At 68.4% G+C, this 44,672-nt stretch carries 40 protein-coding genes and 1 tRNA gene; 32 read left to right on the top strand and 9 right to left on the bottom strand.

The window, feature by feature from the left end; genetic code table 11:
• The first annotated feature begins 110 nt into the window (after positions 1–110).
• Positions 111–374 (top strand): hypothetical protein, encoded by a 264-nt coding sequence (locus tag H504_RS41485; protein ID WP_157440551.1) that lies wholly within the window; start codon positions 111–113, stop codon positions 372–374.
• Here the strand turns inward: H504_RS41485 and H504_RS40370 are convergent.
• Together H504_RS40370 and H504_RS38890 are read right to left on the bottom strand one after the other, a co-directional pair.
• On the bottom strand, positions 359–622 hold the full coding sequence (locus H504_RS40370; RefSeq protein ID WP_084467993.1) for a WhiB family transcriptional regulator: 264 nt from the start codon (positions 620–622) through the stop codon (positions 359–361). The genes H504_RS41485 and H504_RS40370 overlap by 16 nt on opposite strands.
• Complete coding sequence (locus H504_RS38890; RefSeq protein WP_051386104.1) at positions 619–1,350, bottom strand: hypothetical protein; 732 nt, start codon at positions 1,348–1,350, stop codon at positions 619–621. The genes H504_RS40370 and H504_RS38890 overlap by 4 nt, the downstream gene beginning before the upstream one ends.
• A 251-nt stretch (positions 1,351–1,601) precedes the next feature.
• Between H504_RS38890 and H504_RS44095 the strand changes: the two genes are divergently transcribed.
• The 9 genes from H504_RS44095 (at position 1,602) to H504_RS0121465 (ending at position 14,522) form a co-directional block, all read left to right on the top strand.
• Positions 1,602–1,766: an SWIM zinc finger family protein gene (locus H504_RS44095; RefSeq protein WP_425394068.1), complete on the top strand. Its 165-nt coding sequence runs from the start codon at positions 1,602–1,604 to the stop codon at positions 1,764–1,766.
• An 18-nt stretch (positions 1,767–1,784) separates the two neighbouring features.
• On the top strand, positions 1,785–3,017 hold the full coding sequence (locus H504_RS0121500; protein ID WP_026424459.1) for a DUF6880 family protein: 1,233 nt from the start codon (positions 1,785–1,787) through the stop codon (positions 3,015–3,017).
• Between the two features lie 288 nt (positions 3,018–3,305).
• Positions 3,306–4,535, top strand: coding sequence for a restriction endonuclease subunit S (locus H504_RS40365; protein ID WP_169735436.1), 1,230 nt, complete (start codon positions 3,306–3,308; stop codon positions 4,533–4,535).
• Positions 4,536–4,806: 271 nt separating this feature from the next.
• The gene (locus tag H504_RS0121490) at positions 4,807–6,078 is read left to right on the top strand and encodes an AAA family ATPase (protein WP_026424458.1); all 1,272 of its coding nucleotides are present in this window, start codon (positions 4,807–4,809) and stop codon (positions 6,076–6,078) included.
• Complete coding sequence (locus H504_RS0121485; protein WP_026424457.1) at positions 6,075–6,758, top strand: RloB family protein; 684 nt, start codon at positions 6,075–6,077, stop codon at positions 6,756–6,758. Before H504_RS0121490 ends, H504_RS0121485 begins: the two co-directional genes overlap by 4 nt.
• 13 nt (positions 6,759–6,771) lie before the next feature.
• The gene (locus H504_RS0121480) at positions 6,772–9,276 is read left to right on the top strand and encodes a type I restriction-modification system subunit M (protein WP_026424456.1); all 2,505 of its coding nucleotides are present in this window, start codon (positions 6,772–6,774) and stop codon (positions 9,274–9,276) included.
• Between the two features lie 20 nt (positions 9,277–9,296).
• Entirely contained in the window at positions 9,297–12,704 is a 3,408-nt protein-coding gene (locus H504_RS0121475; RefSeq protein ID WP_026424455.1) for a type I restriction endonuclease subunit R, read from the top strand.
• Positions 12,701–13,435 (top strand): M48 family metallopeptidase, encoded by a 735-nt coding sequence (locus tag H504_RS0121470; protein WP_026424454.1) that lies wholly within the window; start codon positions 12,701–12,703, stop codon positions 13,433–13,435. The genes H504_RS0121475 and H504_RS0121470 overlap by 4 nt, the downstream gene beginning before the upstream one ends.
• A 307-nt stretch (positions 13,436–13,742) precedes the next feature.
• On the top strand, positions 13,743–14,522 hold the full coding sequence (locus H504_RS0121465; RefSeq protein ID WP_084467997.1) for a transposase: 780 nt from the start codon (positions 13,743–13,745) through the stop codon (positions 14,520–14,522).
• 258 nt (positions 14,523–14,780) lie between these two features.
• On the opposite strand, the gene H504_RS0121460 is transcribed toward H504_RS0121465, so the two are convergent.
• Positions 14,781–14,855: transfer RNA gene (locus H504_RS0121460), tRNA-Arg, on the bottom strand.
• A gap of 228 nt (positions 14,856–15,083) precedes the next feature.
• Here H504_RS0121460 and H504_RS0121455 point away from each other — a divergent pair.
• Positions 15,084–16,184, top strand: a complete 1,101-nt coding sequence (locus tag H504_RS0121455) for an ABC transporter ATP-binding protein (RefSeq protein WP_026424452.1) — start codon at positions 15,084–15,086, stop codon at positions 16,182–16,184.
• A gap of 3 nt (positions 16,185–16,187) precedes the next feature.
• Here H504_RS0121455 and H504_RS41480 read toward each other — a convergent pair whose 3' ends face one another.
• Positions 16,188–17,384, bottom strand: a complete 1,197-nt coding sequence (locus H504_RS41480; RefSeq protein ID WP_051386102.1) for a lytic transglycosylase domain-containing protein — start codon at positions 17,382–17,384, stop codon at positions 16,188–16,190.
• Between the two features lie 154 nt (positions 17,385–17,538).
• Between H504_RS41480 and H504_RS0121445 the strand changes: the two genes are divergently transcribed.
• Positions 17,539–18,459 (top strand): cation diffusion facilitator family transporter, encoded by a 921-nt coding sequence (locus tag H504_RS0121445; protein ID WP_026424451.1) that lies wholly within the window; start codon positions 17,539–17,541, stop codon positions 18,457–18,459.
• Between the two features lie 367 nt (positions 18,460–18,826).
• Here the strand turns inward: H504_RS0121445 and H504_RS36250 are convergent, their stop codons facing one another.
• The 3 genes from H504_RS36250 to H504_RS0121430 all read right to left on the bottom strand — a co-directional run bounded on the left by H504_RS36250 (position 18,827) and on the right by H504_RS0121430 (position 21,111).
• On the bottom strand, positions 18,827–19,483 hold the full coding sequence (locus H504_RS36250; RefSeq protein WP_051386101.1) for a DUF305 domain-containing protein: 657 nt from the start codon (positions 19,481–19,483) through the stop codon (positions 18,827–18,829).
• Positions 19,480–20,277 carry a thioredoxin-like domain-containing protein gene (locus tag H504_RS0121435; RefSeq protein WP_026424450.1) on the bottom strand — a complete coding sequence of 266 codons (798 nt, stop codon included), beginning with the start codon at positions 20,275–20,277 and terminating at the stop codon, positions 19,480–19,482. The genes H504_RS36250 and H504_RS0121435 overlap by 4 nt, the downstream gene beginning before the upstream one ends.
• A gap of 132 nt (positions 20,278–20,409) precedes the next feature.
• Positions 20,410–21,111, bottom strand: coding sequence for a thioredoxin-like domain-containing protein (locus tag H504_RS0121430; RefSeq protein WP_026424449.1), 702 nt, complete (start codon positions 21,109–21,111; stop codon positions 20,410–20,412).
• A gap of 81 nt (positions 21,112–21,192) precedes the next feature.
• Here H504_RS0121430 and H504_RS0121425 point away from each other — a divergent pair, with 81 nt between their 5' ends.
• The 6 genes from H504_RS0121425 (at position 21,193) to rho (ending at position 29,253) form a co-directional block, all read left to right on the top strand.
• On the top strand, positions 21,193–22,035 hold the full coding sequence (locus H504_RS0121425) for an arginine--tRNA ligase (RefSeq protein WP_084467989.1): 843 nt from the start codon (positions 21,193–21,195) through the stop codon (positions 22,033–22,035).
• Positions 22,036–22,042: 7 nt separating this feature from the next.
• The gene (gene lysA / locus H504_RS0121420) at positions 22,043–23,479 is read left to right on the top strand and encodes a diaminopimelate decarboxylase (protein ID WP_026424447.1); all 1,437 of its coding nucleotides are present in this window, start codon (positions 22,043–22,045) and stop codon (positions 23,477–23,479) included.
• Positions 23,476–24,783 carry a homoserine dehydrogenase gene (locus tag H504_RS0121415; RefSeq protein WP_026424446.1) on the top strand — a complete coding sequence of 436 codons (1,308 nt, stop codon included), beginning with the start codon at positions 23,476–23,478 and terminating at the stop codon, positions 24,781–24,783. Before lysA ends, H504_RS0121415 begins: the two co-directional genes overlap by 4 nt.
• A complete protein-coding gene (gene thrC / locus H504_RS0121410; RefSeq protein ID WP_026424445.1) occupies positions 24,780–25,856 on the top strand; it encodes a threonine synthase in 1,077 nt (358 codons plus the stop codon). The genes H504_RS0121415 and thrC overlap by 4 nt, the downstream gene beginning before the upstream one ends.
• Positions 25,853–26,746, top strand: a complete 894-nt coding sequence (gene thrB, locus H504_RS0121405) for a homoserine kinase (RefSeq protein WP_026424444.1) — start codon at positions 25,853–25,855, stop codon at positions 26,744–26,746. Before thrC ends, thrB begins: the two co-directional genes overlap by 4 nt.
• Before the next feature lie 440 nt (positions 26,747–27,186).
• Entirely contained in the window at positions 27,187–29,253 is a 2,067-nt protein-coding gene (rho, locus tag H504_RS0121400) for a transcription termination factor Rho (RefSeq protein ID WP_026424443.1), read from the top strand.
• Positions 29,254–29,262: 9 nt separating this feature from the next.
• Here rho and H504_RS36245 read toward each other — a convergent pair whose 3' ends face one another.
• A complete protein-coding gene (locus H504_RS36245) occupies positions 29,263–29,655 on the bottom strand; it encodes a hypothetical protein (RefSeq protein ID WP_051386100.1) in 393 nt (130 codons plus the stop codon).
• Between the two features lie 242 nt (positions 29,656–29,897).
• On the opposite strand from H504_RS36245, the gene rpmE reads away from it, so the two are divergent.
• The 3 genes from rpmE (at position 29,898) to prmC (ending at position 32,153) form a co-directional block, all read left to right on the top strand.
• On the top strand, positions 29,898–30,119 hold the full coding sequence (gene rpmE / locus H504_RS0121390; protein ID WP_026424442.1) for a 50S ribosomal protein L31: 222 nt from the start codon (positions 29,898–29,900) through the stop codon (positions 30,117–30,119).
• Between the two features lie 88 nt (positions 30,120–30,207).
• Positions 30,208–31,278, top strand: a complete 1,071-nt coding sequence (gene prfA / locus H504_RS0121385; protein ID WP_026424441.1) for a peptide chain release factor 1 — start codon at positions 30,208–30,210, stop codon at positions 31,276–31,278.
• A gap of 11 nt (positions 31,279–31,289) precedes the next feature.
• Positions 31,290–32,153: a peptide chain release factor N(5)-glutamine methyltransferase gene (prmC, locus tag H504_RS0121380; protein ID WP_026424440.1), complete on the top strand. Its 864-nt coding sequence runs from the start codon at positions 31,290–31,292 to the stop codon at positions 32,151–32,153.
• Positions 32,154–33,222: 1,069 nt separating this feature from the next.
• Here prmC and H504_RS0121375 read toward each other — a convergent pair.
• A complete protein-coding gene (locus tag H504_RS0121375; protein ID WP_157440550.1) occupies positions 33,223–33,792 on the bottom strand; it encodes a hypothetical protein in 570 nt (189 codons plus the stop codon).
• 149 nt (positions 33,793–33,941) lie between these two features.
• Here H504_RS0121375 and H504_RS0121370 point away from each other — a divergent pair, with 149 nt between their 5' ends.
• From H504_RS0121370 to atpD, 11 genes are all read left to right on the top strand, one after another.
• Positions 33,942–34,760, top strand: a complete 819-nt coding sequence (locus H504_RS0121370) for a tetratricopeptide repeat protein (protein ID WP_026424438.1) — start codon at positions 33,942–33,944, stop codon at positions 34,758–34,760.
• A 53-nt stretch (positions 34,761–34,813) separates the two neighbouring features.
• Positions 34,814–35,461 (top strand): L-threonylcarbamoyladenylate synthase, encoded by a 648-nt coding sequence (locus H504_RS0121365; protein WP_026424437.1) that lies wholly within the window; start codon positions 34,814–34,816, stop codon positions 35,459–35,461.
• 122 nt (positions 35,462–35,583) lie between these two features.
• Positions 35,584–36,738 carry a glycosyltransferase family 4 protein gene (locus tag H504_RS0121360; RefSeq protein ID WP_026424436.1) on the top strand — a complete coding sequence of 385 codons (1,155 nt, stop codon included), beginning with the start codon at positions 35,584–35,586 and terminating at the stop codon, positions 36,736–36,738.
• On the top strand, positions 36,735–37,253 hold the full coding sequence (locus tag H504_RS36240; RefSeq protein WP_051386098.1) for a Cg1360 family ATP-synthase-associated protein: 519 nt from the start codon (positions 36,735–36,737) through the stop codon (positions 37,251–37,253). Before H504_RS0121360 ends, H504_RS36240 begins: the two co-directional genes overlap by 4 nt.
• 211 nt (positions 37,254–37,464) lie before the next feature.
• Positions 37,465–38,247: a F0F1 ATP synthase subunit A gene (gene atpB / locus H504_RS0121350; RefSeq protein WP_026424435.1), complete on the top strand. Its 783-nt coding sequence runs from the start codon at positions 37,465–37,467 to the stop codon at positions 38,245–38,247.
• 122 nt (positions 38,248–38,369) lie between these two features.
• The gene (locus H504_RS0121345) at positions 38,370–38,564 is read left to right on the top strand and encodes an ATP synthase subunit c family protein (RefSeq protein ID WP_051386105.1); all 195 of its coding nucleotides are present in this window, start codon (positions 38,370–38,372) and stop codon (positions 38,562–38,564) included.
• A 41-nt stretch (positions 38,565–38,605) separates the two neighbouring features.
• The gene (locus H504_RS0121340) at positions 38,606–39,154 is read left to right on the top strand and encodes a F0F1 ATP synthase subunit B (protein ID WP_084467995.1); all 549 of its coding nucleotides are present in this window, start codon (positions 38,606–38,608) and stop codon (positions 39,152–39,154) included.
• Between the two features lie 24 nt (positions 39,155–39,178).
• Positions 39,179–40,003 carry a F0F1 ATP synthase subunit delta gene (locus H504_RS0121335; protein WP_026424432.1) on the top strand — a complete coding sequence of 275 codons (825 nt, stop codon included), beginning with the start codon at positions 39,179–39,181 and terminating at the stop codon, positions 40,001–40,003.
• Positions 40,004–40,046: 43 nt separating this feature from the next.
• On the top strand, positions 40,047–41,687 hold the full coding sequence (gene atpA, locus H504_RS0121330; protein ID WP_026424431.1) for a F0F1 ATP synthase subunit alpha: 1,641 nt from the start codon (positions 40,047–40,049) through the stop codon (positions 41,685–41,687).
• Positions 41,688–41,697: 10 nt separating this feature from the next.
• Complete coding sequence (locus tag H504_RS0121325) at positions 41,698–42,630, top strand: F0F1 ATP synthase subunit gamma (protein ID WP_026424430.1); 933 nt, start codon at positions 41,698–41,700, stop codon at positions 42,628–42,630.
• Positions 42,630–44,060, top strand: coding sequence for a F0F1 ATP synthase subunit beta (atpD, locus tag H504_RS0121320; RefSeq protein WP_026424429.1), 1,431 nt, complete (start codon positions 42,630–42,632; stop codon positions 44,058–44,060). The genes H504_RS0121325 and atpD overlap by 1 nt, the downstream gene beginning before the upstream one ends.
• Positions 44,061–44,672: the final 612 nt, after the last annotated feature.

Raw genomic sequence — 44,672 nt, 5'->3', positions numbered from 1 at the left:
GCGCGAGACCCGTTCTGCGGAGGGCCGGACCTCGGGGAGGGCACCAACCTGCGCGAGACCCGTTCTGCGGAGGGCCGGACCTCGGGCGGGAGTACCAAAGGATGGGAACAGTGCTGACCAGCGGTTTCAGGTTGGATGCCTGGTCGTGCAGGCCAGCTTTATGTTGTAGCGGCCGCGTGTGGTGGCGCGTTGCTGCCGTGTCGGCGGTGCCACTGAACTATGTCGCGGATTACCGCCGCCTGTTGCAGGCCGAGACGCTGAGCTTCGATACCGTCAACGAGATTGATCTCGAAGACGACGTCTGCGGCTTCATGTTGCTGCTGGCGGCGGATCCGCTGCTTGGAGCCGGAAGTTGCGTTCATGCTGCGATCTGAGCATCGGCATGTCTCAGCGCCTCGCGGTCGGCCTGATCCATGCCGCCCCACACGCCGTAGCTCTCATCCCTGGTGAGTGCCGTGATGGCGCAGGTCAGGCGGACCGGGCACAGGCGACAGATCTCTTTGCAGGCCGCCGCAGCCTTGCTTCGTGGCTCGGCGTCGATCCAGTCGACTTCTCGGTCTGCGTTTCGGCATGCTGCGTGCCCCTGCCACTTCGGTGCACGCAGCGCCACGAGTTTGGTCATACGGCCGGACGAAGAGCGCTGCCGAGGAGGTAGTCGGCGAGGTGGCGGGAGGCGGTGTTCAGCTGCGCTGCCACCTGGTGGCGGTTCATACCGCGTCGCTTGGCCGCGGTCGATCGGTCTCCGTGGTCCAGGAGCACATCGGAGACGAGGTCGGCCTCGTGGGGTGTGATGACACCGGACAGCATCGCTCCTGCTAGGACGAGGTCCGGATGCCCGTCGGCTGTGCGGGCGTCGATCGCGGTGTCGGTGAGATCGGACCGGGACATCGCCCGCCGCCTTTCGCTGTTGCAGGCTTCGTGGCCGCGTCGGAAGGCTGCCCAGTAGAGCTGCCCGAAGATCTTCGGCGACCGCGCATCGGCGACGTCCAGTGCTTGGAGGAAGCCCTCGAGGATCTCGGAGTCCAGATCGTTGCGGTCACCGCAGAAGCGGGATCCCAGCTTTCCGGCGATGTGCTTGAGACCGGGCATCATCATCGCGGCCGCGATGGTGGTCCACGGTTCAGGTGCCGCGTGTGCCCTTCGGACGAGTTCCTTCCACACAGCGTCCTTACTCACCCAGCTCGTCTGTCGCTTGAGGAGCAGTACGCGCACGCGGTCCAGAGGCAGCTCCTCGTCGGGAAGGCCGCATCCGAGTGCCGCGCAGTCGAGGGTCAACGGCTCCGGGCCGGCGGTCATCGCGAGGAACCGCTGTTCGATCACGTCCAGGTGCGAGGGGGAGAGCGAGGTCATCGGGGAGGTGCCTTTCGGGGCGGGGGACCATCTCACCGCCAAATCCGTCTCCGGTGGCGCTCGATGGAAGTGATTCACCAAAACGAGTGGCGTGTCGCTGATGCGGCGCGGTGGAGGTGTGCCTGGTGCGGGGAACGCTTCTAGCACCTGCCTGGCAGGATGATTAGCCGTGGTGGTGAGCAAGAGCACCGTGCGCAAGCTGGCTGACGAGAGGTCGTTCGAGCGAGGCTGGCCAGGTTCGGCGGGTCACGGTGGACGGGTCGACTGTGACCGCGACGGTGGACGGCATCCGGACTTACCGCGTGCGGCTCGATGTCACGCCGAAGGGCTTGCACGGGCGTTGCTCATGCCCGTACGGAGCCGACGGCGTGTTCTGCACGCATTGCGTCGCTGCTGTCGCTGCTTCGCTGGCGTAGCTGAACCAAGGCGGTGAGGTGGGGGAGCCGCGCCCGAAGCCGCTGTCGGACAGGCGCTTGCGATCGTTCCTGCGTGGTTGCGATCAGGAGTGGCTGATCGAGCAGCTGATGACGGCCGCGAAGTCGGATCGGGCGCTGTGGGCGCGGCTCGCCATCGCGGCCGGGCAGGAGAACGCGTTCGACGACCGGGACATCAGAGACCGCTTGGAACGCGCCATCGACATTCCCGATTTCGTCGACTACGGCGGAGCGTACGGCTACTTCCTGCACGTCGGTGAGGCTTTGGACGAGGTCGAGCGACTGGTCGGAGCCGGGTTCGCCGATGCGGCGATCACTCTCGCGGAGTACGCGCTGGAACTGCTGGAGTCCTCCGCTGAGCGGGTGGACGACTCCGACGGAGGGTTGTCCGAGGCGATCGCCCGCCTAGAGGAGATCCATCTGGCGGCATGTGAGGCGGGCTCACCGGACCCGGTCGAGCTGGCCGAGCGTTTGGTCACGCGTGCGGTGAGCAGCGACTACGAGGTGTTCCTCGACGTGTTGCCCGCGTATGAGGAAGTGCTCGGCTCAGCGGGCTTGGCACAGTACCGGCAACTTGTCGAGCAGGGCTGGCGGAAGTTGCCGCCGAAGAAGCCGAACGACTACGGCGCCCGCCGCTTCGTCATCACCCACCTCATGGAGAACCTGGCGGAGTCGTCGGGAGGGACCGACGGACTGATCGAGGTGCTGGCGCGGGACTTGACCAGCACCTACGACGTGCTGCGCATCGCCGAGCGGCTGTGCGCCGACGGACGTGACGACGAGGCGCTGACCTGGCTGGAACGCGGCCTCGCCGACTTCGACCTGACTTCCGCCTGCGCGATCTGGCTGCCGAGATCCACCTACGCGCCGGCCGGCGTGACCTGGCGGGCGAGATGTTGTGGGCCAACTTCACCGACCGCCCGAGCCTGGAGACCTTCCGCACGCTGCGCCATGCCACCGCCGAAGGCTTTCCGCTCTGGAGGGAACGCGCGCTCGCCTGGCTCTCCGACGCACCACCAGCCACGGGATCCTGGTCGTCAGGGCGCTCGACGCTGGTGGAGATCCTGCTCGCCGACGACGAGATCGATGCCGCCTGGCAGGCGGCTGTCGACGGCGGTGCTCGGACGGTCTGTGGCTCCGCCTCGCGCGCACCCGTGCCGCGAGCCACCCGGCCGACGCCATCCCGATCCTCCTCCGCGCCGCCGACCGGGCGATCGAGCTCCGCAACCGTGACTCCTACCAGGCGGCGGCCCGTCTGCTGGCCGAGGCCAGGGACGTGTTCGCCCGCTGCGACCGCGACGGTGACTTCTGCGACCACATGGCCGCGTTGCGCGACGCGCACCGCACGAAGTGGGCGCTACGCCAAGAACTCGACTGGGCTCACCTGCCCTGACCAGGCGAGCGTGAACCTGAGGCTCGGCGCATGCATGATCCAGTGTGTTCGCCCAGGAGACCCGCGAACGTTTCCTGCACACCAGCTAAGCTGCGGTGTTACGACTGGGCAGTGATGGGAGTTCGTTCGTGTCCGAGTATCCGTCAGATTGGGATGTCATCGAGCTGGGACGGATTGGCACCTGGCTGTCGGGCGGTACCCCTTCGACAGCTAACCCGGCGTATTGGGACGGCGAAATTCCGTGGATCAGCGCTGCGAGTCTCAAGTCGATGGAAATCTTTGACTCCGACCGCAAGGTTTCCGAACTTGGTGCCAGAAGCGGAACCTCTCGTGTTCCGCCTGGAACTATCGTCTTTGTTGTCAGGGGGATGAGTCTCAAGAGCGAGTTTCGTGTTGGGATCACGGCTCGTGAAGTGACATTCGGACAGGATTGCAAGGCGATCCTCGCGGGCCCTGGTGTCAATCCCCGTTTTCTTGTTTATTGTTTGAAGGCCAAACAAAACGAGATACTAGTTATGGTGGACGAGGCTGGCCACGGGACTGGTCGACTACCTACGCGGCAGCTGGCAAATCTGCGAATTGGTGTCCCTGCCGAGAGTGAGCAGCGTCCGATTGTTGCAGTATTGGACTCTGTCGATGAGTCCATCCGTTCGGTCGAGCGATTCATTGCTAAGCTTGAGTGCCTGAGGAAGGAGTTCCTTGGGGGTGCGCTGGGCGCAGGCCTGGGTGGCCTTGCGGCCGGCTGGAGATCAGTAAAATTGGGTGAACTGCTAGATGGTCGCCCTAGGAATGGCTACAGTCCGAAGCCGAGTTCTTCATTTTCTGGCGTTTATATGCTCGGTCTTGGCTGCCTTACTGCGAATGGCTTCTCTGCGACGCAGTTGAAGTATGCCCCTGATGGCGACCCTCTTATTGGTCGAGCAATGCTTGCTGAGGGTGATTTGTTGATCAGTCGAGCTAATACTCGTGAGCTTGTTGGTATGGTTGGCAGGTATGAAGACGTAGGTTTTCCCTGTATTTATCCAGACCTAATGATGAGGCTACGTGTGGGAGGTGAGGTGCGGGCAGAATTTCTGGAGCTCGTACTTAGGTCTGACCACTGCAGGCGCCAGATTCAAGCGCGCGCCTCGGGCACTTCGGAAAGTATGGTAAAAATAAGCTCCGAGGTCGTCATGGATCTAGCTGTAAGAGTTCCACCACTTGATGTGCAGCTGCGAATTGTCGAAAAGTATGAGGCTCTGACTGTGGCTGTGGATAGTGCACGGTCAGAGAGGGTGAAGCTTTGTGCTCTAAGGTGGGCGTTGGCCAATGATTTACTGACTGGTCAGAAGCGCATTGGTGTCGACGCGATTATTTGATCCTGGGCGTAACCGGGGTTGGCTCCTCCCGGTGCTTGTCAGCTCACAGCTCCGGATCCGTCTCCAGCGTTTGAGGAGTCCCACTGTGGCCTCCAAGGAGTGGGCCTCCAAGGAGTGACGCCGTGCACACGTTCGGGTTGTAGCTACCTGCGGGTAGCCCGTTCGGTCTATGGTGGACCAGGGCAGATGCCGGGTTTTCAGCACTGTTCTGCAAGCTTTCGACGTGAGACACTGCAAAAGACGGCCCGATCACGGGTGGAGGAGGTGAACCGTGCTCCTGAGGTTCCGCGTCGCCAACTACCGCTCGCTCCGCGACGAGCACGAGCTGTCGTTCGTGGCCTCGGACGTCGACGACGAGATCGTCCGGCACACCGGTGTCGAGTCCGGCGGCAAGGAGATCGGCGTCATCCCCGCGGTCGGGATCTTCGGAGCTAACGCCTCCGGCAAGTCCAACCTGCTCAGCGCCCTCGTGGCCATGCGTGCGGCCGTTCGTGATTCGGTGGCGGACTGGGCGCGAGACGAAGGCGTGCCGAGGGACCCGTTCGCACTCGATCCCGCGTGCCGACGCGAGAACACACTGTTCGAGGTGGACCTTCTGCTGGGTCAGACCAAGGTTCGCTACACCTACGGCTTCGAGCTGTCCGACGAGCGCGTCGAAGCTGAGTGGCTCCATGCCTACCCAGGCGGCCACAAGCAGGTGTGGTTCGACCGGGAGGCGGACAGAGCCGGTGGCGAGGAGTTCCGGTTCCCCAACGAGAACCTGCGTGGCGCCAAGAAGCTGGTCGAACTGGCGAGGCCGAACGCGCTCTTCCTCACTGTTGGAGCGAGCTTCAACAACAAGCAGTTGCGGCCGCTCCACCGGTGGTTCACGAACAACTTCTGGGTGGTGGCTTCGGATGACGCTGGCGTCGCTCAGCGCAGCGACTACACCAGAGAACGGTTGGTTGATCCGAAACGAGGAGACGACTACCGCAAGCGCGTCGAGTCACTGCTACGAGTCGCTGATCTGGGCATCGTCGGGCTCGACATTGACGAGTCACTGCCGAACGACCAGCAGGTCAGACTGTTGCATCGCACAGGACGTGGCAAGCCGCTCCCACTCGACTTCCGCACCCAGGAATCGCTCGGTACACACGCCTGGTTCGCCTTCCTCGGCCCGGTGCTGGAGATGTTGGAGCGAGGTTCGGTGCTGCTGGCCGACGAACTCGACTCCAGCCTGCATCCCGTCCTGGCCGCCGAGGTCGTCCGGCTGTTCCAAGATCCAGACGCGAATCCGCGCGGTGCTCAGTTGCTGTTCACCACCCACGACGCCACGCTCTTGGGCAAAGGCGTGGTGGGGCGTCCGCTGAGTCGTGACCAGGTGTGGATCACGACAAAGCGCGGCACTGGCGAAACCGAGCTCTATCCGCTTACCGACGCCAGCCCGCGAACCACTGACAACTTGGAACTCGGCTACCTGCGTGGGCGCTACGGTGGCGTGCCGCGGGTAACGGCCGGCGAGTTGGCCCGCGAGGTGACGGAACTCGTGTCGGGGGGCGTGTGAGCAGGCGCAGCAAGCCGAACGCGGACAGGCCACTGCACAAGACCAAGGGTGCTTCACGCGAGCATCGCGTCATCTATGTCGCGGTCGAGGGAGAACGCACCGAGGTCGACTACCTCACGTACCTCAAGAAGGATCTCCTCGACTCGAAGCAGATCACGCTGCACGTCCTGGCCAAGCGGAACGGGATGAAGCCTCTCGAGGCTGTCGACCACGTTCTCGCTCAAGCTGAGGATCCGCGGCGCGACGAGCTCTGGGCGATGTTCGATCGCGACCAGCACGAGGGAGTTCCGCAGGCGTTCGACAAGGCCAGCGCGAAGAACGTCAAGATCGCCTACTCCAGCCCCTCGTTCGACCTGTGGTTGCTCCTGCACTTCACCGGGTTCAACTCGGGGCGGCAGAGCGGATCCAGCACTATCGTGCACGAGCAGCTGCGCAGGCAGCGTGGGTTCGAGACGTTCGACATCCGGGGCGACAAGAGCGTCAGAGGCGAGCGCGTCGAGGCACTACGGGACAAGCATGAGACAGCCGCACGCAATGCGAAGAAGCTGGCGAACGACTGCCCGACCACGACGTGCTCCGACCGAGCCGGACACGACGATGATCGCTGTCCGCCGCTGAGGCGGGATCCGTGCACCGAAGTGTGGCAGCTACTCGTCTCCCTGAAGATCATCGACGCCTGAGTAAGGTTCGCACGTGGCAAAGCTGACCCTCTCCCAACTGGAACGGCATCTCTTCACCGCGGCGGACATCCTCCGCGGCAAGATGGACGCTTCCGAGTACAAGGACTTCATCTTCGGGATGTTGTTCCTGAAGCGGTGCTCGGACGAGTTCCAGCCCGAGTGGCAGAGTGTCTACGACCTGATGATGGAGCGCACCGACGGCGATGTCGAACAGTCGCTGGCCTGGGCGAACAACTCGGACGCGTATGCGGAACACATCTACGTCCCTCCCCACGCCCGCTGGTGGAAGGGGCCACACCTGCGCAGTGCTGGCGATCAGGCCCCGCCGAAGGGGCTGAACCAGCTCACGGTCGCGGACACGGTCGCCACGGAGCTCGACAAGGCGATCGCCAACCTGGAGAGCCACAACGGCAACAGCCTGCGCGGCGTGCTGCGGCACATCCAATTCAGCCGGGAGACCGGCCAGACGAAGCTGACCAACCGTGAGCTGGTCGACCTGATTCACCACTTCGACCGGTATCGCCTCCGGGACATCGACTTCGAGTTCCCGGACATGCTCGGCGCGGCCTACGAGTACCTGATCGCCGAGTTCGCCGACTCCGCGGGCAAGAAAGGCGGCGAGTTCTACACGCCGCGCTCGGTGGTGCGGATGATGGTGCGGCTGGTTGACCCGCAGCCGGGTGACAGCGTCTACGACCCATGTGCGGGCTCAGGCGGAATGCTCTTGCTGGCCAAGGAGCACGTCGAGGAGCACGGCGGCGACGTTGAACAGCTCGCCCTCTACGGTCAGGAGAAGAGCGGCACCTCCTGGGCGATGGCGAAGATGAACCTTCTTCTGCACGGGGCCCGAGATGCCGACCTCCGCAACGGTGACACGCTCGAGGAGCCGTTGCATCGCGACGGCGACAAGCTGAGGCGGTTCCGGAAGGTTCTCTCCAACCCGCCGTTCTCGCTGAACTACCGGACCGAGGACGTGAAGTTCGCCGACCGGATGATGTTCGGGTGGGCCCCGGAGACCGGCAAGAAGGCCGACCTGATGTTTGTCCAGCACATGGTCGCCGTGCTGACGCGGAACGGCATCGCCGCGACCGTGATGCCACACGGTGTCCTGTTCCGCGGCGGGGCGGAGCGTGCGATCCGCGAGCGCATGCTCCGCGCGGACGTCATCGAGGCGATCATCGGCCTTGGGCCCAACCTCTTCTACGGCACCGGGATCCCCGCCTGCGTGCTGGTGCTGCGCAGTCCTGGCGGCAAGACTGACCCGCGTAGGCAGAAGAAGGTCCTGTTCATCAACGCTGATCGCGAGTACACGAGCGGCCGCGCGCAGAACGAACTGGGACCGGAACACACCGAGAAGATCGTCGACACCTTCCGGGACTGGCAGGAGATCCCCGGCTACTCGCGTGTCGTGTCGGTCGACGAACTGCTGGCCGAAGATGCCAATCTGAACATCCGTCGCTATGTCGACAACGCACCACCTCCTGAGCCACAGGATGTGCGGGCGCATCTGCATGGGGGTATGCCCAAGGCCGAAGTCGCGGCCAAGAGCGATCTCTTCTCTGCCTTCGGCGTCGAGGCGCAGGTGTTGTTCGCTGAACGGGAACCCGCCGACCCGGACTACTACGACTTCCTGCCGGAGGACGCGAAGGTCACGGCGGAGCGGATCACCCAGCTTGCCGCACAGCGCGAAAGCGACCTCAGAACCGCCTATCAGCAGTGGTGGGACAAAGAGGCCAAGCTCATCGTCGAACTGCCGGAGCACAAGAAGCTGATGCTCCTCCGTGCCGATCTGCTCAGCGGCTTCACCGGCGCGCTCGTTCCGCTGGGAGTGCTGGACGGGTTCACCACTGCGGGCATCGTCGCGGGATGGTGGATGGACAACCGTCACGATCTCAAGGCGCTTGCCGCAGGTGGATTCGAGCGGGTGCTGGACGGCTGGGTCGACACGATCGAGGCCATGCTCGAACCGGTCGAACAGCCGAACGGCAAGCTCAAGCAGCCGACTGCCGTCGAGCGGCGCAAGGCGCTTGACCACCCGGTTGTTCCCTACCTGCTGCCTGACTTCTTGGCGGAGCTGGAGAAGGCGGAGGCGGAATACGCCGAAGCCGATGCTACGCACAAGGCCGCAAAGGCTGCACTTGACGGCAGTGACGAGGAAGATGCGGACGACGCCGAAGAGTCCGAGATGACTGCGGAGGAGGTGGCCCGGCTCAAGAAGGTTGCTACCGCTGCCCGGTCCAAGCGCACGAAGCTGGAGAAGCTGTTCAAGGAGCAGCTCAAACTGGCAGCGCAGCGTGCGCCTCTCGAAGGCGCCGTCACTGACATCGTGCTACGGGTGTTCGAACGCGACCTTGCGCGTCGACTCGACAGGTACGTCGCGGCCGGGCGTGCGGAGCTCGTCGCCACGTTCAACCGTTGGAGTGACAAGTACCGCGTGCCGCTGTCGCAGCTGGAAGCCGAACGTGATGCCGCGACACGCAAGCTCGCCGAGTACCTCACTCAGCTGGGTTACGCATGATTAAGACTAAAGTGTGACGAATGCGGCACCCGGAACGGGACGAGGTCGAACAGCCCCTGATCGATCAGCTGGTGGCGATGGGGTGGACCCATCTGCCGTACGCCGGCCCAGGCGAGGGACGGCAGACCTACAGCGACGTGATCCTGCTGGACCGCTTCCGCGACGCGGTGCGTGCGATCAACCTCGGCCCGAACGGGCAGCCGTGGCTCGATGAGGACCGGCTCACCTCGATCGTCAACCGAGCCGTCCGCGATCCAGAACACGGCGTGCAGGGCAACATCGCCTTCACCGAGTTGCTGACCGGTGCGACACTCACCGTCGAAGGACTCCCGGACTGGGACGACGGCGTGCGCCAACCGATCAAGCTGGTGGACTGGGCGAACCCTGAACGCAACGAACTGCTCGTAGTTTCGCAGTTCAGGATCGACACCTTCGACGGGCGACGGCCCTACACCGTGCTCGACCTGGTGCTGTTCGTGAACGGCCTGCCGCTCGCGGTGATCGAGTGCAAAGACCCGGGACCGACCGCGGTTGACGAAGCCATCGCCCAGCTTCAGGGCTACGTGGGCGACGCGCCGGATCTGGAGAGGTTCGCTCAGCTGCTCATCGCGACAGACCGTGAAACGGCGCAATACGGCACCATCACGTCGCCGTCCGAGTACTTCGCCGCCTGGCGGCTGGTTGAGCCTGGCATCGAGCAGACCATCCGGACGGAGATCGGCAAGCCGGAGGGACAATCACTCCACAGCCAGGAGATCCTCGCCGGAGAGATGCTGCGACCGGCGACTCTCCTGGAATTGATTCGCGACTTCGTCGTCGGACAGGACGTCAGTGGCCGCCAGGTGAAGATCGTGGCCCGGTGGCAGCAGTTCCGCGCGGTCCACCGCATGGTTCGTCGCCTGGCAGAACGTCGGCGAGCTATCTCCGTGTCGGCTGCACCGGACCCCCGTGGCGGCGTCACCTGGCACACCCAGGGCTCCGGCAAGAGCCTCACCATGTCCTTTCTGGTGCGAGTGCTGCGGCAGCACGACGAACTGCGGGGCTTCAAGGTCGTTGTCGTCACGGACCGGCTCGACCTGGAAGAGCAGATCCTGAAGAGCCTCGGCACTACCGGGGAGACGCCTCGGCGCGCGAAGTCCGTCGTAGACGCGCGCAAGCACCTCGCAAGCGACACACCAGATCTGGTGCTGGTGACCATTCAGAAGTCCCGCGACGAGGACTCGGATGACGAGGACGACGAGACCGGTGAGAAGGTCGACGCTCCGTCGCTCAACGCCAGCACGGACATCGTCGTTCTGGTCGACGAGGCGCACCGGTCGCACTCGTCGTTTCAGCACGCCAGGCTGCGCGCCAACCTGCCGAACGCGGTGCTCATCGGCTTCACCGGCACGCCGATCCTCAAGGGGGACAAGAAGACCACTCGCGACATCTTCGGCCCGTTCCTCGACGTCTATGCATTGAAAGACGCGGAGAAGGACCGAGCTGTCGTCCCCATTCGCTACGAGTCACGGGAAATCCCCGGTGCGGTGATCGACCGGGCCGTCCTGGACGCGGGTTTCGTGGCGTCCGTGCCGGTGGACGATGCGGACCGGGAGAAGCTCGTCAACCAGTTCGCCCGGCACCGCGAGGTCCTCGAGGCCGCCGAACTTATCCGCGCGAAAGCGGACGACATGCTCCGCTACTGGGTGCGGAACGCGTTGCCTGACCGCTTCTCTGCTCAGGTCGTCGCAGTGTCTCGAAAGGCTGCGGTTCGCTACCGCGAAGCCCTTCTAGAGGCACGCCAACGACTGCTCGCCGACGTCGACGACCTTGGCCCGGCCGTTCTGCACGACCCGATGGCGTGGGAGGAAGCCGATGAGCGGACGCAGACTCTTCTTGAGGCTGCTGAGCACCGTGAACTGCTGAGCCGGATCACCGCAGTGGCGGTGATTTCGAAGGGCACGACCACAGAGGACGCGGACTGGGAGCAGTGGACGAGTTCGGACCGGCACCGCGACTACATCGCGCGGTTCAAGGACGGTCTCGGTGATGTTGCGGAGCTGGAGCCGGATCTGACTTGGGAGGCTCATACCGGCGCGCTGCACCACGCGCATCCGATCCAGCGTGGTGGCGACGAACCATGGCGTCGAAGCGTTGAAGACGCTGAGCCTGACACCGAAATCGCTCCGGCCACCGCGAAGTCTTCTGCCGCGCCCATCGCCTTCATCGTCGTGAAGTCGATGCTGTTGACGGGTTTCGACGCGCCTGTCGAACAGATCCTTTTTGTGGACCGGCCGATCCGCAAGAGCGCTGAGTTGCTGCAGGCGATCGCGAGGCCCAATCGCCCTCGCAAGCACAAGTCATTCGGTCTCATCGTGGACTATGTCGGCATCTCGGCAGATCTGGTGCGGGCGCTCAACGAGTACGACACTGATCACCTCGACGAAGTCATCGGTGACGCCGACTCCCGCTCATTTATGAAGCCGCTGGACGAAGCGGTTGTGCCAGAGCTGCTGCTCCAGCACAACGCTGTAACGAACTTCCTTGCCCAGCAAGGAATTCGCGCGGTTAGCACGCCCGAAGAGCGTGAGGAGCTGCTCTCGCGCCTCGACGATCCCGAGTTGCGGGCCGAGTTCGACGACGTCACCAAGTCGTTCCTGACTGCGCTGAACGCGGTACTTCCTCGTCCAGAAGCCCTGAAATACCAAGGAATTGCCCGCAATCTCGGCATCGTTCAGTACCTCGCCCGCCGACGCTACCGGGATGCTCGCACGCACTTCAGCCCGTACCGGTACGGAGCCAAGATCAGGCAACTCATCGATGCACACATTCGTGCGGAAGGCATCCTTCAGCGCATCCCACCGGTGGAGATCACGGCGGCGGACTTCGCGGAGAAGGTTGACGCGCTTCCCGACGACCGGGCTCGCGCGCTGGAGATGAAGCACGCGATGAGCGAGCACATCAGCACTCGGATGGCTTCGGACCCCCATACTTACCGACGGCTGAGTGAACGGCTCGACGAGATCCTCCAGCAGATGGAGCAGGACCACGACTTCGGCCAGACCTATCTGGAACTTGTCGGGTTGCGTGCACAGACGTTGGCCGAGGAAGCGGCCACGACCGAGCTCGGGCTTGACCGGTGGACGGAGAAGCCGATCTACAGTCTCCTCGAGGAGGCAGTGGCCAACCGGAAACCGGGTCTTGCGCACATCGACATCTTCACGGCTGCACGAGGGTTGGCACTCCAGATCAGCACCGAGGTGTTGAGGCCGCACTTCCTCTACAACGGTCACGTGCGAGACACCGCGCGCAAGCGGCTGATCAACACCCTTGTGGTCGAGACTCGTCTGGCTCCCTCCGAGGCACAACATGTCGCGGACAAGTTGGTCGATCTGGCCACGAGTAACCGCGAGCGTTTCCTGCGGCTGGCTGATCGGCCGCGGCAATGACCCAGGTGCTGGAAACAGCGGTTCACGAGGCGGGCTTGCCGCGCCACTGGGCGTGGAGGGTGGAGGTTCGGCCTCGACGCCGCACACTCGGGTTGGATGTGCTGCCAGACGGGATGATCGTGATCGCGGTCCCGGCACGGATCACACCGGCAGAATTGACCATCGCTCTGCAAGATCGCCGCTTCTGGCTGGCCAAGGCGGTTCGGCGTCGCGCAGAGCTGGCTGCTGATCATCCGGTCAAGGAACTGGTGGACGGAGAGGGGTTCACGTATTTGGGGCGGCACTACCGCCTGCTACGAGTCCCGGCGCAGACGACGCCCGTGAAGCTGCACGGAGGCTGGCTGCAGCTGAGCAAGCAAGCGGGTGGCCTCGAGATCATCGAGTGGTATCGAACACGTGGGCAGGCGTGGCTCACGGAACGGGTGCGATCCTGGGCCGGTCGAATCGGTGTCCAGCCGCCGCAGGTGATCGTTCGCGATCTGGCAACCCGATGGGGACTGCGTACCCGTGACGGTTCGGTCGTTTTTCATTGGGCGACCATTCAGCTGTCGCCGGATCTGCTGGACCTGGTGGTTGTGCATGAGCTGGTCCACCTGATCGTGCCGCGCCACGACGATGAGTTCAGGCGTCGGCTGACGATCGCGTTGCCTGACGTGACCGACCTGGAGTCGAGGTTGGCCGGCGCTGGTCGCCGCGTGTGGATGGGCGATCTGCGGGCGACTCCGTTTTGAGGCCGGATTCGCTACCGTCGGCTGCACGATCCATGCGCGGGCAGACTTCGATCCGGCTGGGTTCACTATCGCCGACCAAGTGCTCCCCGTGGCATCTGCGCGCGGTCTTGGCGTTTCGACGCGAGAACGCATGCCGGGGAGTGCAGTTGAGCGGTCATCACGACGCACCCGTCGATCTTGCGACGGCTGTCGTAGGACTACGGACGTTCACGACCTCACGCGCGTTGTGGTGCACGAGGAGCGTGAGCTAAGGGATGTCTCGTAACCCGGTGATCGTGGTGTGTGGGCGGTGGTCGATCATGTCGGTGTGCAGGTGATCTCGTCGTCGCGGTCGGAGTGGATTGCCCCGTTCACCGGGTTGGAGCCCGGTCAGTTCCGCACGTTGGTGCGGGTGGTGGCGCAGCGGGGTGGTGAGGCGATCGCGGACGGGCGGCCGGGCAGACAGTGGCGGCTGACGCTGCCCGACCGGGTGCTGTTGGTGGCGGTCTACTGGCGTACGAACCTCACCATGCGTCAGATCGGGCCGTTGTTCGGGGTCTCGCACTCCGCCGCGCACCGGGTGGTGGACTCCCTCGGGCCGCTGCTGGCATTGGCGCCGGTGCGCAAGCGCCGCGTGGACCAGGTCGCGATCGTCGACGGCACCCTGGTCCCGACCCGCGACCACCGCATCGCGGCACGGTCGAAGAACCACCGCTACTCCACCAACCTGCAGGTCGCCATCGACGCCGACACCCGCCTGGTCATCGCCACCGGCGACCCGCAGCCCGGTAACCGCAACGACTGCACCGTCTACCGCGACTCCGGCATCGCCGAACAACTGGTCGGGCGGCCGGTCATGGCCGACGGCGGCTACCAGGGCAACCCGGAGGTGATCATGCCCTACCGCACACCCCGTGATGGTCGGGACCTGCCTGAATGGAAGGACGACCTCAACACCGTTCACCGCACCGTCCGAGCCCGGGTCGAACACGCCCTGGCCCGCATGAAGAACTGGAAGATCCTGCGCGACTACCGCCGCGCGGGCCACACCCTCGCCACCACCGCCTCGGGCATCGCCTTCCTTCACAACCTCACCATCACCGGCTGACCCGGCCGACCACGGACCCCGCCCCAAACCGGCACAACCACAAGATCAGTTACGAGACATCCCTTAGCTCTGCTGATGGCCGACCTTGCGGTTGTAGCGCGCTCTGTCGATCAGTAGCCCCGGTAAGACTCTTGATTTCGGAGCGTAGAGCCCCCGTAGGAGACCAAGGGGAACAGGGATGACCTGCAGGTTGCGTTTGCTCACGAGGTCAGCCCCATTAGGGGAACGGGGCTGGCCTGCGGAAACACTTGATCACTGTGGTGCCCCCGGCAGGATTCGAACCTGCGCTCCCGCCTCCGGAGGGCGGTGCTCTATCCCCTGAGCTACGGGGGCCGTTCTTGCTGCGGAGAGCCTAGCGTACGGGTGGTGCGGGGGTGGTGATGGGGGTCAGGGGTGGCGGTCGGGCGGTGGTTGAGGTGCACTTGGGTCACGGTCGGGCGACGGCGGGCAAGTGGTCTGGACCTTTGTGGGTTCTGGCACTAACCTCTGCTCGATCGCTGAGGCGTTGTGGCCTCTCGGGGCGTCTGAATGGATTCGGGCGCGACGGCTAGGAGGGTTGTTGTGGCCGAGGTCCGGTACGAAGCGGCGTCGAGGGTGTACCCGGGGTCCCCGCCGGTGCGGGCGGTTGACGGGTTGAACCTGACCATCGAGGACGGTGAGTTCCTGGTCCTGGTGGGTCCGTCCGGGTCGGGCAAGTCGACCGCGCTGCGGATGGTCGCCGGGCTGGAGGACGTGGACGAGGGCGCGATCCGGATCGGCGACCGCGACGTCACGTCGGTGCCGCCGAAGGGGCGCGACATCGCGATGGTCTTCCAGTCCTACGCGCTCTACCCGCACATGACGGTGGCCCAGAACATGGGCTTCGCGCTCAAGCTGCAGGGGCTGTCCAAGCAGGTCATCGCCGAGAAGGTGACCGAGGCGGCGAAGATGCTGGACCTGGAGAAGTACCTGGCGCGCAAGCCCAAGGCGCTCTCCGGCGGTCAGCGGCAGCGGGTGGCGATGGGGCGGGCGATCGTGCGCGACCCCGCGGTCTTCCTGATGGACGAGCCGCTGTCGAACCTGGACGCGAAGCTGCGGGTGGAGACCCGGGCCAACATCGCGGGCATCCAGCAGCGGCTGGGCACCACGATGATCTACGTCACGCACGACCAGATCGAGGCCATGACCATGGGCCACCGGGTCGCGGTGCTCAAGGACGGCATCCTGCAGCAGTGCGACACGCCGCGCGCCCTCTACGACCGCCCGGACAACGCGTTCGTCGCCGGGTTCATCGGCTCGCCGTCGATGAACCTGCGCACCGTGCAGGTCGGCAACGGCAGCCTGCGCCTCGGTGAGCTGAACGTGCCGCTGACCCGCGACACCGTGGCCGCCATCAGTCGCGACGGCCTGTCCGAGGTCACCGTGGGTGTCCGGCCGGAGTCGCTGAGCCTGGTCGCCGCCGGTTCGCCGAACGCGTTCGACCTGGTCGTCGAGCTGGTCGAGGAGTTGGGCGCGGACGCGCTGGTGCACGGCGCCGTCGCCAACGAGCCCGAGGGCCCGCGGCTGGTGCTGCGCGTGGACGGTCGTACGCCGCCCGGCCTCGGCCAGCGGGTGCGGGTCGTGCTGCGCGACCCGAGCGAGATCCACCTGTTCCACCCGGAGACCGGCGACCGGCTGATCTAGCGACTAGCCCTCGGTCTCGCACTGACCCGCGGGCGCGGCAACCTCCGCCGCGCCCGGGTCGGTGACCACGGAGCCGCATGCCTGCTGTCCCGCCCGACCTGGGCGGTGCGGTCGGGCGTGCGGCCTTGTCGTTCCTGCGGGCTTTTCCGCCGGTGCCGCCGCTTCCGCCGCGTCGGCGGAAGAATGCGCGGGTTCGGACGGGGGTGTCGAGTCGGTCGGGGTCGCCGCGATGGACGGGTCGCCGGTCGGCTCCGGGGTCGAGGTCGGGGCGACGGTCTCGGACGGCGCGGGGGTCGTCGTCGGGGCCGGGGTGGTCGTGGCCGCCGGTTCGGGGGTGGCCGACGGCGGGGCCTGCGGGATCGCGACGACCGGGGCGTCGTCGATCGGCGGCGCGGGCGGCACCGGGGTGACCCCGCCGGAGTACGCGGTCAGCCAGGTGGTCACGGCGACCACGTAGTCGCCGGAGTTGTTGTAGCGGAAGATCGCCGCGCCCAGGTCGTCGACGTTGCTCAGGTCCATGCCGCCGGAGCACAGGTAGCGCGCGGCGGCGAGGGTCGAGTCGTAGATGTTGTGCGGGTCGGAGACGCCGTCACCGTTGCCGTCCGCGGCGTACTTCCGCCAGGTTGACGGCAGGAACTGCATCGGCCCCACGGCCCGGTCCCACACGGTGTCGCCGTCCAGCGCGCCGCCGTCGGTGTCCGGCAGGGCCGCGACGCCGGGGTGCCCGTCGAGCACGGGACCGAGGATGTGTGGCGCCGTGTCGCCGTTGCGGGTGGCCCGCCCGCCCTCCGCGTGCCCGGACTCGACCCGGCCGATGGCGGCCAGGTGGTACCAGTGCAGGTTGCAACTCTTCGGCGCCGCCCGTTCGGCCCGCCGGTAGGCGTCGAGCATGTTCCGGGGGACCCCCGTGTCGGTGACCGGTGACGGCGCCGCGTGCACCTCGGCGACCACCACCGGCGCGGGCGCGGGGACCTGGGTGATCGGCCCGACCCCCTTGGCCACCAGCGCCTGCGCGGACGTGCCCACCTGGGCGGTCGCCGTCGGTGCGGGGTGCTGCACCGGGGCCATCGCGAGTGGGGCGGCTGTCGCGGGCTGTTGCGCCGGTCCCGAGGCTTGGGCGGCCGCCGTGGCCAGCGACACCAGTACCAGGGCGAGTGCGGTGACCGGGCGCGCGCCCCCCGGCTGCGATGGGTTAACCACCCCTTCCGTCTACCAGAGCCCGTCTCACATACCGGGGACTCCACCCGGATCATCCCTCGTTCGAGTGGTGATCGCCGCCGATCAGGTCACACTGGGTTGTACTTATGCGCATGCGACTATATGTTTGGTTGGCCGTCAGAAAGGGGTGGCGCGGGTGGGACACGGACACGGGCACGGCGTGCGCGCGAACAGCGCCTCCGGCCGACTGGTGGGCCGGTTGTGGGCCGCGTTCGGCCTCGCGGCGGCGATCATGGTGCTTGAGGTGGCGGTCGGGCTGGCGACCGGGTCGCTGGCCCTCATCTCCGACGCGGCACACATGCTGACCGACGTGGTGGGGGTTGGGCTGGCGCTGGCCGCCATCGTGGTGGCTGGGCGGGCTCAGGCTCGTGCCAAGTCGGGGAGGACATTCGGCCTCTACCGGGCTGAGGTTCTCGCGGCATTGGCGAACGCCGTACTGCTGTTCGGCGTGGCCGGGTACGTGATCGCGGAAGCCGTGGGGCGGTTCCGGGATCTTCCTGAGGTCGCCGGGTTGCCTGTGCTCCTTGCTGCCACCGGGGGCTTGGTGGCCAACGTGGTGTCGTTCTTGCTGCTGCGCGACGGTGCGTCGGAGAGCTTGAACGTACGAGGTGCCTACCTGGAGGTCATCGCCGACCTGGTCGGCTCGGTGGGTGTGCTGATCAGCGCCTTGATCACGCTGACAACGGGGTGGCGATGGGCCGACCCGATCATCGGCGTGGCGATCGGGGTTTGGGTGTTGCCACGCACCTGGTCGCTGGCCCGGCGGGCGTTGCGGATCCTGTTCCAGCACGCGCCAGAGCGGGTGAACGTGGACGACATGGCGGCGCGGTTGGGGGCTGTGCCGGGGGTTGCCGAGGTGCACGATCTGCATGTTTGGACGTTGACCTCGGGCATGGAAGTCGCTTCCGCGCACCTGACCGTGACGGATAGGGCTGATCAAGGGGAAGTGTTGGGGGCCGCGCAGGAGTTGCTGCGGGATGAGTACGGGCTGGAGCACGCGACCCTGCAGGTGGAGCATCGGGATGCTGCGACGAAGTGTCGGCAGCTTTCTTGGTGAATGAGGGCGTGGGCACTGGACCTCGCTGCGCTCGGGTTTCGGCCTTGTCGCCTGGCGGCGACGCCGGCCTCGGGCGCCAGATTAAAGCTGAAGTGCCCGTTGTGGTGAAGTTGTTTTGTTTGGGGCCCCTAGCGGCAGCCTGGGTAAGGCAAAAAGGCGGGGCCACTGGAAAGCGTGGCCTTACCCGCCAGCCGGCTTAGGCCACCGCTCCCCCCAAACAAAACAACTCCACCACAACGGGCGGTTGGGATCGGCGGGTCCCGAGGCGCGCGGTGCCGGTGTGGAGCTTCGTCGATGAGGGTGGGGTTCTTTTTTTGGGGGGCAGGCTGGTCGTGGGTGTTGTTTTAAAGGCGGTTGTTCCCTGTGCTCAATTGGGGAGGGGTTGGGCGCCTCGGGCCTTGAGCATTGACGTGAGCAGGTTGACTTCCGCCGTTTGGCCCTGCTGGATCTTTTGGGCCAGGTTTCGCACGTAGTCCAGGCTGGCGTGTTGGGCCGCGTAAGAGGCCATTTCCAGGCCGCCGTTGTGGTGGCGGAGCATCAACTGCAGGAAGAAGACGTTGAAGTCTTTGCCGGATAGGCCGCGGAGTTTTGTCAGGTCTTCGGTGCTGGCCATGCCGGGCATGGAGTTGACGCCCGTTGTAGCGGCGCCGTGGGAGTGGGGGGCGGTCATCCAGCGCATGTGGGGCTGGTCGGCCGGGGGCAGCGTTGGTTGGCCCCAGATGGTGAGCCAGCCGGAGAACTGGCCGCTTTGGTCCAACTGCGTCGACTCGATGTCGAAGGCGAGTTCGCGGACCTCGGCGTCGTCGCTGCGGTCGCGGGCGAGGCCCGCCATGGTGATCGCCTGGAGGTGGTGGACGCGCATGTCCTGGGCGAAGCCGACGTCCACCGAGTCCGTTCCCGGCTTCCCGTCCCCGGTGCCGACGGAGGCCAGGGTGATGAGCATGCCCGCCGCCGCGCCCACCAGCAGCACCACGAAGGCCGCCGCCAGGTAGACGGCGGTCCTCCGGGTGGTTGGCGAGGTCACTTGGATGGCGCGGTGGTGGGGGTCGCCATGCCTTCCGACGTGGCGGTCCCGGCGCCCTTGCCGTCCATGGTCACCGCGTCGGCGCCGGGCTTCTCGGCGACGAACGGCGGGGGGTTGGACGGGTCGAAACCGGTCTGGTTGCTGTCGCAGCGGCCGCCGGGCTCGGGGGTGAGGTACTGGTTGGTGCGCAGCGACTTGATGAACTGGTCGACCCGCTCGTCGGTGGGGGAGTCCAGCTTGAGCTGGTGGCCCCACGACTGCAGCGAGATCGGACGGTCCAGGCCGGGGTAGGGCGACATCAGCATGTACGGGGTGCCCTCGACCTTGGCCTTGAGCGCGTCGAGGTCCGCGCCCTTGATCTTGTCGGGGTTGTACGCGATCCAGACCGAGCCGTGCTCCAGGGCGTGCACCATGTTCTCGCTGCGCACCGCCGTCGGGTACACGATGCCGGTGCAGTCGGCCCAGACGCCGTCGTGCGGGCCGCCGAACGGGGGCGACTGGTCGTAGGCGACGCGCTGGGTGGAGGTGACGTGCTGGCCGGAGGTGTACGTCTTCTTCAGCACACCGGCGATCTGGTCGGACGGGTCCTTGTTGTCGTCGGACACGAGGAACTTCTCGGCGGCGTGCACCTTGATGAACGCGTAGGTGAACACACCACCCGCCAGCAGCACGATGGCGAGGATCGCCGAGATGGTGGCCCAGGGCGGGCCCTTCTTGGTCACGACGGACGAACGAGCGGCCTTGACCGCGTCCTTGCCCTTCGGACCCTTCCTGTTCGTCGTTCCGCTGGCCATGCCGTCCCTCGGACCTCGAGCGCGTGGTCGGCCGCCCGCGTCACCGACGACCGAGGCACCTGGTGGGTGCGGAGGCCAAGTCTAGGGAACAGGTGTCTGGTCGGTGTCAACCGACCTGGTCACGGCCGGGTGTTACCGGCCGGTCGGCTGGATGGCGTCCGGACCGGGGTCCGTCGGGTCGAACGGCGGTGGGTTGTCCTGGTCGAACCGGGACGGGTCGATCTGGTCGCAGGACGCGCCCGGCTCCGGGGCCAGGTACTGGTTGGTGCGGGTGGCGGCGATGAACTGGTCGATCCGCTCGTCGTCGACCGAGTCGACCTGCAGTTGGCGGCCCCACGACTGCGCCGACACCGGTGTCGGCTGACCGGGGTACGGCGACATGACGGTGTACGGCTGGCCGGTGACCTTGTTCGCGAGCTTCGCCATGTCCGCCTTGGACACCTTCGTCGGCTCGTAGGTCAGCCACACCGCCCCGTGCTCCAGGGAGTGCACGAGGTTCTCGGTGCGCACGGCCTGCGGGTAGACGACGCCGTTGCACGCGGCCCACACCGCGTCGTGCGCGCCGCCGAGCGGGGGCTTGTGGTCGTAGGCGACTCGCTGGCTGCGCGTGACGTGGAGCCCGTACTTGTACTCGACCGACACGACGCCCTTGATCCGCTTGGTCGGGTCGTGCTCCTTCTCGGTCGGCGTGAAGGAGCCCGGATCGGCGCCGCGCGAGGTCTGGGCGGGCTTGCCCGGGTTGACGGCGACGGGACTGCCGGTCTGCGTGCTGCCGCAGGCGACCACGGCGAGGCAGGCGGCGGCGAGCGCCAAGTGTCGCGCGTACCGAATCATGTGGGTGAGTGTATGGACCCTGAACGGTGGAGGGCATGGACCCCGGGCAGACGACGGGGCACCGCTACCTAGACTTGCCCGGTGACCCCAGCCGTGCTCGCTGACCTGGTTCATTCCGCCGTCGTGCGGGTGCTGGGCGACCGCGGGCTGGCCACCACCGCCGTGCCGGACGAGGTGGACTTGGTCCGCCCGCGCGACCCCGGCCGCGGCGATTACGCGACGACGGTGGCGCTGCGGGCCGCCGGTGCCGCTGGTGTGGCCCCGGTCGAGTTGGCCGGGTGGCTGGCGGACGCGCTGGTCACCGACGTGCGCCTGGCCGCCGTCGAGGTCGCCGGACCGGGTTTCGTGAACCTCCGGTTGACCGCCGCGACCCGCGCCGAGTCGGTCCGCGCGACCACCGGGGTCCGCTCAACTGTGAATTCCACACCGCCCGCCACCGTCCACGGCCAAGCCGTGTCCGAGTTGGCGGAGTTGGTCGGCGTGGACGCGGCCCGGTACGCCGCCTTCCGCGAGTCCGCCGTGGACATCGAGATTCTCGGCCGCCGAACCGACGACAACCCGGTCCACTGTGTTCAGTACGCGCACTCCCGACTGGACTCCCTGCTGCGCAACGCCGAAGCGCTCGGCATCGAGCTGTCCACAGTGGACCTGGAGCTGCTCGACCACCCCCGCGAGGTCGAGCTCGCGCGCACCGTCGCCGAGTTCCCGGCCATCGTCGACGCCGCGCCGCACCGGCTCACCCGGTACCTGGAATCGCTGGCCGACCAGGCCAGGGGACTCACCGAACACCGCCGCGTGCTGCCGCTCGGCGACGAGGAACCGGGCCGCGAGCACAGCGGCAGGCTCGCGCTGTGCGCGGCCGCGCGACATGTCCTGGCAACCGGGCTGGGACGGCTCGGAATCACCGCACCGCAACGATTGTAGGGAACTGATGAGGGCACACCCGGCAGGCCCGCGGCACGCGGAGGTCCTGCCGCCGAGCAACACCGCCAGCGAACGGCCCACCAGCGCCGCCGCGCTCGACGAGCTCGTCCCGGCGGTCTGGCCGCGGCACGTCGAACGCGGGGCGGACGGCGCCGTCCGGATCGCGGGCGTCGACGTGCGCGACCTGGCGGAGCAGTACGGCACTCCGCTGTTCGTGGTCGACGAGGACGACTTCCGCGGCCGCTGCCGCGACCACGCGCGCGCCTTCGGCGACCCGGCGCTCGTGCACTACGCGTCCAAGGCGTTCCTGTCCGTGGAGATCGCCCGCTGGGTGGCCGACGAGGGCCTGAGCATCGACGTGTGCAGCGGTGGTGAGCTCGCCGTGGCGCTGCGCGCGCAGTTCCCGCCGGAGCGGATCACCTTGCACGGCAACAACAAGTCGACCGACGAGCTGGCCGGGGCGCTCGACGCGGGCGTCGGCACGATCGTGGTCGACTCGTTCTTCGAGATCGCCCGGCTCGACCAGTTGGCCCGTGAGCGCGGCGTCGTGGCGGACGTCCTGATCCGGGTGACCGTCGGCGTCGAGGCGCACACGCACGAGTTCATCGCCACCGCGCACGAGGACCAGAAGTTCGGCTTCTCCCTGGTCGGCGGGGACGCGGCGGAGGCGGCCGCTCGGGTGCTCAAGTCCGGTGGGCTGCGCCTGGTCGGCCTGCACAGCCACATCGGGTCGCAGATCTTCGACGCCGACGGGTTCGAGGTCGCCGCGCACCGCGTCATCGGCCTGCTCGCCGGCCTGCACGCCGAGCACGGCGCCGAGGCGCTGGCCGGTGTGCGGACCGTCGACCTGGGCGGCGGTCTCGGCATCGCCTACACCGCGCAGGACGACCCGCCGCCGCCCGCGGTGCTGGCCGAGCAGTTGCGCACCATCGTCACCAAGGAGTGCGAGCAGGCGGGGTTACCGCTGCCGAACATCGCCGTCGAGCCCGGTCGGGCCATCGTCGGACCGAGCATGGTGACCCTCTACGAGGTGGGCACCACCAAGGACGTGTCGCTCGGGCACGGCACCGGCCGCCGGTACGTCAGCGTCGACGGCGGCATGAGCGACAACATCCGCACCGCCCTCTACGACGCCCTCTACGACACCCGCCTGGTGTCCCGGTCCAGTGACGAGGGGGAACGCGGCGCGGCGGCCGTGCTGTCCCGAGTCGTGGGCAAACACTGTGAGTCCGGTGACGTTGTGGTGCGAGACTGCTGGCTGCCCGACAACCTTGCTCCCGGCGACCTGCTGGCGGTGGCGGCGACCGGCGCCTACTGCTACTCGATGGCGAGCAACTACAACCGGCTGCCCCGGCCCGCCGTGGTGGCCGTGCGCGCCGGGGTGGCGCGGCCGCTGCTGCGCCGGGAAACCGTGGACGACCTGCTGAGACTGGAGATGACGTGACGAGCGAGGCCGCTGAACCGATCCGGGTCGCCCTGCTGGGTTGCGGGACCGTCGGCACCGAGATCGTCCGGCTGCTCACCGCGCAGGCCGACGAGCTCGCCGCGCGGGTGGGCACCCGGGTCGAGCTGGTCGGCATCGCCGTGCGCAGGCCGAACAAGCACCGCGAGGTGCCCGCCGAGCTGCTCACCACCGACGCCGCCGCCCTGGTCACCCGCCAGGACGTGGACGTGGTGGTCGAGGTCATCGGCGGGATCGAGCCGACCAGGGGCTGGCTGCTGGCCGCGCTGAACGCGGGCAAGTCGGTGGTCACCGCGAACAAGGCGCTGCTGGCCGAGCACGCGGGCGAGCTGTTCGAGGCCGCCGACCGCACCGGCGCCGACCTGTACTTCGAGGCGGCCGTCGCCGGTGCCATCCCGCTGCTGCGGCCGCTGCGCGAGTCGCTGGCCGGTGACCGGATCACCCGCGTCATGGGCATCGTGAACGGCACGACCAACTTCATCCTGTCCGCGATGGACGAGACCGGCGCCGGTTACGCCGAGACCCTCGACGAGGCGTCCCGGCTGGGCTACGCCGAGGCCGACCCGACCGCCGATGTGGACGGGTTCGACGCCGCGTCCAAGGCGGCCATCCTCGCCTCGCTGTCCTTCCACACCCGGGTCACCGCGGGCGACGTGCACCGCGAGGGCATCTCGGCGGTGACCTCGGCCGACTTCGCCGCCGCCCGCGCCCTCGGCCGCACGATCAAGCTGCTGGCCATCTGCGAGCGCGTGCTGACCACGGACGGCGAGTTCGTCGCGGTGCGCGTGCACCCGGCGATGATCCCGCGCAGCCACCCGCTGGCCGGGGTCAGCGGCGCGTTCAACGCGGTCTTCGTCGAGGCGGAGGCCGCCGGTCAGCTCATGTTCTACGGGCAGGGAGCGGGCGGTGCACCCACCGCCAGCGCCGTGCTCGGCGATCTGGTCGCGGTCGCCCGCAACCGGGTCGTCGGCGGGCGCGGACCGCGCGAGTCGGCGTACGCCGACCTGGCGGTGCGCCCGATCGCGCAGGCCTCGACCAGGTACCACATCAGCCTGGACGTCGCGGACCGCGCGGGCGTGCTGGCGGCGGTCGCCGCCGAGTTCGCCCAGCACGAGGTGAGCATCGCCGCCGTCCGGCAAGAGGGCCGGGCGCGGGACGCGAGCCTGGTGATCGTCACCCACTCGGCACCGGACGCCGCGCTACGTTCCACTGTGGACAAAGTGGCCGGGCTGCCGTTCGTGCACGACGTGGTCAGCGTGATGCGGGTCGAAGGCGAGGATTCATGACCATCCCCACCGGTGTTCGGCCAGGCTGGCCGGGCATCATCCAGGCGTACCGGGACCGCGTCGCGATCCCCGACGGCGCTGACGTCATCACCCTGGGCGAGGGCAACACCCCGTTGCTCCACGCCCCCTACCTGTCGGAGCGCACCGGCAGCACGGTCTACCTGAAGGTAGAGGGGCACAACCCGACCGGGTCGTTCAAGGACCGCGGGATGACCGTGGCGATGACGTACGCCAAGGCCGCCGGGCTGGCGGCGGTCATCTGCGCGTCCACCGGCAACACCTCGGCGTCCGCGTCGGCCTACGCCGCCCGCGCGGGGCTGACCTCGGCGGTCCTGGTGCCCCGCGGCAAGATCGCGCTGGGCAAGCTCGCCCAGGCCATCGCCTACGGCGGCAAGGTCCTGCAGATCGACGGAAACTTCGACGACTGCCTGGAACTGGCCCGCAAGACCGCGGCCGAGTACCCGGTCGGCCTGGTGAACTCGGTCAACCCGGTCCGGTTGATCGGCCAGAAGACCGCGGCGTGGGAGATCTGCGACGTCCTCGGCCGCGCCCCGGACATCCACTGCCTGCCGGTCGGCAACGCCGGGAACATCACTGCGTACTGGCGGGGCTACCGCGACTACGCCGCCGACGGGATCATCGAGGCCACGCCGCGGATGTTCGGCTTCCAGGCCGAGGGCGCCGCGCCGATCGTGCGCGGTGAACCGGTACCCAACCCGGAGACGATCGCGACGGCCATTCGCGTTGGCAGCCCGGCGTCCTGGACCGGCGCGGTCGCCGCGCGCGACGAGTCCGGCGGGCTCATCGACGCCGTGTCGGACAAGCAGATCCTCGACGCATACCGGTTGCTGCCGTTGCGCGAGGGCGTGTTCGTCGAGCCGGGTTCGGCCGCCGGCATCGCCGGTCTGCTCGCCACCGCGGCAGACGGCCGCCTGCCCAAGGGGTCCGTGGTCGTCTGCACGGTCACCGGGCACGGCCTGAAAGACCCGGACACCGCGCTGGACGGGCTGGTCGAGGTCGAGCCGGTGCCGGTGGACGCCTCGGCGGTCGCCGCGGCGCTGGAACTGGGGTGAGCGCGGGCATCCGCGTCCGGGTGCCCGCCTCCTCGGCGAACCTGGGCGCCGGTTTCGACGCCCTCGGTCTCGCGTTGGGATTGCACGACGTGCTGGAGGTGCGGCCGTGCGGGTCGTCGGCGCTCGCGGTGCGGGTCACCGGTGAGGGCGCCGACGACGTCCCGCTCGACGAGTCGCACCTGGTCGTGCGCGCGCTGCGGGCCGCGTCCCGGCACCTGCGGCACGACCCGGGCGGCCTGGAGTTGACCTGCGCCAACGCGATCCCGCACGCGCGCGGCCTCGGTTCGTCGGCCGCCGCGATCGTCAGCGGGATCGCGGCGGGCTACGGCCTGGCCGGGGTCGACCTCGTCGGCACCGCGCTGGACGACGCGCTGCACCTGGCCGCCGAGTTCGAGGGGCACGCGGACAACGTCGCCGCCAGCCTGCTCGGCGGCTTGGTCGTCGCCTGGACCGACGGCGACCGGTTCCGCGCCGCCAGGGTCGAGCCGCACCCGGACCTGCGCCCGGTCACCGTCGTGCCCGCCGAGCAGTCCGCGACCCACGTGACCAGGGGTTTGCTGCCCGAGGTCGTGCCGCACCGGGACGCCGCGTTCGCCGCGGGCCGGGCCGCGCTCGCCGTGCACGCGGTCAGCGCGCGACCGGACCTGCTGCTGGCCGCCACGGCCGACTCCCTGCACCAGGACTACCGGGAGAAGGCGTGGCCGGACACCCTGCGCGTGGTCCGGGAACTGCGCGCGAACGGGGTCGCCGCGGCCGTGTCCGGGGCGGGTCCGACGGTTCTCGCGCTGACGACCGACGCGGTGCTGCCCAAGGCGGTTGATCTCACCGGATTCGCCGTCGTCCCGGTCCCGGTGGACCGGACAGGGGTACGGGTAGCCCCGCTCGGCTGAACGCGGAACACCCGGGGTGACGTTGACGTTGTGCCAACGGGGGAACGGGCACGTGACTCAGATCACCGCGCCACGCGGGAAATCCGACGACGCGCTGTGAGCCGGTTGTTGCACCTTGAGTGACTGCCGTCTACCCTCGGGGGCGTCTAGTCACCGCGCGCACGGGCGCCCGGTGTCGTGCCCGGGGATCTCTCGCCCGGGTCGCATCATCTGCCGGAGCATCGGCTCAGTCCCTTTCGCGGGATCCGGGCCGGGGCACGCAGGTACCCGACGACCGTGGTGGCCAGAAGCTCCCTGTTCGGCGACCGCGTCGCCAGGCGGGCCGTACCAACCGGTCCGCCGACGGCGCTCGCAGCGGGGTAGATACGCCGTCTCGCGTTCCGTCGGACGGCGGTCCGCTGGTCCACGTAGGAGGCGGGGACCGGTCAGGAAGGACATGTGTGAGCAATACCGATCTACTGAGCAGCGACACCACCGGGTCCGCCGCCAAGGCGCAGGCCAACGGGGGTGCGCCCCGGCGGCGGGCAGGCCTGTCCGGCATGGTCCTCGCCGAGCTGCGCGAACTCGCGGGCGAGCTGGGGATCAACGGAACCACCGGAATGCGCAAGGGTGATCTGATCGCTGCCATCAAGGAGCGGCAGGGCGGTAGCGCCCAGCAACTCCCCCTCAACGGCGCGGAAGCGCCCGCGGAGACCAAGCCCAAGCGGGCCACCCGGACCGAGCGCGCGGTCGAGGCCGCCGCCCCGGTCGAGGTGTCCGCCCCGGCCGAGCCCGCCGCCGAACCGCAGCGCTCGGGCGACGGCGAGCGGCCGAGCCGCCGTCGTCGGGCCAGCCGGGCCGCGGGCAGCCCGGAGACCGCGGCAGGCGCACAGGTCGAGACCGCGCCGAGCAGTGCCCCCACCCAGGAGGTCGCCCGTCCCGTCCGTTCCGACAACCGCCCCGAGCAGCGCTCGGACAACCGGTCGGAACAGCGTTCGGACAACCGCGTGGAACAGCGCCAGGACAGCCGGACCGAGGAGCGGACCGGCGACCGCCAGGGCGACCGCCCCCAGCGCGGGGACGGCCAGCGCGGTGACCGCCAGCGCGACCGCAGGGACCGCCAGGACCGGGGTGACCGGCAAGATCGTGGTGACCGCGGTGACCGCCAGGACCGTGGCGAGCGGCAGGACCGGGGTGACCGGCAGGACCGCGTCAACCGGCAACTGGACGACCGCCAGTCCGACCGGGCCAACAACAACGCCGACGACGATGACGACGACGAGCGCGGCGGTCGTCGCGGTCGCCGGTTCCGCGACCGGCGCCGCCGGGGCGGGCGCGACGAGCGCGGCGGCAGCGGCGGCCAGAACGACACCGAGGTGCGCGACGACGACGTCCTGCTCCCGGTCGCGGGCGTGCTCGACGTGCTGGAGAACTACGCGTTCGTGCGCACCTCCGGCTACCTGGCAGGCCCGAACGACGTGTACGTGTCGCTGTCGCTGGTCCGCAAGTACGGCCTGCGCCGCGGCGACGCGATCACCGGCCTGGTCCGCCAGCCGCGTGAGGGCGAGCAGCAGCGGCAGAAGTTCAACCCGCTGGTCCGGGTCGAGTCGATCAACGGGCTGGAGCCGGACCAGGCGCGCAACCGGCCGGAGTTCACCAAGCTCACCCCGCTCTACCCCAACGAGCGGCTGCGCCTGGAGACCGAGCCGCACATCCTCACCACCCGCGTCATCGACCTGGTGATGCCGGTCGGCAAGGGTCAGCGCGCGCTGATCGTGTCGCCGCCCAAGGCGGGCAAGACCTCGGTGCTGCAGTCCATCGCGAACGCGATCACGACGAACAACCCCGAGATCTACCTGATGGTCGTGCTGATCGACGAGCGGCCGGAAGAGGTCACCGACATGCAGCGGTCGGTGAAGGGCGAGGTCATCGCCTCCACCTTCGACCGCCCGCCGGGCGACCACACGACGGTGGCCGAGCTGTCCATCGAGCGCGCCAAGCGCCTGGTGGAGATGGGCCACGACGTGGTCGTGCTGCTCGACTCGATCACCCGCCTCGGCCGCGCGTACAACCTCTCGGCCCCGGCGTCCGGCCGGATCCTCTCCGGTGGTGTCGACTCGACCGCGCTGTTCCCGCCCAAGCGCTTCCTCGGCGCGGCGCGCAACATCGAGAACGGCGGCTCGCTGACCATCTTCGCCACCGCGCTGGTGGAGACCGGGTCGGCCGGTGACACGGTGATCTTCGAGGAGTTCAAGGGCACCGGCAACGCCGAGCTCAAGCTGGACCGCAAGATCGCCGACAAGCGCATCTTCCCCGCGGTGGACGTCGATCCGTCCAGCACCCGCAAGGAGGAGCTGCTGCTGTCCCCGGACGAGTTGGCGGTCACCGTCAAGCTGCGCCGGGTGCTGCACGCGCTGGACAGCCAGGCCGCGATCGAACTGCTGCTCGACCGGCTGCGCAAGACCCGCACCAACATCGAGTTCCTGATGCAGGTGGCCAAGACCACCCCGGGCGGGAACGACGACTAGGCTGCGTTGTCAGCTTTCCCCGAGTCCCCGCGCACCCGAGGTGCGCGGGGACTCGGCCGTCGCGGCCAGCACCAGCGCGGCGGCCGCGGGGAGTCCGATCAGGACGGCGACGCCGATCGGCACCGCCACCCCGTCCACCAGGAGGCCGGTGCCGAACACGGCCGCGGGATAGGGGACCGCCAACGCGGTGCGGTGCGCGGTCGACCACCAGGTGACCGAGGGCGCGAGCGCGGCGGTGACCGCGGCCGCGGCGCCGAGCAGCCCGCTGCTCAGCGGGACCGGCCAGGACGCGCCGAGCAGCAGCCCGCCGAGCGCGGTGAGGCCGAGCACCGCGGCGGTGAACAGCACCGGGACCGCCAGCCAGACGACCTGCGCCAGCGGTCTGCCGAAGAGGTGACGCACGCGGCGATTCTCCGTCGCACCGGGCCTTTCCCACCCCGGGTGTCCAACCGGGATTCGGCGAGCGGGAGCGCGGCTGCGGCGGGCGGGCGTCCCGGTCCGACGAACGGCACCGGCCGGGAATAGCCTGATGGGGGTGGTCGTTGTACCGGCCGTCAGCGTGTCTGGCAGACTGTCAGGTCGAGTCCGGCTCCGGTTCACCCCGACCCAGGGGACCCGGCGGCCACATGAGAGAGGCGACCACCGTGAAGAACGGCATCCACCCCGAGTACGTCTCCACCGAGGTGACGTGCGGTTGCGGGAACACCTTCACCACCCGCAGCACCAAGACCGCGGGCAGCATCTTCGTCGAGGTCTGCTCGGCTTGCCACCCCTTCTACACCGGCAAGCAGAAGATCCTGGACACCGGCGGCCGCGTGGCCCGGTTCGAGGCCCGCTACGGCAAGCGGACCCGCAACGCGAAGTAGCCATGCTCGCGGCGCCCGCCCGGGGCTTTCGGGCGGGCGCCTTTCGCGTGTCCCGCCGCCGCACCACTAGGGAGTCGCTGTGCACACCGTGGACGTCGGATCGCTGGCCGAGCTGCGCGCCGAGTACGCCGAGCTGGAGACCGCGCTCGCCGACCCGTCCGTGCACGCCGACCAGGACCGGGCCCGCAAGCTGGGGCGCCGCTACGCCGAGCTGACCCCGGTGGTGCACACCGCCCGGGAGCTGGACACGGCGCGCAGCGACCTTGAGGCGGCCCGCGAGCTGGTCGCCGAGGACCCGGCGTTCGCCGCCGAGGCCGACGAGCTGGCCGGGCGGATCCCGGCGCTGGAGACCCGGCTGACCGAGCTGCTGCTGCCGCGCGACCCGCACGACGGCTCGGACGTGCTGCTGGAGGTCAAGTCCGGTGAGGGCGGCGAGGAATCCGCGCTGTTCGCCGGTGACCTGCTGCGGATGTACCTGCGCTACGCCGAGCGGCACGGCTGGGCGGCCGAGGTCCTCGACGGCACCGAGTCGGACCTGGGCGGCTACAAGGACGTCACGGTCGCCATCAAGAGCCGCAGCGCCGACCCGGAGGGCGTCTGGGCGCGGCTGAAGTACGAGGGCGGCGTGCACCGGGTGCAGCGCGTGCCGGTGACCGAGTCGCAGGGCCGCATCCACACCTCCGCCGCCGGTGTCCTGGTGGTGCCCGAGGTCGAGGACTCCGACGACTTCGCCGAGATCTCGGACAAGGACCTGCGGATCGACGTGTACCGGTCGTCCGGCAAGGGCGGCCAGAGCGTCAACACGACCGACTCGGCGGTGCGGATCACCCACCTGCCCACCGGCATCGTGGTGTCCTGCCAGAACGAGCGGTCCCAGTTGCAGAACAAGGCGCGGGCCATGCAGGTGCTGCGCGCCCGGCTGGCCGCCGCCGCCGAGGAAGAGGCCGCCAGGCAAGCCTCCGACGCCCGGCGCAACCAGGTCCGCACAGTCGACCGGTCCGAGCGGGTCCGCACCTACAACTTCCCGGAGAACCGCATCTCCGACCACCGGGTCGGCTTCAAGGCGCACAACCTCGACGCCGTGCTCGACGGCGACCTCGACGCCGTGCTCGACGCCCTGGTCACCGCCGACCGCGCCGAACGCCTCGCCGGTTCCTGACCCCCATGCCGTTGAGCCGCCAACCCCTGCGCCTGGCCATCCTCGACGCCGCCCGCATCCTCACCGCCGCAGGCGTCGACTCCCCGCGCGTGGACGCGGAGTTGCTGGCCGCGCACGTGGTCGGGGTGGAGCGCGGGCGACTGCCACTGGTGCCGCTGGTCGACTCGGACCAGATCGACGAACTCGCCGCCCTGGTCCGCCGCCGCGCGAACCGGGAACCACTGCAACACCTGACCGGCTCGGTCGCGATGGGCGGCATCACCGTCCACGTGGGACCCGGGGTCTTCGTGCCCCGTCCGGAAACCGAGCTGCTGCTGGAATGGGCGCTGCGATCGCTGACCGGGTCGGCGTCACCCGTCGTGGTCGACCTGTGCACCGGATCGGGCGTCTTGGCGCTCGCCATCGCACACGCCCGCCCGGACGCCACCGTACACGCCGTCGACCTGGACCCGGCCGCCCTCGCCTGGGCCCGCCGCAACGCCGATTCCCGCGCCGCGGCAGGGGATTCCCCGATCCACCTGCACAGCGGCGACGTCACGGCGGTTGACGTGCTGTCCTCATTGGACGGACAGGTCGACGTGGTGGTGTGCAACCCGCCGTACGTCCCGGAGGGGACGGCGGTCCAGCCCGAGGTTGCCGACCACGACCCGGCGCACGCGGTGTTCTCCGGCCCGGACGGCCTCACCGTCATCCGCCCGGTGGTCGCACTGGCCGCCCGCCTCCTCCGCACCGGCGGCTCAGTCGCGATCGAACACGACGACACACACGGGGAATCGGTCCCCGCACTACTGTCCGCACGCCGCATCCTGTCCAATGTGGAGGGTCACACCGACCTGGCGGGCCGCCCCCGATTCGCCACCGCTCGCCGGGTCTGACTGCGTTTCGGGTGGTTCATCCACACCCCCAACTCGTTGTTTCACAACCTGGCCGGTTGTCCGCGTCCCTAACTCTCGTTCGCGTCCCAACCCCTTGTTCGCGTCCCCGCTTCTCGTCTACGTCCCGACTGCTTGTTCGCACCCCAACCGCATGTTCACGTCCCGACTGCTTGTTTCACGACCCAACTGCTTGTTCGTGTCTCAACTCGTTGGTCACACCCTCAACTGCTTGTTCGTGTCCCCAATTCGTTGGTCACATCCCAACCGCGTGTTCGTGTCTCAACTGCTTGTTCGCCGTTCAACCGCTGCCCACACTCCAACTGCTTGTCCGTATCCCAGGCCCTTGTTCACGCCCCGACTGCTTGTCCGCACACTGACTGCTTGCCTGTATCCGGAAGCCCTTGTGCACACCCTGGCCGCTTGCCCGCGCCCCGACCGCTTGTCCGTCTCCAAGCCCTTGCTCACGCCTCGACCGCTTGCTCGCACACCAATCCACTTGCCTGTATCTCAAGTCCTTGTTGGCGTCCCAACCGCTCGCTCACATCCCGGCCGCTTGTCCGTAGTCCACAACCTTGTTCACCCTCCAATGACCTGCCCACACCCCAGCCGCTCGCCCACACCCCAACGACGTGTTCACATCCCGCTTGCCTGCCCACCTCTCACCACCTGCCCACCGGTCCGCCTCCCCATCGCCGGTCCGCCTCCCCATCGCCGGTCCGCCTCCCCGCCGCCGGTCCGCCTCCCCGCCGCCGGTCCACCTCCCCCACCACCTGTCCACATCCCACTCGCTTGTCCACACCCCACGGCACCACCCCCTGTCGATCTTGCCCAGCCGGTAGACTGGCCTCGGGGACGCCCCCCGGGAAGGGTGGGGGCCGCCCGTGACCCGTATGGGGTGACGGGGTGGGTGTCAATCGCTGGGGTGGGTGGTTGGGGCGGCGAAAGAAGTGCGCTTGGCTGCTGGGGGGTTGTCCGAAGCGGCTGGGGTGCTGGTGAGGCCCACGGGTGTGGTTCCCTGCGGTGGGGACGTGGATCGGCGGAGGTGATCCGTGTGCGTGGGGGCGCGGGACTACGGGGTGGTGTTGTCGACCATGGTGTCGTAGATGGGTTTGGTGTCCGGCCAGCGGTCCACTGTGGAGCTGGCGTAGAGGAAGTACTCGGTGCCGTCGACTCGCCAGTACATCGAGTGCGCGTGTCGTCTGCCGATGGTTGTGGGGTGTTCGAACTCCCAGTCGACGGCGCGGACGTTGTGGTAGGTCGTGGTGCCGAGGCTGCGGCGTTCGAAGCCGGGGTGTGCCTTGGCGTAGGTCGCTTCGTAGTCCACGTGCGACGCGACCAGGTCTGTGGTGCTCGCGGGGGAGCCGCCGTAGCGGATGTAGCGGGTGGGGTCGTCGGGGTCGGTGGCCTGCATGGCGCCGGGGCCGGTCGAGCGGGTCACCGTCCAGCCGATCGGGATGGTGGTCACCAGGCCACCCGGGCCTGCCACCCGCTGGTAGCCCTCCGGGACCGGCAGCGCCACGGGGGACGGCGGGCTGGACGGCGGGGGCGTGGGCGCCTCGGTGTAGATGTACACCGGGTAGGCCTGGACCTGGGGTTCCTTCGGGGACACCAGCAGCACCGTGCCGACGGCGGCGCTCACGGCGGCGTAGGCCACGACGAGGGAGGACGCCAGCCAGCGCGAGCTGAGCTGGTGTCCCCGACGGTGGCGGTTGCTGGTCGTGGTGGCTCCTCGGAGGCGGCGACCCCGGTATGGCGTACCGAGGGTAGCGTGCCGTCCAGGGTGATCCAATGCTTCGAACATGGCAGGACGTCATCGCCAAGTGGCAACTGGTCACGGGCAGTGACGCGATCGGCGGTCCGGTGGCCGCCCAGCAGTTCCTCGGCGCGGCAAAGGAAGCGCTGCTCGCCGGTCGGCTGGACGCGGCGGTCGCCGGGTTCGAGCAGGCCGCCGCGCTGCGTGACCACCCGCTCGACCAGGTCGGTATCGGCGACGTGCTGCTGGCCCGGGGGCGGTGGCGCACCGCGGCCGCGCACTACGAGCGAGCGGCCCGGCTTGACCCGGGGTGTGTGCTCGCCGTCCTCGGGCTGTCCCAGGCGTGGGTCGCGGGCGGGGATGCCGAGCGGGCAGCCGAGGAGCTCGAACTGCGCTTCGGCGACAGCGGCGACCCGGTGCTGCGGTACTACCTGGCCAGCACCTGGTGCTCGGTCGGCGACCAGGTCCGGGCCGCGACCGACGACGAGGTGCTGGTCATCGCCAGCGAACGGCAGTTGCGGGTGTGCGAGCGGGCCGCCCTGCGCATCCTCGACCTCGACGTCGGCGACCACGAGCTGCGCCGCGGCGCCGAGCGGCTGCTGGCCGAGGTCCGCGCAGGCCGCAAGTGGCGGTGGCGGCCCGAGGGCATCGCGGTGAGCCTCGCCGTGCTCGCCGTGTCCTTTGGTCTCACCCTGGTCGCGGTCGGCGGGGTTACCGGGAGTGTCTACCTGGTGGTCGCCGGGATTGTGCTCGGGAGCGCTCTCCTCTATCTGATCGTGGTGCGCTTCCGGCGCCAGGCGTGGCAGGCGCGGGCGGACGGCCTGGCCGACCGCATCACCCGTCCAGGTGTTTGACTCGAGTGGATCTGGCTGACACCCCGGCACCGGGCACCGCTAGGCTCGCGCGGGTGACGGTCTTCGACTGTGGTGACCCCGCGCAGCGCGCGGACGGCCTCGCGGCCGCCGCCAGCGCGATCCGCTCGGGCAGGCTCGTGGTGATCCCGACCGACACCGTGTACGGCATCGGCTGCGACGCGTTCTCCGCGACCGCGGTGGCCGCGCTGCTCGCCGCGAAGGACCGCGGCCCGGACATGCCGGTCGGTGTGCTGGTCGGCTCCTGGTCGACCATCGACGGCCTGGTGCTGTCGGTCCCGCACACCGCGCGCAAGCTGGTCGAGGCGTTCTGGCCGGGCGACCTGTCCATCGTGCTGCCGCACGCGCCGTCGCTGAACTGGGACCTCGGCCGCACCGGCGGCACCGTGATGCTGCGGATGCCGCTGCACCCGGTGGCCATCGAACTGCTGCGCGAGGTCGGCCCGATGGCCGTGTCCAGCGCCAACAAGTCCGGCCGGCCACCCGCGTCCACCGCGAGCGAGGCCGTCGCCCAGTTCGACGACCTGGTGGGCATCTACCTCGACGGCGGCCCGTCCGGCGACCCGGTGCCGTCCACCATCGTCGACCTGACCGGCGACGAGCCGACCGTGCTGCGCGAGGGCGCGGTCAGCATGAGCGCCGTCCGCGAAGCCCTCGGCACCGAAATCCGGTTGGCTCGCTAGCGCGGGGCAACCGCCTGCCGTTCCACCCCGTACCACCACACGCCGACAGACCGCAGGGAGATGCGACCCGCCGTGCCCGCCGTGACCCAGCAGAACCGCCACCGCGCCCGGGGCGCGCGCGCGTGAACCCCACGGGTGGCTTCCCCCCCGCGGGCCTGCCGGTCCGCGAGTACCTGCTGGTCGGCCTGGTCACCGCCGTGTTGACCTTCCTGCTCACCGGGTTGGTCCGGCTGTTCGCCATCCGGATCGGCGCGGTGGCCTACCCGCGCACCCGGGACGTGCACGTGGTGCCGATGCCCCGGCTCGGCGGGTTGGCCATGTACCTGGGCATCTGCGGCGGGATGCTGCTCGCCCACCAGTTGCCGGTGCTGCGCCGCGCGTTCGACTACTCGTTCGACCCGACGGCGGTGCTGATCGGCGGCGGGATCATCGTCGGCATCGGCATGTTGGACGACCGGTTCGAGTTGGACTCGCTGACCAAGCTCGCGGGCCAGACCACCTGCGCGGGCATCTTGGTCCTCTACGGCATCCAGTGGCTGGTGTTGTGGGTGCCGTGGGGCGGCGACTCCAAGGTGTTCGGCTCGGTGCTGATCCTGGACCAGAACCAGGGCGGCCTGCTGGCCATCCTGCTCGCGGTCACGCTGATCAACGCGATCAACTTCATCGACGGCCTCGACGGGTTGGCGGCCGGGGTCGGCATGATCGCCGCGGCGGCCACCTGCGTGTTCTCCCTGCACCTGCTCGACCTGTCCGGCGGCGACGTGGGCACCTACTCGCCCGCGCTGATCGCGGCCACCCTCGCCGGGGCCTGCCTCGGTTTCCTGCCGCACAACTTCCAGCCGGCCAAGCTGTTCATGGGCGACTCCGGGTCGATGCTGATCGGCCTGATGCTGGCCGCCGCCAGCACCACCGCGTCCGGCCGGGCGAACCCGACCATCTGGGGCGTCTCCGACGCGATCGCGCTGCTCTCGCCGCTGCTGATCGTGATGGCCGTGTTGTTCTTCCCGGTGCTCGACCTGCTGATGGCCATCATCCGGCGCACCCGGCGCGGCGTCAGCCCGTTCTCCGCCGACAAGATGCACCTGCACCACCGGTTGCTGCAGATCGGCCACTCCCAGCGCCGCGCGGTCCTGTTGATCTACTTGTGGGCCGGTCTGCTGGCCTTCGGCGCGGTCGCGGTGACCGTCTACGACGTGTCCGCCGTCGTGTGGACGGTGGCGGTCGGCGTCCTGATCGCGGTGATCATCTCGGCCATCCCTAGACTGAGGTCACGATGAGCGAGCAGCAACCGGACACCGGGAACCAGACCGGCGGCGGGTCCACCAACGTGGTGCCCGCCCCGAAGACGCACGCCGAGTCCCAACTCATGCTGGCCGATGAGATGTTCAAGGCCGCGCGGTGGCCGGTGCTGGGGGTCGCGGTCGTCGGGGCGGTCGCCTGGACCCTGGTGGCCGGGATGTCCGGGTTGTGGAGCGCGGCGGTCGGCGGGGCTGTCGGCTTCGGTTCCGGGTTCGCGACCCTGCTGCTCATGCGCCGCACCGCGCACCTGAACGTGCAGATGCTGATGGCCGCGGTGCTCGGTGGTTTTGTCGGGAAGATGGTGGTGTTGCTGATCACCCTTGTGCTGCTTCGTGCGGTGCCCGGGGTGCACGTGCTCGCCCTGGGTACGACGATGCTGGGTGTGGTCCTGGTCAGCGCCGTCGCGGAAACCGCCGTGTTCCGGCGTACCAAGATCCCGACCTTGATCCTCACCGAACAGCCGGATGACTCCGGAAGCACTACCCAGAACTGAAAGCAGTACGGCTGTACGGCCCGCTGAACCGGGCTGATATGGTGCGCGCGGACACCAGCGGTGGCGCGCGGGGCTCACTCCTTCGTGGGAATAGCCGGTAACGCACAGCCGCTGCCAGGTACCCCATGCGCGTCAGGTACGTTACGTCCTGATCGTGACGATTCCCCCGGCGGAGTACCCGACGCCGGCCGGGAGAACCGGAAGGAGCCCTGTGGGCAGGCTTGTGCTGGCAGAAGGTGGCACCTTTACCCCACCAGGCGCCAAGGATTTCGATCTTCCCGCGATCTTCGCCGGGGTGACCAAGCCGATGATCATGGTCGTGCTGTCGATCGTGATCATCGCGGCGTTCTTCCTGCTCGCCACCCGCAAGCTGGCGATCGTGCCGAGCAAGTACCAGTTCATCACCGAATCGGTGTACGACTTCGGCCGCAACAACATCGCGCGCGCGCAGATCGGTTCGAAAGAGTTCAGGCCCTACCTGCCGTTGGTTTTGGCGCTGTTCACTTTCACCTTGGTGAACAACATCTTCGGCATCATCCCGATCTTCCAGTTCCCGACGTTCGCGCACATCGGCTTCCCGATCGCGCTGTCGGTGTTCGTTGTCTTCCCCGTTTACCACATCGTCGGCATCCGCAAGTTCGGGCTCGGCAAGTACCTGAAGAAGTCGGTCATGCCGCCGGGGATCCCGAAGCCGGTGTACCTGCTGCTGACGCCGATCGAGATCTTCCTGCGGTTCTTCATGGACCCGATCACGCTGGCGATCCGGGTGTTCGCCGCGATGTTCGCCGGTCACCTGATCCTGCTGGTGTTCACCCTCGGTGGTGAGTACCTGCTCACCGAGGCCGGGTGGGCGCTCAAGCCCGTCTCGCTGGTCGCCTTCGTGATGGCGATCGCCATGACCTTCCTGGAAGCGCTGATCCAGGTGCTGCAGGCCTACATCTTCGCCCTGCTGTCCGCCGGGTACATCGGTACCGCCCTCGCGGAAGACCACTGAGTTAGTCCGAGCCCCGGTTCACCCGACGAGGGGGGACCGTGTTTGAAAGGGATACGCAAGTGAGCGCTGCTCTCGTTCTCGCCCAGGCCGCCACCGAGCCCAACCTCAACAAGGGCCTGGCGATGATCGGTTACGGCCTCGGCGCCATCGGCCCCGGTGTCGGTGTGGGTCTCATCTTCGCCGCCGTCATCAACGGCACCGCCCGCCAGCCGGAGGCCGAGGGCAAGCTCCGCGGCATCGCGTTCTCCACCTTCGTGCTGACCGAGGTGCTCGCCCTGATCGGCCTGGTGCTCTACTTCATCGCTTCCGCCGCCTGAGCCAGACGCTGCGGATTACCGTATAGGGAGACGCCGTGGTCTTGTCGTCGTCAATCATCAACCTCGCGGAGGATGCGCCGAACCCGGTGCTGCCGCATCCGGCTGAGATCATCCTCGGCCTGGTCGCTTTCGGCCTGCTGCTGTTCGTGCTCGCCAAGTTCGTGGTGCCCCGGTTCGAGGCGCTCTACGCCGAGCGGACCGCCGCGATCGAAGGCGGTATCGAGAAGGCCGAGGCCGCCCAGCGGGAAGCCGAGGCCGCGCTGCAGCAGTACCAGGCGCAGCTCGCCGAGGCGCGTGCCGAGTCGGCGCGCATCCGCGATGACGCCAGGGCCGAGGCGGAGCAGATCAAGGAAGAGTTGCGCGCGCAGGCCCAGGAGGAATCCGCGCGGATCGTCGCGCAGGGCAACGCGCAGTTGGAGGCCCAGCGCGCCCAGATCGTCGCCGAGCTGCGCGCCGAGCTGGGTCGCCAGGCCGTCGAGCTGGCGAGCCGCATCGTCGGGGAGTCCCTTGAGGACGAGGCCCGCCGCCGCGGCACCGTCGACCGGTTCCTGTCCGAGCTCGACTCGGTCTCCGCGCCGGCCAAGAGCTAAGGGACGCCCTCGATGACCGCATCTGTGACGAGCACGCTGCACGCCGCGAGCCGGGAGGCCCTCGCCGCCGTCGAGCTGACCCTGCTCGACGTGCTCGAGGCCGACCCGACCGGCTCGGCCGAGCTGGGCGGGGAGCTGTTCGCCGTCGTCGGGCTGCTCGACCGCGAGGTCGGGCTGCGCCGCACGGTGGCCGACCCGTCCACCGACCCGGCCGCCCGCGGGCGGCTGGTCGGCGACCTGCTCACCGGCAAGGTCGCCGCGGGCACGCTCAAGGTCGTCACCACTGCCGCGGGGGCCCGCTGGTCGAGCCCGCGCGAGCTGGTCGACGGGCTGGAGTCGCTGGCGGTGACCGCGCTGCTGGTCGGCGCCGAGCGCGCCGGTCGGCTCGACGCGGTCGAGGACGAGCTGTTCCGGCTCGGCCGCATCATCGCCGACCAGACCGAGCTGGAGCAGGTCCTCACCAACCGCGCTGGCGACACCGAGGGCAAGCTGGCGCTGCTGCGCGAGCTGCTCGGGTCCAAGGTGGACGCCGCGACGGCGGCGCTGGTGGCGAACCTGGTGGCCCGCCCGCGCGGTCGCCACCTGGTCTCCGGCCTGGAGGCACTGGCCGCCGAGGCGGCCAAGCGGCGGGAGCGCTCGGTGGCCCACGTGGTCTCCGCCGGTCCGCTCTCGGCCGAGCAGCAGGACCGGCTCGCCGCGTCCCTGCAGCGGATCTACGCCCGGCCCATCGCCCTGCACCTGGAGATCGACCCCGCCCTGGGCGGCGGGCTGGTCATCAAGGTCGGCGACGAGGTCATCGACGGCAGCACCTCCGGTCGACTCGACGCGCTGCGCCGTCGGTTCGGCTGAGCGAAACTCCCCCCGAAGCAACGAAGTGAGAGCAGGAACTTTCATGGCGGAGCTGACGATCTCGTCGGACGAGATCCGCAGTGCGATCGAAAACTACGTCTCCAGCTACTCCCCGGACGTCAACCGGGAAGAGGTCGGAACGGTTTCCGACACCGGCGACGGCATCGCCCACGTGGAGGGCCTGCCCTCGGCCATGGCCAACGAGCTGCTGGAGTTCCCCGGCGGCATCGTCGGCGTGGCGCTGAACCTGGACGCCCGCGAGCTCGGTGTCGCCATCCTCGGTGACTACGACAAGATCGAGGAGGGCCAGGAGGTCAAGCGGACCGGCAAGGTCCTCTCGGTGCCGGTCGGCGACGCCTTCCTCGGCCGGGTCATCGACCCGCTGGGCAAGCCGATCGACGGCCTCGGCGACATCCCCGCCGAGGGCGAGCGCGTGCTCGAGCTGCAGGCGGCCACCGTGGTGCAGCGGCAGCCGGTGGGCGAGCCGCTGCAGACCGGCATCAAGGCCATCGACTCGATGACCCCGATCGGCCGCGGCCAGCGCCAGTTGATCATCGGTGACCGCAAGACCGGCAAGACCACGGTCTGCGTCGACACGATCATCAACCAGAAGAAGGCCTGGGCCACCGGCGACCCGAAGCAGCAGGTGCGCTGCATCTACGTCGCGATCGGCCAGAAGGGCTCCACCATCGCGGGCGTCAAGTCCGCGCTGGAGGAGGCGGGCGCGCTGGAGTACACCACCATCGTCGCCGCCCCCGCGTCGGACTCGGCGGGCTTCAAGTGGCTGGCCCCCTACACCGGCTCGGCCATCGGCCAGCACTGGATGTACCAGGGCAAGCACGTCCTGATCATCTTCGACGACCTGACCAAGCAGGCCGAGGCCTACCGCGCGATCTCCCTGCTGCTGCGCCGCCCGCCGGGCCGCGAGGCCTACCCCGGCGACGTCTTCTACTTGCACTCCCGCCTGCTGGAGCGCTGCGCGAAGCTGTCCGACGAGCTCGGCGCGGGCTCGATGACCGGTCTGCCGATCATCGAGACCAAGGCGAACGACATCTCCGCCTACATCCCGACCAACGTCATCTCCATCACCGACGGCCAGTGCTTCCTGGAGTCGGACCTGTTCAACTCCGGTCAGCGCCCGGCGGTCAACGTCGGCACCTCGGTGTCCCGGGTGGGCACCGCGGCGCAGACCAAGGCGATGAAGTCGGTCGCCGCGACGCTGCGCCTCGAATTGGCCCAGTACCGCGAGCTGGAGGCGTTCGCCGCCTTCGCCTCCGACCTGGACGCCACCTCGAAGGCCCAGTTGGAGCGCGGCGCCCGGATGATGGAGCTGCTCAAGCAGGGCCAGTACTCCCCAGTCGCGGTGGAGGAGCAGGTCGTGTCGATCTGGATCGGCACGCACGGCTACCTCGACGACATCGCGGTGTCGGACGTGCGCCGGTTCGAGTCGGAGCTGCACGAGCACCTGCGCCACCGGCACGCGGGCATCCTTGACGAGATCCGCACCTCGCGGGCGCTGTCCGACGACAACGCCGGTCGGCTCGCCGACGCGGTCACCGCGTTCAAGCAGTCCTTCACCGCCGGTGCCGCGGGCGGCGTGCGCGACGTCCAGGCGGACGCCCTCGACGCGGGCGAGGTGGGCCAGGAGACCGTCAAGGTCAACAAGCCCTCCCCGACGAAGTAGGCGCCTGGCCATGGCACAGCTTCGCGAGATCCGGCAGCGGATCAAGTCCGCCCAGTCGTTCAAGAAGATCTTCAAGGCGCAGGAGCTGATCGCGACGTCGCGGATCAGCAAGGCGCAGGCGCGGGTGGCCGCGGCCAAGCCGTACGCGGACGAGATCACCTCGGTGCTCACCGCGCTGGCCACCGGCGCCACCAGCCTCGACTCGCCGCTGCTGACCGAGCGTTCGCGGCACCAGCGGGCCGGGATCCTGGTGGTCACGTCGGACCGCGGGCTGTGCGGCGGCTACAACGCCAACGCGATCCGCCGCGCCGAGGAGCTCGTCCAACTGCTCAAGGAGCAGGGCAAGACCCCGGTGGTGTGGGTGATCGGGCGCAAGGGCCTGAACTACTTCCGGTTCCGGCAGCGGACGGTGCAGGGTTCCTGGACCGGCTTCTCCGAGCGACCCACCTACACCGACGCCGTCGCGGCGGGCGAGACGCTGATCCAGGCGTTCCTCGACGGCGCCGACGACGCGGGCAACCACCCCGGCCCGGACGGGATCCTCGGCGTCGACGAGTTGCACATCGTCTACACCGAGTTCCGGTCCATGCTGTCCCAGCGGCCGGTGGCCACCAGGATCGCGCCGATGGAGCTGGAGTACGCGCAGGAGGCGCCCACCGGCATCACCTCGGCCTACTCGTTCGAGCCCAGCGCCGAGGTCCTGCTGACCAACCTGCTCCCCAAGTACGTCAACACCCGCATCTACGCGGCGCTGTTGGAATCGGCCGCGTCCGAGTCCGCCGCCCGCCGCACGGCGATGAAGTCCGCAACGGACAACGCCGACGAGCTCGTCAAGAGCTTCACCCGTGTCGCCAACCAGGTCCGCCAGGCGCAGATCACCCAGGAGATCAGCGAGATCGTCGGTGGCGTCGAGGCGCTCGCAGCCGCAGGAAGTGATGACTAATGACTGCCATTCAGGAACCCAAGACCGCGGTCGGCCGCGTCGTCCGGGTGATCGGCCCCGTCGTCGACGTCGAGTTCCCCCGGGGATCGGTGCCCGACCTCTACAACGCGCTCAAGGTGGAGGTCGAGCTCGAGTCGCTGCGCAAGACCATCACCCTTGAGGTCGCGCAGCACCTCGGCGACAACCTGGTGCGCTGCATCTCGATGGCGCCGCAGGACGGCCTGGTGCGCGGCACCCCGGTGCACGACACGGGCGAGGCCATCTCGGTGCCGGTCGGCGACGCCGTCAAGGGCCACGTGTTCAACGCCCTCGGCGAGTGCCTGGACAAGCCCGGCCACGCCGCGGACGCCGAGCGCTGGCGCATCCACCGCCGTCCCCCGGCGTTCGACCAGCTCGAGGGCAAGACGAAGGTCCTGGAGACCGGCGTCAAGGTCATCGACCTGCTCACCCCGTACGTCGAGGGCGGCAAGATCGGCCTGTTCGGCGGCGCCGGTGTCGGCAAGACGGTGCTCATCCAGGAGATGATCACCCGGATCGCCCGCAACTTCGGTGGCACCTCGGTGTTCGCCGGTGTCGGCGAGCGCACCCGCGAGGGCACCGACCTCTTCCTGGAGATGGAGGAGATGGGGGTTCTCCCGGACACCGCGCTGGTGTTCGGCCAGATGGACGAGCCGCCGGGCACCCGCATGCGGGTCGCGCTGTCCGCGCTGACGATGGCGGAGTACTTCCGCGACGTGCAGCACCAGGACGTGCTGCTGTTCATCGACAACATCTTCCGGTTCACCCAGGCCGGTTCCGAGGTCTCCACGCTGCTCGGCCGCATGCCCTCCGCCGTCGGCTACCAGCCCACCCTGGCCGACGAGATGGGCGAGCTGCAGGAGCGCATCACCTCGACCCGGGGCCGCTCGATCACCTCCATGCAGGCGATCTACGTCCCCGCCGACGACTACACCGACCCGGCCCCCGCCACCACCTTCGCCCACCTGGACGCGACGACCGAGCTCTCCCGCCCGATCTCGCAGAAGGGCATCTACCCGGCCGTCGACCCGCTGTCCTCGTCCTCGCGGATCCTGGACCCCGCCGTAGTCGGCGACGAGCACTACCGGGTCGCGCAGGAGGTCAAGCGGATCCTGCAGAAGTACAAGGAACTGCAGGACATCATCGCCATCCTCGGCATGGACGAACTGTCCGAAGAGGACAAGGTGACGGTCAACCGCGCCCGCCGCATCGAGCGCTTCCTGTCCCAGAACTTCTTCGTAGCCCAGAAGTTCACCGGCGAAGAGGGCTCGTTCGTGAAGGTTTCGGACACCATCGAGGCCTTCGACCGCGTCGCCAAGGGCGAGTACGACCACGTCCCCGAACAGGCCTTCCTGTCGATCGGCGGCCTGGACGACCTCGAACGCAAGTACGCCGCCCTGACCAAGAAGTGATCTAGGCTCCACAACCGGGCCGGTGTCCACACGGACACCGGCCCGGTTCTTTATTTCCCAACCTATTCCCAATAATGCACCGCCACCCCAGAATCCGCCGTGTCCAACAAGCACCGCGATCAACGGGCACTACCCCCACCCCCGGAAACTGTCATGCGGTGAAGCACCACGATCAACCGGCACCGCACCCCTCGAAACCGGACACAAATCGACGAAGCCCACCAACCAGCACCGCGCGCCTCGGGACCCGCCGATCCCAACCGCCCGTTGTGGTGGAGTTGTTTTGTTTGGGGGGAGCGGTGGCCTAAGCCGGCTGGCGGGTAAGGCCCCGCTTTCCAGTGGCCCCGCCTTTTTGCCTTACCCAGGCTGCCGCTAGGGGCCCCAAACAAAACAACTTCACCACAACGGGCACCCCAAGCTTTAATCTGGCGCCCGATGCCGGCGTCGCCGAAGGCGACCAGGCCGAAACCCGAGCGCAGCGAGGCCCAGTGACCCCTCACACCAAGATCAACCCGGACAAAAGCCCCCGAATACACAGCCTAGACGGACCCACCGACAGTCTCGGGGGCATGAGGGCCGACACAGGGGACTCTGAGCCTCGGCTGCGCCTCG

The sequence above is a fragment of the Actinokineospora inagensis DSM 44258 genome (assembly GCF_000482865.1).
Lineage (GTDB): Bacteria > Actinomycetota > Actinomycetes > Mycobacteriales > Pseudonocardiaceae > Actinokineospora > Actinokineospora inagensis.
The sequence above is the reverse complement of the archived record's forward strand: the minus strand, read 5'-3'. Positions and strand labels throughout refer to the sequence as shown.

What these genes read in the sequence shown, in the direction of transcription:
- atpA (WP_026424431.1), top strand. Translation starts at nt 40,047, where the DNA reads ATGGCGGAGCTGACGATCTCGTCGGACGAGATCCGCAGTGCGATCGAA.
- H504_RS40370 (WP_084467993.1), bottom strand. Translation starts at nt 622, where the DNA reads ATGACCAAACTCGTGGCGCTGCGTGCACCGAAGTGGCAGGGGCACGCA.
- H504_RS0121325 (WP_026424430.1), top strand. Translation starts at nt 41,698, where the DNA reads ATGGCACAGCTTCGCGAGATCCGGCAGCGGATCAAGTCCGCCCAGTCG.
- H504_RS0121345 (WP_051386105.1), top strand. Translation starts at nt 38,370, where the DNA reads ATGATCGGTTACGGCCTCGGCGCCATCGGCCCCGGTGTCGGTGTGGGT.
- H504_RS0121470 (WP_026424454.1), top strand. Translation starts at nt 12,701, where the DNA reads ATGACCCAGGTGCTGGAAACAGCGGTTCACGAGGCGGGCTTGCCGCGC.
- atpD (WP_026424429.1), top strand. Translation starts at nt 42,630, where the DNA reads ATGACTGCCATTCAGGAACCCAAGACCGCGGTCGGCCGCGTCGTCCGG.
- H504_RS0121435 (WP_026424450.1), bottom strand. Translation starts at nt 20,277, where the DNA reads ATGGCCAGCGGAACGACGAACAGGAAGGGTCCGAAGGGCAAGGACGCG.
- H504_RS38890 (WP_051386104.1), bottom strand. Translation starts at nt 1,350, where the DNA reads ATGACCTCGCTCTCCCCCTCGCACCTGGACGTGATCGAACAGCGGTTC.
- H504_RS0121370 (WP_026424438.1), top strand. Translation starts at nt 33,942, where the DNA reads ATGCTTCGAACATGGCAGGACGTCATCGCCAAGTGGCAACTGGTCACG.
- H504_RS0121430 (WP_026424449.1), bottom strand. Translation starts at nt 21,111, where the DNA reads ATGATTCGGTACGCGCGACACTTGGCGCTCGCCGCCGCCTGCCTCGCC.
- lysA (WP_026424447.1), top strand. Translation starts at nt 22,043, where the DNA reads ATGAGGGCACACCCGGCAGGCCCGCGGCACGCGGAGGTCCTGCCGCCG.
- thrC (WP_026424445.1), top strand. Translation starts at nt 24,780, where the DNA reads ATGACCATCCCCACCGGTGTTCGGCCAGGCTGGCCGGGCATCATCCAG.
- H504_RS0121475 (WP_026424455.1), top strand. Translation starts at nt 9,297, where the DNA reads ATGCGGCACCCGGAACGGGACGAGGTCGAACAGCCCCTGATCGATCAG.
- H504_RS36240 (WP_051386098.1), top strand. Translation starts at nt 36,735, where the DNA reads ATGAGCGAGCAGCAACCGGACACCGGGAACCAGACCGGCGGCGGGTCC.